Here is a 57671-nt window from a genome sequence, read left to right on the forward strand (position 1 = left end):
ACGGTGTAGGCGCCGACATCGTTGGGGCCGCCCACCACCTGCAGGCGCAGCGAATGCAACAGCGCGTTCCAGTCGGTCAGGCTCATGCCGGTATCGGGCACGACCCGGATGGAGCCCGGCGCGACCGGCGCCGATACCTGGCTCAGCGTGTGATAGGCCGGTGCTTGATCCGCCGCCAGAAACTTCACTCCCAGCGCGCCGAGGGCAATCGCCTGCAACACGACGGCCGCGACCAGGCCACGGGTCAGCCAGCCGCCGTAACGCAGGCGATGAGGGGTCTGCTCGCGTTCGGGTGCATCGATGCGCTCCATCAGGTGCTTCAAGCCGGCATGCGCGTCGAGCTGAAGATCCGTCGGCAGCGATAGCGCGAGCCGCAGGCGACGCTGCTGCTCGAATTCCGCGCGGCACGATGCGCAATGGGCAAGATGCTGCTCCAGCCCTGCGCGTTGTTCCGGCGTGGCGCTTTCTTGCAATACCCAGGGCATCGCCTCCCAGGCGCGGAGACAATCCTGGCCGGTATCCATGGGGTAGGTCATGACACGCTCTCTTTCAAAACTTTGGATTCACCCGCCAACGCGGGAAGCACGTTGCGCAGCTTGACGCGCGCATGAAACAAGCGTGCTTTCACCGTGCCCACCGGGCACTGCATGATGGTGGCGACATCGTCCAGGGAATGGCCGACGCCGTAGACCAGCTCGACCACCACGCGCTGATCCGCCGACAGGCGATCCAGGCCCTTGGCCAACCAGTCGCGCAATTCGCGATCCTCGTCCGGATCCGTCGACGGTATGCGGTCTTCCGGCAGCGCGTCGTCCTCCACCGGTTCGTCGCCATGCAAGCGCAGCGTCTTGAGTCCGCAGCGATAGGCGATACCCATGATCCAGGTCGACACGCGCGAATCACCGCGGAACTCGCCGGCTTTCTGCCAGACAATCCAGAAGCAGTCGTTGACCACTTCTTCGATGACGTCCGTGCGCCGGGTCAGGCGCGACAGAAAACGGCACAGGCGACCGTGATAGCCGTGGTAGAGGGTGGACAGCGCTACGCGGTCGCCCGTCGCCATGCGCCGGAGCAGCATGCGGTCATTGGCGTCGGCGTCGAGAGTCGCTTCGTTCATAGGTCTAAAGGAGTCGCCGGGTAGCGGCGGTTTCCAGGTATGTACCGGATCGGCGGGGAAAGGTTGCCGTTGAATCAGAACGACCAGGAAACCGTGCCGACCCAGGGCTGGGTAACCAGATTACGCCCATATCGGGGTATGACCGGATCGGTGGCGATGCGATCCAGTTCCACCCGCCACGCGCCGTAGCTCCAGAGCAGGCCGGCATGCCCGTAGCCATACACGCCGGCACCCGGTCGGGTGCTGTAAGCGTATGAATCATAGGGCGAAAACAGGCGCTGGGCGACCCCGGCGCCGAGCGACAGGGAGAAATGGCGGACCAGCGGCCAGTGGAAGTCGACATCGGCGGCGCCGCGCGGATCATGGTGGTTGCCATGGGTCAGGGTGAAGGCGGACAGGCCAAACGACAGGATGTCCCTGTATATCCAGCTGACGCCGGTTTCGGTTCGATCGAACAGCCGGGCGCGGGAATCGCCGGGATAGTCGTAGTAGAGCAGGTCGGCCTGCATCTGCCATGCGCTGGACAGCGACCAGTAGTGCGACACCTGGCCCAGCGCTTCGGAAAGATGCCCGGGCGAGCGCACTTCGGTGGCGCCGGACAGGCCCAGCGACCAGCCCGACGCGGACGTCCAGGCTGCCGCCGCCTGCACAATGGGCGTGGCCGGCGTCACCGCCAGCCCGCGATCCACCAGTTGGGAGCTCAATCCCACGGTGCCGCTGATCGAGGACGATTGCGCGTGCAGCGGCGTGGACAGGCACGCCATCACCGCCAGTAACGTACACAACTGACCGATCCGGATCAGCGCAGCACCCCGCTTGCGGAAATCACGCCGAGCACGCCGGGCAAGGCCACGGCGCACAGTGACTTCAGCGCAAAAAGGGCAACGCTCCTTCATGAGGATCTACGCATTCACACGCACGAAAGTTGCCCTGTAACAGGTCTTCCCGGCTTATAGACGATCCGGGAACACAAGGGAATGTCATCCATCGCGCGCAACCATGTCATCAGTGGATCGTGCTCAGATAGGTGATGAGGTCATCGAGCTGCTTGGGATCGTCCAGGCCGTCGTACTTCATCTTGGTGCCGGGGTTGGCCTGCCTGGCCGGCTGCGACAGGTAACTGTGCAGCTTGTCCGCCGTCCACACCCAGTGTGCCTGCAACAATGCATCCGAGTATTTGTAGTTCGGCGCGGTGCCCGCCGCGCGTCCGACGATACCGAACAGGCTGGGGCCTTTCTTGTTGCGTCCCTCCTTCACGCTGTGGCATTCCGAACATTCCGTCTGGAACACATCCGAGCCGGCGCCGGCGTCACCGGCCAGGGCAAAAGGGGACATCAAGGCGCCCCCGAGATAGAGTCCTGCGGCAGCCACGCACGGCAGGAACGATGCCGAAAACAACTTGCTCACTTGCTGACTCCTGTACACGTTTTTCGAAGGTGATGCTTTAGAAGGCGACACTCGCCATGACCAGAAAGGCGTCCAGATCCCGCGCACTGGTCGGCGGGAAACCGGGCGGCGCGCCGAACACGTTCTGGCTGGCGCCGTTGAACTGGCTGAAGCGGAACCAGATGGCCGAAAGCTTCAGGTTGGCAAGGTGCGTAAACGAATCGTCCTTGCCGAACGGCGCCCACGACACGATGAACTGATTGCTGGTGGTATCGGGAATGCCGTACGGCTCATAGCGAACCACGTCGCGCGTTGCCGTGCTTTCCAGGTGCGCAATCGAGACGCTGTAGGTTTGCAGGAAGGTATACGTGAGCGAGAGTGTCCGGTCATGCACCGCGCCCTGGGTGAGCGCCGTGACGCCGGGGATCGGACTGGCCGGCAGGATGCCGTAGTGCCGCAGTTCCAGAATGTTGACGAAACTCGCCTGCACGATGTTTTTTCGATTGCCGATGAACTGGTACGTCAGGTCATAGCCGAGATCGGTCACGTCTTCCGGCGGACCCGTGCGCGGCAGATCGCGCTTGGTGGTCAAGGCAACCACGCCGGCGGAGAAGAACTGCTTCTTCAGATCCTTCATGTACGCAAAGCGGGCATAACCGGTATCGCCGAGCTTGCCCGGATCACCCGATGGCGCGTAACCAAGACGATCCTGCTCGGACACGGGCAGCGAGGTGTACGTACCGATTTCGCCGTACCAGTCGGAGTCGTAAAGACCGTAGACGGTCGCGCCGATCACGCGCTCGGCCAGGGAGTTGGGGCTGGAAGGATTGAGCAGCGAGCCGGTGACATCCGGCGGACCGAGCTGGGTGGAGGCGAACAGATCGCTCACCGGGTCCTGGAAGCCGGGATTGTTGTTGACACTTACGCCGAAGGTGGCTTCCTTCTTGCCGACGTTCACGTCCTTGAGCACGAAGCGCAGGTCGACATCGCTCAAGTGGCTGTTGAACTTGTTGTCGCCACTGTTATCCGTGGCGATCTTGATGTAGCCGCCGATATTGTCCGTCGCGCGTCCGGCGATATAGACGTCCGCTTCGGTGAGCTCGTCGCTGCTCTTGCCCTCGGCAGGGACATTGCGCGCGCCGGTGATCTGCGCGGAGACCGGAATCTTCACGCCGTTACTGTCGGTATCGGTATAGCCGTTGAGCTTGAAGCGCATGCCGTAAGGCGTGAGCGCGGGGCCGTAGGCGCCTGCATGGCAGTCCGCGCAGGCATTGCCGGTCTGCCGCGCGTAGGCGGGAATGGCCTGCGCGCTGGTGCTGGCAATCAGTAGCAACGCGGCGGCCAACCAAAGGTAAACCCTGTGCATCCGGCGCAGCGGGCGTCGGTTCAACATGCGATCTCCTTGTCGTGATTGGGGGCGATAGAACACAAGGCGCGCTCCATCAGCGTCGGCGTTTGGGCAGCATCAGCCGCAGCGTGCCGTCGCGCAGCATGAAGTGGTGCCAGAGCGCGGCGGCGATGTGCAGCACAACCAGGGCCAGTAACAGCCAGGCGGCATCGACATGCAAGGTTTGCAGTTGATCGGCGAGATCTGCGTCGCCGCCGACCAGCATGGGCAGGGTCAGGCCGAAAAAGTGCACCGGTTTATGCTGCGCATTGCTCAATGCCCAGCCGAGCATCGGCAGCGCGAGCATCAATGCGTACAGTGCGATGTGCGTCAGCGCCGCGGCCACGCGAATCGGCCAGGCGTTATGGCTTACCGATGGCAGCTTGCCGAGGCGAAAACGCAGCGCCACGCGCAAGAAGAAAAGAATCAGCACAAACAGGCCGAAGTGACGATGGCCTTCGAGCAGCCACTGGCGCAGCGCGCGGCCATCGACCAGTTCGCGGACCAGGATCAAGGTCGCTGCCATGCACACGCAAAGAACGGTAAGCCAGTGCATCACCACCAGCTTGCGCGGGCGCATTACGGCGGCCGCCTGTGAAGGCTGATACGCGCGACCTGGCTCGATGCCAGCGCCGGCGGTGAATGCCACGTTGTGCCCCTGCTTTGATCCAGCCTTGATGTCCACTGTCATACCCGAGCTGCCTGCGCGTCGCCGTCATTCGGCTGATTCATGCCCACTCATGACCTTCCTCACGCCGTTAGCAGAATGCAGGGCGTTGCGAAGACGGCCTCGTGCGGATGGGTGCCGGTGGGGGCGCGAAAGGTTGCATCGATGCACCGGGCGCTGATGCGCGCGCCGGTGACAGCGCGGCGATCCGGCACAACCTTTCCCCGCTGGTATGGCACCCAGGTACGTGGGTCACCTTCACGCAGACACGACCTGGCCTTGAACATGGAAATCCAACGAATCCAGTTGCAGAAGCATGGCGACGACCGCGGCATGCTCATCGCGTTGGAGCAGGATCGAAACGTGCCGTTTGCCATCCGGCGCGTTTACTACCTGTTCGCGACGAACAACGATGTCCATCGCGGCCAGCACGCACACCGCCGCCTGCATCAGCTGGCGGTGCCGGTGCGTGGTTCGGTCACCATGCTGCTGGACGACGGCAACGGTCCGATGGAAGTGGTGCTCGACGATCCCGCGCAAGGCTTGCTGATCGGCAGCATGGTGTGGCGCGAGCTGTACAACTTCAGCCACGACTGCGTGCTGATGGTGCTGGCCGACCAGCTGTACGACCCCTCCGACTACATCACCGACTACGCGCAATTCCTGCGCGAAGCGAAAGGTTCCCTGCTGCAGGAAGGTTTGGCCGCATGCGCAGGCCGCTAGTCATCATCGGCGCGGGCGAGTTCGCCAGGATCGCCTGCGAATACTTCACGCATGACAGCGACTACGACGTGGTCGCCTTCAGCGTCGAGCGTGAATATCTCACGCACTCCACACTGGCGGATCGTCCGATCGTGGCCTACGAGACCCTGGCGGCGAACTACGCGCCGGCCGATTGCGAGGTGTACGTGGCGATCCCCGCCTCTCAGCTCAACCGCCTGCGCACGCGCTTCTACCGCGATGCCAAAAGCCAAGGCTACCGCTTCGCCACCTACATCAGTTCGCGCGCCTTCGTCTGGCACAACGCCGTGATCGGCGAAAACAGCTTCATCTTCGAAAACAACGTCATCCAGCCGTTCGTCACGATCGGCAACAACTGCGTGCTGTGGAGCGGCAACCATGTCGGGCATCGCACGGTGATGCACGACAACGTGTTCGTCGCCTCGCACGCGGTCATTTCCGGTTATTGCGAGATCGGCGAAGGATGCTTCATCGGCGTCAACGCCACCTTCAACGACCAGGTCAAGGTCGCGCCGGACAATGTGATCGGCGCCGGGGCCCTGGTCACGCGCGATACCGAGCCCGGCCGCATCTATGTGGGCTCGCCCGCGCGTGCGATACCGGACAAGTCCAGCCTAGCCGTGAGGCTTTGAACGCGCATGGGCGCATGGATCAAGAAAGGCCTGGTGTTCGACACCGCGCGCCATAGCGTGGGCGCCTGGATGCGCCATTCGGCGCTCACGCCGACACCCTGGCGCATCAGCGATGAGTTGATTCGCGTGTATGCGGGCTTCCGTGATGCGGATGGGGTCAGCCGCATCGGCTATGTGGACGTCCATGCGGACGATCCGGCGCAAATCGCGCGGGTCGGTGCCGAGCCGGTGCTGGACATCGGCCGGGATGGCTGTTTCGACGACAACGGCATGATCCTCGGCGATATCGTCGATACGCCGGACGGCCTGTACATGTTCTATGTGGGTTTCCAGCGCGTGGCGAAAGCCAAGTTCCTGGCTTTCACCGGCCTGGCGATCTCCCACGACGGCGGGCTGCACTTCAAGCGGGCGCAGGAGACGCCGATCCTGGACCGCGCACCCGGACGCAGCACCATCGGCGCGGTGCATTCGGTGATGTGCGAAAACGGTCGCTGGCGGCTGTGGTACGCGGTGGGCGACGACTGGGAGATCATCGACGGCCGGCCCTTTCCGCGCTACCACATTCGCTATGCGGAGACGGACGATCCGCGCATCCTGCCGCGCGAAGATCATCCATGCCTGCTTCCGCGCGGCAACGAATACCGGATCGGCCGGCCGCGCGTCTATCGGCATGGCGATGGCTATGTCATGTACTTCACGCGTGGCAACGTCACTGGCGAATACTTTCCCGGCGTCGCCTACAGCGCGGATGGCATCCGCTGGGAACGTCGCGACGAGACGCTTGGCGTGAGCTTGTCCCCGCGCGGCTGGGATTCGCGCGTCATCTGCTATCCCGCCCTGATTCGCCATCGCGACAAGCTGCTGATGTTCTACAACGGTAACGACATGGGCGTCGACGGTTTTGGCGTGGCGGAGCGACGTGACGGCGCCACCAACGGGGAACCTGATGTACACCGTTAAGCCCTACGCGCCGGCTGATGCCCAGGCCTGGGACGCGCTGGTCGGGCAGTCCAGGAACGGCAATTTCCTGCATCGCCGCAGCTATATGGATTACCACGCGGATCGCTTCGTCGACCAGTCGCTGCTGATCGAGCGCGACGGCAAGCCGGAGGCGGTCTTTCCCGCCAACCGAAAAGATGGCGTCGTGGTAAGCCACGGCGGCCTGACCTATGCCGGATTGATCACCACGCAGGATGTGCGGGCCGAGGCGACGCTCGCCGTGTTCGAGCAGATCAGCGAGCACTATCGCGCGCAGGGTGTCAGGCGCATCGTCTACAAGGCGATCCCGCATATTTTTCATGCCTATCCTGCCGAAGAAGATCTGTACGCGCTGCATCGCCTTGGCGCGACGCTGACGCGGCGCGATATCTCTTCCGTCGTGCCGTTGCGCGAAGCGTTCCGTTTTGCGGACGGCCGCAAGCGCTCGATCAGCAAGGCGAAAAAGGCCGGTGTGCAAATCCGGACCGGTGTCGATCTGACTGCGTTTCATGCGCTGCTGACCGAGGTGCTGCACAAGCACGAGGTCGTGCCGACCCACAGCCCGCAGGAACTGCGGCTGCTGCAGTCGCGCTTTCCCGACCACATCGTGCTGCACGAGGCGTATGTCGAGGACACCCTGCTCGCCGGCGTGCTCGTCTACGACTTCGGCCGCACCGTGCATACCCAGTACATGGCGGCGTCGGAGCAGGGGCGGGAGCTCAATGCGCTAAGCCTGCTGCTCGGCGAACTGATCGGCCATCGCTACGCCGACCGCATCTATTTCAGTTTCGGCGTATCGACCGAGCAGGAAGGGCGTTATTTGAATGGCGGCCTGATCATGCAGAAGGAGCGCTTCGGCGCGCGCGCCGTGGTGCACGATTTCTACCAGTGGGAGCTGTGATGGACGTGCCGTTCCTCAGCGCGCGGGACATCAACGCGCGCTATGCCGACGAGCTGAAGGCCGCCGCCGCCCGCGTGATCGATTCGGGCTGGTATGTGCTTGGCGAGGAAGTGGCCGCGTTCGAACGCGAGTTCGCCGCCTACTGCGGCGTGCAGCATGCGCTGGGCGTGGGCAATGGGCTGGACGCGCTGGCGCTGATCCTGCGCGGCTACAAGGAGCTTGGCGCACTCAGCGAAGGCGATGAGATCATCGTGCCCGGCAACACCTTCATCGCCAGCTTCCTGGCGATCACCGAAAACCACATGCGGCCGGTGCCGGTGGAGCCGGACGCGGCCAGCTTCAATCTCGATCCGGACCGGGTGGAAGCCGCCATCGGCCCGCGCACGCGCGCGATCATGGTGGTGCATCTGTACGGGCAGCTGGCCAACATGCCGGCGCTGCTGGCGCTGGCGCGTCGATACAAGCTGCTGCTGATCGAGGACGCGGCGCAGGCGCATGGTGCGATCAGCCATGGATGTCGAGCCGGTGCGTTTGGCGATGCGGCGGCTTTCAGCTTTTTTCCCGCCAAGAATCTGGGCGCGCTGGGCGACGGCGGCGCGGTCGTCACCCAGGATGCGCTGCTCGCCCAGCGCGTCGCGGCCTTGCGCAACTACGGCTCCGAGGTGAAATACCGCCACCTGTTCCAGGGCGTCAATTCGCGCCTCGACGAAATGCAGGCGGCGATGCTGCGGGTGAAGTTGAAGTATCTGGACCAGGACATCGCGCGCCGTCGCCATGTTGCGCAACGTTATCGCCAGGGCATCCGGCATCCGCAGATCCGCCTGCCGCAGGTGCGCAGCGAAGAGCAGCATGCCTGGCATCTGTTCGTGGTGCGTTGCGCCCAGCGCGACGCCTTGCAACAGCACCTGCAGCGGCTGGGCATCCAAAGCCAGGTGCATTACCCGATACCACCGCATCGGCAGTCCGCCTATCGGTCCTTGCGCGATGTCCACTTGCCGTTGACCGAGCAATTGCATGACGAAGTGCTGAGCCTGCCGCTGGGTCCGACCTTGCGCGACGACGAAGTGGAGCGGGTCATCGCCGCGTGCCAGGCGTTCGAGTGTCCGCCATGAGTCTGGTGCGCACCGGCTTCTACACCTCCATCGCCACCGCGGCGCGCCTGCTCGCGGGCCTGGTGGTCATCAAGCTCGTGGCGTGGTTCGCGGGGCCGGAAGGCGTCGGCAAGCTCGGCCAGTTCATGAGCCTGATGTCGCTGCTGGCGGTGCTGGCCGGTGGTGGCATCAGCGCCGGTATCGTCAAGTACGTGGCTGAGTATCGCCACGACGCGCAGCGGCTGTCGCGCCTGCTGGCGGCGGCACTCTGGTATGCGCTGTGCGCATCGTGCGTGATGGGTTGCGCGGCCTTGTTGTTCAGCCGCCAGCTCGCGCTGTGGCTGCTGGGCGATTTCCATTACGAAAGCCTGATCCGCATCCTGGCCATCGCGCAGCTCGGCATCGCGCTGGTCAATTACATCCTCGCTGTGATCAACGGTTTCATGGACGTGCGCAGGCTCGCCTTCGTGCAGGTGCTCGGTTCGGTGATCGGCGTGGTGATGGCGGTGGGCCTGTCGCGTTGGCTGCATCTGTACGGGGTACTGCTGGCCCTGGTGCTGGGGCAGGTGCTGACGCTGCTGGTGGGCGTGCCGGCGTGGTGGCGCAGTCCGTATTTCCGCCGCAGCATGCTGCGCATGCACTTCGATCGCGAGATGACCAAGCGGCTGGCGGCGTTTTCGGTGATGACACTCACCTCCGCGCTGTTGCCGCCGCTGATCAACATCGCCGTGCGCAATCACCTCGCGCAGCAGTTCGGCTGGGAGCAGGTTGGTTACTGGCAGGCGGTGAGCAAGGTCTCCGATGCCTACCTGCTGTTCCTCACCACGGCCATCAATATCTATTACCTGCCGAAGCTGGCGTCGACGCACGAACGTGCCTCCCTGGTGTTGGAGCTGCGCAGCGCGTACCGCCATCTGTTACCGCTGGTCATCATGCTGGCGGCCCTGGTCTACGTGATGCGCAACGAGGTGACCCATCTTCTGTTCAGCGCCGACTTCACCGCCGCCAATGTGCTTTACGGTCCGCAGCTGATCGGCGACGTCGTCAAGATCGCCTCGTTCGTGCTGTCGTATCTGATGCTGGCCAAGGCGATGACGCGGCTGTTCGTGATTTCCGAATGCGTGTTCGCGGTCAGCTATCTCGCGCTGGTCTACCTGTTCACCGCCTGGTTTGGACTGGTTGGGGCGATGTACGCCTTCGCGATCAACTATCTGCTCTATCTCGCCTTCAACGTGCTGGTGGCACGCCGTTATCTGGGGGAAGCATGACCGTGGCCGACGCCCTGCCGATGAGAGCGCAGAACCTGCCGCTGGTCTCGGTGCTCATTCCTGCGTTCAACCACGGGCGCTTCGTGCAGCGTTGCCTGGATAGCGTGCTGGAAGATCTGTATCCGGCGAAGGAAATCATCATCATCGATGACGGTTCCACCGATGACACGCACGAACGCATTGTCGAGTGGATCGCCCGCCACGGCGACAAGCTGCGCGTGGAATACGCACGCCACGCCAACAAGGGCATTGCCTCGACCATGAACGAACTGGCCGCGCGCGCCCATGGTGAATTCCTGCGCCTGGGCGCCAGCGATGACTATCTGCTACCGGGCGGGCTGGAGGCCCAGGTTCGCTATTTGCTGATGCATCCGTTCAAGAAGGCCGTGGTGGGTGATTCGATCGTCGTGGACGGTAACGGCCTGATCCTGCATGGCAGCGGCATGCACGACCTGCATGGGGCGAACAAGAAACTCTACCGCTCCGACGAAGGCATCCGCCGCGCCGTCATCAGCCAGTGGGCGATCGGCGGACCGGTCGCGATGGTGCGCAAGAGTGCGCTCGATACGGTGGATCGCTGGACCGAAGGCCTGCGCATCGACGACTGGGATTTCTTCCTGCGCCTGGCGGCCTGCGACGGGCTCGGCTTCATCGATGTCAGCGTGTGCGCGTATCGCCTCCACGACAACAACTTCAGCCGGACAACCCACCGCGACACGCGCGTTATCAATCTGCGCGAGTCGCGGCATGTCGCGATGCGCCGGACGCACCTGTTCGAAGAGCCGTACCGCACGCTGCTCAAGGCGCAGGTCCATGTCATCGGCGCCAAGATCGCCTTCCTGCAGCGGCGGCTGACGCCGCTCGCGTTTCACATCGTGATGTATCTGTTGCTGATCGCCTTTTCCAAGCTGCGGTTTCCGATGCCGCATTCGTTGGTCAAGGAGGCCTGACCCGCATGTTGCGCCTTCCTTCCACCTATCTGGCGCTGCCCATCCTGCTGTCCTGCGGGCTTACCTGTCTTACCTATGACCTGCCCGAAAGCTACCTGGAGGGCGTGCTGCTGCTCGCCGCGAGCGCGGTGGCGATCCTGTTGCTGGATCTGCTGTTCGGCGCACGCTTGCCGCGCTTCGAGCGGTTTCGTGCGCGTGACTACCTCGGTACGCGAGAGTCGTTCGTTGCGCTGGCCTTCGCGTATGCAGTGATGGTGTTCTGCCTGCTCGATCTCGCGCTGTTTCCCATTCCGCTGATCGATAACCCCTCGTCCTACGCCAACATGGAAGGCGGCCACGAACATATCCGGCACATCTCCGACATGTGCTGGGCGCTGGTGCCGATCGGGTTGCTTTGCGCGCGCAGCAAGTGGCTGCGCTACCTGCTCATCGCCGTGGGGCTGGTTTTTCCGGTGCTGGTGATCGATCGCAACCGGATCTTCGCGTCGCTGTTTTCACTCGCGTTGGTGGTGCTGTTCCGCCGCGATGAATCCAGGCCGTTGCCGTGGAAGACGGTTGCCGTTCTGGCCGTGGCGGGCGGCACCGTCTTTTCGGTGCTGGGCATGCTGCGCTCAGGCACGCTGGACACCGTCACCTTGCCTTTCAGCGCGATGTATCGCGCCGCACCGCAGGGCATCAAGTGGCTGCTGCTGTATATCAGCGCGGGCCCGTACAACTTCGGCGCAATGCTGGCCAAGCACTATTCGAACGCCAGTTTCCTGATCAACCAGCTGGTGCCGATGGCGGGCTCCATCGCGACCGCCGGCACCGGCATCCCGCTGGATGCGCCCAACATCAACGTCGGCACCGAGTTCTTCCCCTTCCTCATGGCGCTGGGACCGCTGGGCGCGGTGGCGTCGATCCTCGCCTTGTACGCCATGTTGTGGTGGAGCGTGCGGCGCCTGCATCCACCGGTTTCGCTGTTTGCATGGCTGATCTTTCTGCGCATGTCGTATGTCTGCCTGATGTCGCCGTTCGCGCCACAGGCATTTACCTGGACCAACCTCGGTTTTGTGCTGCTGTGCCTGGTCATGCAGGTACTCGCAGCGTGGTTGCCGGGCCGGGCGGAATCGCCGGTTGCCGCGGCCGCCGCTCGAACGATGTCTCCCCCAACTTTCCAGTGAGTCCAAGACGATGGAACACGATGACGTTTATTTGATCGATATGTGGCGGCTGCTGGTCCGCGAATGGACATGGTTCGTGGCGGTGCTGCTGCTGGTGCTCGCCGCTACCTTCGCCTTTCTGCATGCCGCCAGGCCGCAATGGCAGGCGACGGGCTGGATCCAGATCGGCCAGGTGGACACGGCGCCGACCAACCAGGATCCGAAAGCCGAGCCACTGCAACGCGTGCTTGAACGCTTGCAGCTCGTCGCCTTTCAGGACGACGTGGCCAACAGCCTGGGCTTTTCGCATGACGCTCCCGCCGCCGGGCTCTATCGCAGGAGCCTGAAGGCGGAGCCTTTGCCGTATGCGGGGCCGCTGATCAAGCTGACCTTGCGCGGGTATTCGCAGCGACAGGTCAGCCAGTTCGCCACCGCCACCGTGGCCCAGTTGCAGGCGATCCACCAGCGCATCGAGGCGATACCGCTGGCGCGCGGGCATGCGCGGCTGGATGAGCTGCGCAAGGAGCTGCAAGCCGCCCTGGCCGACCGCGACCGCTTGCAGCAAGCCGTCGCTGGCGGCGGTGGTGCGTCCGGCCCGGTGCTGGCAAGCGCACTGCTGTCCAGCAAGAACCAAGAGATCCACAGCTTGCAGCAGACAGAAAGCGAGCTCGCCGATCGTCTCAGCGCCACCTACACCTATGACACCTCGCTGATGTGGCCGGTGTACGCGCCGGCCAACCCGGTGTTCCCCAATCCCGTGCTGATGTGGGCGGTCGGTCTGGTGTTCGGCCTGTTCCTGGCCACCGTGGCGGCGATTGCGCGCAACGCCTTGCGCCGGGCAACGGCGCGCAAGCGCGCACTCACCAAAGGCATTCAACCAAAAAAGCCGATGGTCGCACTCACTGACTAGAAAACGTAGAGGCCGGCGCGTGTCATCCGGTGCAACGAGGATCGAAGTGAGCAAGGCATACAAGCTTGAAACCGGAAGCAGGTCGATGACGCTGGACGAGACACAACTGCTCGATACGCAACGCGCCTTCGACAGCGTCGCGGCCGACTACGACGGTCCGCGCGGCAACAACGAACTGATCCAGCGCATGCGCGTTACGCTGTGGGATACCGTGCGCGCCGTGGTTCCATCGGGTTCGCGCCTGCTCGACCTCGGTTGCGGCACCGGCATCGATGCGGCCGAGTTCGCGCGGCGCGGTCATCATGTCGTCGCCACCGACTGGTCGCCGCAGATGGTCGAGCGCACCCGCGCCCGCGCCGAGGCAGCGGGACTGACCTCACAGGTGCTGCCGATACATGTCGGTGTCCATCAGCTCGGTCAGCTGCACGACCGCTTCGACGGCATCTATTCGAACTTCGGTCCGCTCAATTGCGCGCCCGACCTGCGTGCCGTCGCCGCCGATTCCGCGCGGCTGTTGCGGCCGGGCGGCATGCTGGTGTTCTCGGTCATCGGGCGCATCTGCCCGTGGGAAGTCGGTTATTACGCGCTGAAGGGCCGCTTCAAGCGCGCGGTCGTGCGTGCCGCGCGCGGCGCAACCGCGGTGGGCATGAATCGCCACACCATCTGGACGTATTACTACTCGCCGCGCGAGTTCTATCGCGCCTTCGCCGATTACTTTTCGCTCGAAAGCTACCGGGCGCTGAGCCTGTTCATGCCGCCGCCCTATCTGGTGGATGTGTATCGGCGTCACCCTGTGGCGTGCGAGCGCCTGGGCCGGCTCGACGATCGCCTCGGCGGGCTGCCGCTGCTGCGCAATATGGGCGATCACTTTCTGATCGTGCTGCGCCGGCGGTGAATCCATGAACGCGCCCGTACGAACCAACGCAAGTCTTTGCCATGCGGCCCTGGTCGGCGTGGAAGGCGTGACGCGCGCGGCGTTGCCGATCCGCGCGGGGCGCATTGGGTCATCCACGGCCGCGTGGGCGTATCAGCTGGATCTGCGCGATCACCTGGTCTTTCCCGGCTTGATCAATGCGCACGATCATCTGCACGTCAATGCCGTGCCCGCGCTGCGTTCGCCGACACCTTTTCCCAATAGCTACGCCTGGATCGCCGCATTCCAGGCGCATTTCCAGGATGCCGCCGTCGCAGCTGCGCTGGCGATACCGAAAGCCCTGCGCCTGCGCCACGGCGCGCTGAAGAACCTGCTTGCCGGCACCACCTGCGTGGCGCATCACGATCCCTGGCATCCGGTGCTCGATGCGCCGGATTTTCCGGTGGCACTGCTGCGCAACTTTGGCTGGAGCTATGCGCTCGGCTGGCCGGGATACGGACCGCCGGTGCAGGAGAGTTTTGCGGCGACACCGGCCGAATGGCCATGGATGATCCATCTGGCCGAAGGCACCGATGCGATCGCCCAGGCAGAGCTGGCGCAGCTGGACATGCTCGGTTGCCTGTCGGCGAACAGCGTGCTGATCCATGGCGTGGGTTTGTCCGAGCCGGACATCGAGCGCGTGATCGCCAGCGGCGCGGCGGTGATCTGGTGTCCCGGCAGCAATCGCGCCTTGCTTGGGCGTTCGCTCGATCCGCGCCGTCTGTGCGCGGCCGGCCGGCTTGCGCTGGCCAGTGATTCGCGGCTTAGTGGTGAGCGCGACCTGCTCGACGAAATGCGCGCCATCGTCGACCGCTGCGACCTCACCGCCGCGCAGTTGTTGGGTCTCGTCACGACGCGGGCAGCGGCCATCCTGCGTCTGCCATCGCGCGGCGCGCTGCTACCCGGTGCGCACGCCGACCTGGTGATCGTGGAAGACCTTGGCGGCGACCCGGTGCGCGGCTTGGTAGGCATCGAACGCAGCCAGATCCGTGCCGTGGTGCGCGACGGCATGCCACAGATCGCCGATCCCGATTTCGCCGAATGGTTCGCAGCGACCGGTGTGGAAGCCGTGCCGGTCAAGCTGGACGGCAAACCGAAACTGCTCGCCCGCCATCTCGCCGAGCCGGCATTGATCGCTCTTGAGCCCGGGCTGGAAAGCGCCGCCGATGGGAAGGTGACGGAGTGCGATGTCGCCATGGAGGCTCGGTACTACTGATGTCGCACACACCCATCCTCACTCCGGCGAAAGCCTATGCCTTGTGGGCGCCGAATTATCCGGCGCGCGCCCACAACCCGGTCATGCAGGCCGAAGAGCGCGCGATGCTCGCGCTGATGCCGGAAGGACTGCACGGCCAAACCGTGCTCGATGCCGGTTGCGGCAGCGGCCGCTACATGCTGCATGCGCTGGATCGCGGCGCGGCGCGCGTGAAGGGCGTGGATCTGTCGCAGGAAATGCTGCAACGCGCCGCCATGGAATTGCACGGGCATCGCGTCGACGCGCAGGTGCGCCTGGTGCAGGGCAGCCTGACCGCATTGCCGACGCCGGATGCCTGGGCCGACCTGACCATTTGCGGCCTGGTGATCGGGCATCTCGATGATCTGCAACAGGCGCTGGCCGAGCTGTGCCGCGTGACGCGTCCGGGCGGCACGGTGCTGTGCAGCGACGTGCATCCGATCGGTTACGCGCTCGGCTGGCTGCGTGATTTCAAATGCGACGGCCAGCGCTACGCCGTACGGCATAAGGCGCATCACTACAGTCATTGGCATGCCGCCTGCGCCAAGGTCGGGCTGGAGATCGAGCACGTGCTCGAGCCCATGCTCGATCCGCAAGACATTCCCGATGACGCCCACTTCGACCGCATGGCGCTGGAAGTCCCGGTGGCGCTGGTGTTCCAGCTGCGGCGAACGCCATGACCTTTCCCGCTTTCGACCGGCACCCATGACGCGCCCGCATACGCTGCTGATCAACCCGACCATCACCTCGCCCTCCAGCGCGCGGTTTCCGTTGTCGCTGCTGCATCTGGCCGCCGCGCTCGACAAGACCGGCAGCAGCGAGATCATCGATGGCAACGTCGATCGCGACTTCATCACTGACAGCTTGCGCGCGCTGCAACAGCGCCGCTTCGATGCGGTGGGCATCAGCGTGATGGGCGGCCCGCAGATGGCGCCGTCGATCGAGCTGTCGAAGGCGGTGCGCGAACACTTTCCCGAGCTGCCGATCGTGTGGGGCGGTTATTTCCCGACGCTCTACACGGATACGGCGCTGGCCGCGCCCTATGTCGATTACGCCATCCGCGGCCAGGGCGAGGAAAGTTTTCCGGAGCTGATGACGGCGCTGAGCAACGGTGCGCACACATCGCTGGCGCGGATCGGCGGTTTGTCACACAAGGTCGATGGCGAGATCGTGCACAACCCGAGCCGGCGTTTCTCGCTCGCCGATCCCAACACCGTGCTGGTGTACGACAAGCTCGGCGATCCGCGCCGCTATCTGGCGCGCACCTTCCTGGGCCGCCGTACCGCCGCGCATCAGGCGTCGGTGGGCTGCCGCTTTCGTTGTACGTTCTGCGGCGTCGCGGCCATGTTCGGCGGCGCGACCGCCGTCCCGGCCACCACGCGCCTGGAGCGCGAACTCACCTATCTCAAATATGAGCTGGGCGCCGATTCGATCCAGTACTTCGACCACAACTTCTTCGACCGCGAAGAAGACATGGTGCCGCTGCTGGAAGTCATGGCGAAACTTGAACTGCCGTGGTGGTGCTACGCGCGCTCGGATGCCTTGCTGAAACTGTCGGAAAGCTCATGGAAGCTGGTGCGCAAGAGTCGCCTGCGCATGGCCTACATCGGCGCGGAATCGCCCAGCGGGCAAATGCTCAAGGAGATCCGCAAGGGCACGCGGCCGGACCAAACCCTGGAAGTGGCCGAACTGTGCCGGCGCAACGGCGTCGTTCCCGAACTGTCTTTCATGGTCGGGCCGCCGGAAAACACCGAGGAAGAAACCGAGCACACCTTCGAATTCATCCGCGAGCTGAAGCGCATCAATCCGCAATCCGAGATCATCGTCTACGTCTACACGCCGTTGCCGGAAAGCAGCCGTCACGAAAAAGATCGTGGCAAGCGGCCTTCCGCGCCCCTGCTCGATGTCAACGGCGAGCCGGTGGTGTTCCCCAGGACACCGGAAGAATGGACCGAGCAACGCTGGGTCGACTACGCCTGCCACGCCGATGCGCCCTGGCTGACCGACAAGATGCGCCGGCGCATCCGCGACTTCGTCACCGTGCTGCGTTGCCGTTATCCCACCGCGCAGGATCTGCGCTCGCCACGCTGGGCCAAGCGTACGCTCAGTGTGGCCGCGTCGTGGCGCTACAGCCATCGCAAATACAACCGGCCATGGGAGCTGGAGCTGGCCAACCGGCTGGTAAAGCTGCGCATGCCACAGGTTTCGGGGCTCTGAGCGGATGACGGCGCTGCATGTTGCGCAGATCAACTTCGTTCCGGCCCCGGAAGGACTTGGCGCAGCCGAGGTGTTCCGGCAATGGCCGTCGCTGGTGGATGTCGCCGAAGCGGTCGCCAGTTCCGGCACGCGGGTGTCGGTGATCCAGGCGACGACACAACCGATTCACGTCGTTCGCGGCGGCATCGGTTACCACTTCAGCGATATTCATGACACGGACACCGTAGCCAGCCGCGGACGGCGCTTTGCCCAGCTGATCGACCAGATCGAGGCGGATGTCCTGCATGTGCACGGCCTGGACTTCGCCGAGGATGCGTTCGCCATCGCGCAATGTCTGCCGCATCTGCCGATCCTGTTCCAGGATCACGCCAACCGCCCGCCGCGCTGGTGGCGGCGGCCGCAGTGGCGGCGCTGGTACAGGGCCGCCGCGGGCGTGGCCTTCACCGCACCGGAACTCGCGCAGCCGTTTACCGCGGCGGGCTTGCTCGATCCGCACGCACAGGTGTTCGCCATTCCCGAATCCAGTTGCCGCTTCACCCGCGGCAGCCGTGCGCGCGCGCGTGCGGAAACCGGCCTGTATGGCGATCCGTGCATCCTGTGGGTGGGCCATTTGAGCGCGGGCAAGGACCCGATGACCGTGCTCGACGGCGTCGCGCAGGCGGCGGCGGTCTTGCCGGGACTGAAACTGTGGTGCGTGTTCGGCGATGCGCCGCTGCTGCCCGCCGTGCAACGACGCATCGATCGCGATCCGCACCTGTCCGGACGGGTGCACTTGCTGGGCAAAGTGGCGCATCAACGGATCGAATGGCTGATGCGTGCGGCGGATCTGTTCGTCTCTGGCAGCCATCGGGAAAGCTGCGGGTATGCGCTGTTGGAGGCGATGGCCTGCGGTGTCACGCCGGTCGTCACGGATATCCCGTCATTCCGCACGCTGACCGGCGACATCGGTCATCTGTGGCCGTGCGGCGACGCCCGACGTCTGGCGCAAGCACTGGTGCATGCAGCAACGAAGCGCCAGTCGCCGGAGCGGGTGCGTGCGCATTTCGACGCCATGCTTTCGTTCGAAGCGGTCGGGCGGCAATGGAGCGACGCATACACGCAACTCCTCAGCAATCATTTTCTCCGTCGTCATTCCCGCGAAAGCGGGAACCCATTTCGCTCTGATGCGAGCGATGAAAATGGGTTGCGGCTTTAAAAATGGGTTCCCGCTTTCGCGGGAATGACGGCCAAACCATCGACATCCGGCGGAGTGAGTTATGAAACTGGCCCTGGTCGTCCCCGGCGGCGTCGATCGCAGCGGCGAATTCCGGGTGATCCCGGCATTCCTCACCCTGATCGAGCGCCTGGCCCGCGTGCATGAAGTGCATGTGTTTGCCCTGCGCCAGGAAGCCGCACCCGGCCGCTGGTCGCTGGCCGGCGCCACCATTCACAACATCGGCGACGGATGGACGCGGCTGCGCGCCACCAAGGCCATCGTCGCCGAACATCAGCAAGCTCCGTTTGATCTCGTGCACGCGATCTTCTCGGGCTCCTGCAGCTTCGTCGCCGTGGCGGCGGCGAAGTGGTTGCGGTTACCGAGCGTGGTGCACATCGCAGGCGGCGAGCTCGTCGCGTTGCACGAGATCCGTTACGGCGGACGGCAGAAGTGGCAAGGGCGCATGCGCGAAGCGCTGGTATTGCGCGCCGCCGATGCGATCACCGCGGCCAGCGCGCCGATCATCGACTCGCTAAGCGCGCTCGGCCTGCAAGCCGAGCGCATCCCGCTCGGCGTCGATCTGCAGCGGTGGCCGCCGATCGCCCCGCGCGGTCGCAGCAGTGTGCAGGCGCGGCTCGTTCATGTCGCCAGCCTCAATCGCGTCAAGGACCAGCCGACCCTGCTGCGCGCGTTGGCCGTCCTGGCGAAAGCCGGCGTGAATTTCCAGCTGGACATCGTCGGCGTGGATACGCTGCAAGGCGAGATCGACCGCCTCGCCGATCAGCTTGGACTGGCGCCGCATATCCGCTTTCTCGACTTCAAGACGCAACGTGAGCTGCGCCCGATCATGGCAGCGGCGGATCTGCTGGTGATGTCGTCGCTGCACGAAGCCGGGCCCCTGGTGCTGCTGGAAGCTGCGGTCGCAGGTGTTCCCACCGTGGGCACGGCGGTAGGACATATCGCCGAGTGGTCACCGCAAGCTGCGCGCGCGGTGCCGGTGGGTGATTGGCAAGCGTTGGCGAGTGCGATCCAGCATGTGCTGGCTGACGACAAACTTCGATTGCAGCTGGCCAGCGAGGCGCAACGCCGCGCCATCGCCGAAGATGCCGATTACACCGCCGGGATGTTCGAGGCGCTCTATCACCAGTTATCGGCGGCGCGTTGCACAAGCGGTCTGCGCGTAGCGCGTTAGATGGCCAGTTTGGTCGATTCCAACGCCGCGCGTACCACGTACAAGGTATCCATGCGCGGCACCGGCCTGGTCAGCCAGGTCAGGATGCGCCGGCCGTGCTTCAAGCTCACCCAGCTTTGTCCTTGCAGCCAGACCTGCGTGCGCATCATGTCGGCCCGTTCCTGGATCGCTTCATGCGTGGGCCGGATGCGGTCGCGGATGCAATGCCCCACTTCGCCGATCGAGCGCGACCACTCGATGCCCGGCAGCGCATGCAGCCACAGTGCGGAGCATGACACCTGCGTCAGCGTCTGCCGGCGGGTGACGGCGCGCAACAGCGGGTTGCAATCACGCTCGACACGCCGGAGTACCGAATGGGGAATCGCCTGCCGGTAGTAACGCGCGACCAGCCGCAACGGCGGTAACGCCCACCAGGGCGATTCGGTAGCGCGTTCATGCCACAGCGCTTCCCAGTCGCTCGCGGTCATGCGCGTTGCCAGCAGGGAGATGTCGTTCAAGTGAATCAGGCGGACACTGTGCCCGCAGATGTTGCCGGCCGCATGCAACAGCAGGTGGCTCATCAGCGCGCCCAGGCACGGGTAGGGATTCAGCCCGGGATGCGGCTTCCTGGGATAGATGCGCTCGGTGATGTCGATGGTGGAGATCGGCAGCCGTTCCTGGATGCGCGTATGCAGTTCGATATTGATCGGCGTATCGCGATGTTCGCCAAGACCGACGAAGGCCTCGCCGTCCGACGGCTTGAAGACTCGGTGCTTCCATTGCGCGTACGACTCCACATAACCGAGCTCTACCAGCAGCGCGGCCGCGCGTTCGGCATCCACATCGCGCACCAGCAGGTCGATATCGGCCATGGGGCGATCGCCGGGCGCATAAAGACCGATCGCGTGCAGGGCGGAACCCTTCAACGGCACCAGCGCCAGGCCGGCCAGACGCGCCTCGGCATCGATGCGCGCCAGCAGCGCGGCGATGCGTTGCTGGCGCTGCTCGACATGCTCGCGTTGCTCGGCCAGAAACGCCTGCCACCCCGGCTTTTGCCAGTAGGAAAGCTGCGCAAGCAGCGGCGAGATGCCATGCGCGACCGCCGCCGCCGACGCCAGCCGCCATTCCAGTTCGCTCCACGCCGGCGTCGGTGTGCCGGGCTGCGCCAGTGCGAGTTCGGCGGCCAGCGCTTCGGTGGTGCGATGCAAGCCGGCTTTAACGGTTTTGAGCGGTGGCAACATGACGTAGCTGTCGGGTCGTGCTGGCTATGGGGGCGGGCGACGATGCCGCGTGTTCGGTGCGATGCTGCTGTTCAAGCGCGAGCAGGGCGTTCCAGCGTGCCTCGAGCTCAGCCAGCGCTTCGTCATAGCGCTCCGGCGGCTCGGTATGTTTCGATTGCTGGAGTGTGATCTGCTGGTGCATCAGGTCGCGCACATGACGATAGAAGTCGGAGTCGTAGGCGCCGCGAAACATCATGGCGAGGTCGTCGCTGTCCTGCCAATGCGTCTTTTCGCCAAGCTGCGCCTTCACCTGTTCGTAGAACTTGGTGCCGGGCAGGGGATAGGACACGCTGACGCCGATGTCGTCCGGTGCCGCGGTGGTGATCAATTCGCGTGTCGCCAACAGGTCGACCAGCTGCTCGCCCAGATAGCCGAGCTGGATGAAAAAGCCGACGCGTATGCCGTGCTGGCCCAGCCGTTCGCGCGCGGTGATCAGTTCGGCGACTTTCGTGCCCTTGGTCATCGCGTCGAGTACGCGCTGGCTGCCGCTCTCCGCGCCGATCCACGCTTCGGCGCATCCGGCCTGCTTCAAGGCGGTGGCCATGCGTTCGCTGATCAGGTCGGCGCGGGTCTGGATGATAAAAGGCACCGAGCCATCGACGGCGCTCAGATGCTCGGCGAATTCCGCCACCCAATCGACATGGAAGCCGAAGATGTCATCGGCCATCCAGATGTGGTCGGGTTTGAACGTGCGCTTCAGATAGGTCATCTCCGCAGCCATGTCCTGCGCGCTGCGTTGCTTGTAGTGGTTGCCCCAGATCGGCTTGGCGCACCAGTTGCAGCGGAACGGACAGCCGCGCGACGCCGCCATGTTGAGGCTGAAGTAGCCGTGATGCGCCAGCCACACCTTGCGATAACGCTCGATGTCGACCAGATCCCACGCCGGATGAATCACCAGGCGCGGATCGGGCGGCTGCACGCCGATGCGCGTTACATGCGTGCGCTCGCTCACCAGGGTGGCGACGCCGGTGAGGCCCGACGTCCAGCTCTCCGCATCGATGCCGGGTTTCTGTTCCAGCCGGTTGATCAGCTCGACCAGCGCCGCGACGCCTTCGCCGATAAGTACCGCATGTGCACCCGCGGCGAGAAACGCATCGGGCTGGTCGGAGGCATCCGAGCCGGCGACAATCACCCGCGCACCGAACGCACGCGCTTCACCGATCATCTGACACGCTGCTTCACGCATGCGGGCGAGGCACATCTTGGTCAGGTAGTTGAAGTTGTCTTCATAGATCACCACCACATCCGGCCGTGCGTGATCGAGCGATGGCGCATAGTCTTCGACACCCTCGGCGAGCATCGCGTCGAACAAGGCGATGTCATGCCCCATCTCCCGCAGCAGCGCAGCAACATGCAAGGTGGCGAGGGGAGGGTATGGCTTGCCGCGCTCCCACTGTTTCCGATCGTATGTGAGGAAGTAGGAGTGGCCTACCTGGATCTTGAGCATGTGCAAGGGGCCTTGAACGTAGCTGCGGGAGAAGCTGCAGCAGCATCGGCGCTGGCGCCGGTGGGTCGGCTCCATCGTTCCGCGCTGTTTGGTGGTGAGTGCCTGCGAGTGGGCGTGCGGTTGCGTGGTGCGGGATGGTCGGCTGCCGCAACCTTCTTCACGCAGACATGCACTCACCGGCACATTGATCTGGATGCATCCCGTGCCGCACTGCGCAGGCCCGGACCCGAATCGGCTGACACCTATGGCCTTGACCTGTAGCTCCCGCATGGGCGACGTCCATGCCGACCCTTTTCGCGAGCAACACCGCCGGCCTTTTTCGGCGCACAAGCAGATTCTCGGCGGCAGCTTTCTGTTCGAGAGCGACAGCGTTGCGCTGCTGCATGTGGTCGACGAGGCGTATGGCGGCCTGCCGGCGCATCATCTGGCGCCATCCGCGCCGCCATTCCGTATTGAGCTGCGTCTGGTCCTGCGCAACGTGGCGAGTACGGGCGAACCGCTGCCGGTGCAGATGCAGTCCAGTGGCGGCATGCTGTGCGGCATCATGGATGCCTGCAACTACACCATCCTGATGCCCGAACAGCACAAGGCGCTGGTGGTGGCATCGGAGGACATGCTACGGCGTCCTTATCATCTGCGTTATGAGTTGATCGAATTCGCGGTCTTCACCCTGGCCTCGCGCGGGTTGGGCCTGGTTCCGCTGCATGGCGCATGCGTGGGGCGCAATGGACGTGGTGTGTTGTTGCTCGGCGCGAGCGGTTCGGGCAAATCGACGCTGGCCCTGCACAGCCTGCTGCACGGGCTGGAATTTCTGGCCGAGGATGCGGTGTTCGTCCAGCCGGAAAGTCTGCTGGCAACCGGTGTGGCCAACTATCTGCATCTGCAAGCCGATGCCTTGCGCTTTGTCGAGGACGAACGCGCGTGGCGGTGGATCAGCCGGTCGCCGGTGATACGCCGCCGTAGCGGTGTGGCGAAATTCGAAGCGGACCTCAGGCAGGGATATGGCCGGCTTGCCGGCACTGCGCTTGCGCTGGCCGGCGCGGTATTCATTTCCAACCAGGCCGCCGATGACGGGCGTGCGTTGTTGCAGCCACTGCCGGAACACGACATCGCCCACCGGCTCGCGGCGGATCAACCGTATGCCGCCGGGCAGCCGGGTTGGTCCCGCTTCGAACAGCAATTGCGGCGCGCGGGTGTGTACCAGCTGCATCGCGGCCGCCATCCACGCGCATCCGTCGATGCGTTGTTGCAACTGCTCGGCGAATAGTCCCATGCGTGCAACCGATATCCGCACACACCGCACTTACCGGCATGGCGGCGTGCCATGCGGAAGGAGAGGAGTTCTGAGTTCAGACCAGGTCTTGGCGGAATCGCGGCCGTCCCGGCCAGGCGGCCGCGAGGACGTGTAGCGATGTCCGGTAACTCCCACACCTCGGACGATTCGCTGCGCGCGTTTGCCGGCACGCTGAAAAGCGTCGGCGTGACCGGCATTGCCGTCTACGTGCTGCTGTCGCTGGGGTCGGCGCTGGTCGGCAGTCTCGCGGCGATCCTGCTGTTGCCGCTGGTGCAACCGGGGCACGCCTTGCCGATCGGCGGCGGCCTGTTCGATGTGCAGGGCGGCACCGATGTGCACGCGCTCGTCTTCGCCGGCGCCACCATCGCCTTCGCCTTGCTGCGCTGGCAGGCCGCGCGGCAAGGTGCGCGTCTTGCCGGCCGCTACGGCATGCATCTGCGGCGCAGCGTGCACGCGCGACTGATCGATGCGCCCTTGTCGTCACTGGCCGACGCCACCTCGGCGGAAATCGCCAACGTGCTCACCTACAACATCGAAATCATCACCCAGGGCTTCAACGCGTTGCTGTTGTTGCTGGTCGCAGGCGTGACCGCCATCGTGAGCGTCGGCCTTGCACTGTGGGTGTCGCCGCCGCTGATGCTGGCGGCGCCAATGCTGGCAGGCTTTGGTTTGATCGCGTCGCGCATCAGCAGCCGCGAGCAGGCGCAGGTGAGCCGGCAATACGTGGCGGATCTGACCCGCCTGTTCTGGCTCAGCGAGGACTTTCCGCGCCGGCTGCGTCACGTGCGCTCGTTCGAGAAGGAACAGGCGGAAAAGGACAGCTACGGCGATATTTCCGAACGCCTCCGCCACGGTTATCAACGGCAGCTGTACCTGATCGCATCCGGGCGGCTGATGCTGGAACTGCTCGGGGCCGTCGGCATTGCTGCCATCTTCATCCTGGCCTATCGCCTGCATGGCGTCGATCAGGCCTCGCTGATCGCCGTCTGCCTGCTGCTTGGTCGCTTGCTGCCGTATCTGGTGTCCACCCGGCAAAGCTTCCAGCAGCTGCGCGCCGCGGTGCCCGCGTTCGAACTGTGGCAGCGCTACATGCATCGGCATCCGTCGCAGTCATCCAATGCTCACTCGCATGAGTTGGTGGCTGATCAAGCGCTGCATATCGAACGCGTACAGCTGCTGCCGCCGCTCGATGCGCTCGACATCGGCGAACTCGTGCTTTGGCCCGGCCAGCTGACCTTGGTGTCGGGTGACTCCGGCATCGGCAAAAGCAGCCTGGTCGATGTGCTGGCCGGCATGGCTGCACCCCGGGAATTTGCCGCGCGCATCGGCGGGCGAGCCATGGATTTCGATGCCTACTGCCAGTTCGTGCGGCGCGGCGCGTACATCAGCCAGAGCGTCCGACCCTGGCAGCGTTCGATCCGCGAATGCCTGCGCTGGGCGGCACCCGATGCTTCCGACGCCGTGCTGCTGAGCGCACTGGAAGATGTGGGACTCGCCAAGCGTTTGGACGCATCGGGTAGAGGTCTCGATTCAGCCCTCGACAACGCATCAAGCAAACTTTCCGGAGGAGAGTTGCAGCGGCTGTTGCTGGCGCAAGTCATCCTGCGGGAGCCACGCCTCGCCTTGTTGGATGAAGCCACCAGCGCGCTCGATGTCGCCTCGGAAATCCGGGTGCTGTCGCAACTCAGGCGCCGGCTGCCACACACCATTCTGATCGTCGTATCGCATCGGCCGGATGTGATCGCGATTGCCGATCAGTGCCTCGTCATCCGACAGGACTGCAACAGGGTCGCGGGCGTCGCCTGATTGATGAATGACGACAGTGTTCGACTGGCCTCTTCGCACACTTGAGCACGTTGTCGGTTGCTCTGGGCCGTAAAGTGCGGCCGGCATTCGGGCGTCGGTCAAACCGTTCGAGCCCGAACCTGAACAAATCGATCTTGCTAATGCAAAATTAAATTGTACTGAAGCCGGTTGGAATGCAGTTTAATTTTGTATGCCGAAGCGAACCCCTCCTACATATCCCGCAGCCCGACGATCCATCAAGGCGCTTGGCGAGCGCCTGCGCATGGCGCGCCTTCGCCGAAAAATGACCCAATCCGTGATGGCCGAACGCGTTGGCGTCAGCGTTCCCACGCTAGCGAAGCTTGAGGGTGGCGATCCCACTATCAGCCTGGCCACCATGATTCGTGTCCTCTCCGTGCTGAACCTGTCGTCCGACCTGGACAGGATTGCGGCTGATGACAAACTTGGGCGCGAGCTCCAAGACGCCGAGCTTTCCCCGCCACGACCGACTAGGCGGCGTGCAGTCACGCATGTTCCGCCGACACGAGGTAAGTCATGAAAGAGCTGAGCGATCTTGCCCGCGTTCGATGATGTGGACCTGACGCCCGGCAGCGCTGTGTGGCCTAACACGACGGATTTTGTCGGGTGTCCCAAAAGCGACTCGACGCAATCGAGCAAGAGGTTCGGAATGCAGTGGCGCAATGGCTTGATAACGCCGGCGCGGCCGGTGCCTGTCGTGGTGAGATTTTGTCTCCTCCTCATAGCAACCAAGACAGGTTCTACCGGCACTCACCACGGATTCCCTGTCGGTGTTTTGCATGTCTGGCGCAACGAGCGGCGAAACCCATACCATGCGCCCCACGCGGTCGCCCATGCGCGTGCGGGACATGATCCTGACGGCCGTGGTGGCGCTGATCGTGCTGACCTTGGGCTTGAAAAAGCCTTCCTACAACTGGGACATGATCGGTTACGTGGCGGTGGCGTTCAGCGCCGAGGGCTATCACGGGGTCGATCTGAACAAGGCCACGTACGACAGCGTGAGAAGCGAGGTCAACGCCAGTACCTTCGATCAATGGGTGCAGGGCGATTATCGGGAAACCGTTTACCGCGACCCATCGTCGCTGGCGCAGCAATTGCCGTTCTATCGCATTCGGGTGCTGTATGTCGGCTTGGTCCGGATGGTTCATGCCATCGGATTCGGTTATCCCAGGTCGACCTATGTCGTGAGCGCTGCGTTTGCGGCGCTTTCGGTTGTATTGCTTGCCTTGGTCGGCCGCGAGATCGGCGCGCCGGTCGCTGCCGTGCCGTTGGTCGTCGCGTTCTCCGGGTTCATTGACGTCGCCGGGCTATCAACACCGGATGCGCTGGCTTGTTTCTGCTGTCTCCTGACGATCCATGCCCTGGTCAGGGAAAGCATGCTGGTGTTCGTCGTCGCTGCCTTGTTGCCATTGGTCAGAACGGATCTCCTGCTGCTCTCGATGCTGGTTTGTGCCCATGCCTTCATCTTCGGCAAAAGAACGTGTGCGCTCGCATCCATGCTGGTCGCCTGCATGCTGTATGGGCTGGTAGTGAGGATAAACGGCGCCTACGGCTGGTTGACCTTGTTCAACACCTCATTGATCCACAAGACGGCGTATCCCGCTGCGCTGGTTCCTTCGCACAGGCTCGGCGATTACCTCAGGCCGTACGTTTCCCTGGCCTATGACTTCACGATGCAGCCGCATTTTGTGATCTTCGCGCTGGCCATCTGGTTTCTGCTGAGGCATGGAACCAGGACACTTTCCTCGGACATGCATCGGCTAAGCGCCGTTTTCGTGGTCCCGATGGCATTCGTCGCACTTCACCTCTTGCTCTTTCCCGCCATCACGTATCGCTTTTTTGTGTTCGCTGCATCAGTCGTCGCCATCGGGCTGATCGGCCAGATGCAGTGGGTGAATCGTTCCCGCCACATTCAAATGCGTTCGGTCGATGCCGACCAGCGCCGTCGCGCGCACAGCTTGCCGCCTTTCCAGCGACGGTAACGAAGCTCGCCGTTTGCATGTCCCATGCGACGACGGGTAAAAGGCGGCGTAGCTTCAATCCGCAGGAATTTTCGGCCGGTGATCCGCCGTTCCCTTAACAATCGCCACGGTTTATTACCGCATCCGTAAGGTCCGCTGTCATCAGTTTGCAGTCTTGGCCGCGTGACACTTCCCGGCCGGGGCCATCTATGGCCGGGCGAAAAGTGTGGTCCAGAACGGGGCTGGGCCATGGCGGGGGATCTATGAAAATCCTGGTGGTGGAAGACGACCACGAGACGGCGAGCTATCTGAAAGCCAATCTTTCAGGTGCCGAGCATGACGTGGAATGGGCATCCGATGGATCGACCGGCTGGCGCATGGCAAGCAACGGGGATTACGACTTGCTCGTCGTGGATCGCATGTTGCCGCACACGGATGGCATTTCGCTTATTCGGAACCTGCGGGCGGAAGGCAAGAAGATGCCGGTGCTGATGCTCTCGGCCCTCAGCGAAGCGGATTACCGCGTGGAAGGCCTGGATGCCGGTGCCGACGATTATCTGGGCAAGCCGTTCGCGCTGAATGAACTCAAGGCGCGCGTGGGCGCGCTTGCGCGCCGGCCGCCATTGGCCGAAGCGCGTACCCGCTTGAGCGTCGCTGACCTGCACATGGACCTGATCAGCCGCGAAGTCACCCGTGGCAAGCAGGTCATCGAACTGCAACCGCGCGAATTTCGCCTGCTCGAATATCTGATGATGCAAGCCGGCAAGGTGGTGACGCGCTCCATGCTGCTGGAACACGTCTGGGAATTTCACTTCGATCCGCAGACCAGCATCGTCGAGACGCATATCAGCCGTCTGCGCGGAAAGATCGATCGCGGCTACGAACTGCCTCTGCTGCATACCATTCGCGGAACGGGATATTGCCTGCGTGCACCCGGCTAACTTTTTACGCACCGCGGCATTTCGTGTGGCGGCGCTGCAGGCGCTGGCCTTTGCCGTGGTGGTGGCGGCACTCTTCAGTCTGGTCTGGCAGGAGATCCATGCCTACGTCGCCGACCAGCTGCGCACAGCGGTGGAGGTGGAGACGGCCAGCCTGCGTGAAGCGGCACGGGATGGCATGCTGGAGCCGCAAATCCGCCAACGCATTGCCGTGCTTCGCGCGGGGCCGGACTACTACCTGCTATCCGATGCGCAAGGAAACCGCGTGGTAGGCAATCTGATCTTCAAGCCGCAAGTGCCCGGATGGCAACGTGTGCCGATACATGGTGCACATGGTCGGCACAAGGGACATGCGCATCAGGTTGATCTTTACGTCACGCCGCTCAGCGACGGCCGGTGGTTGACGGTGGGGCGTGACAACCGCGATATCGGTGAGCTCGACGAAGACTTCACGCGCTACTTCTTCCTGAGCGTGGGCGTGGCCATGTTGTTCGCACTGCTCTCGGGCGGGGTGGCGGGCCACTTTTTCATGAGGAACGTGGATCGCATCACCGCGCGTGCCGAACGCATCGTGACCGGTGAAGAACATGGGCCACTGCGGCTGGACCGGGGTGGCGTCGAATTCGTGCGGCTGGCCGGCCGGCTGGATCGCATCCTCGAGCGTGTGCATACGCTGATGGAAAACATGCGGCAGGTCTCCAGTGACATCGCACATGATCTGCGAACGCCGCTGACCCGATTAAGACAACGACTCGAATCCGCCTCTGCGCCCGGCAACGACGTTGAATTCCAGCGCATCTCGATCGAGCGATCTATTGCAGACGTGGACGATGTGCTGGCCACCTTCAGCGCCCTGTTGCGGATATCGCGGATCCACGCGCGTGAACGGCAGGCGGGATTCGCGCCGCTCGATCTTTCCGAACTGTTCGCTTCGATGGCCGAAGTCTACGGCCCCGTTGCCGAAGATAGCGGACACGTGGTCACCGCTCACGTGGAATCGGGCCTGGGCTTCAATGGCGACCGCGCGCTTCTGACCCAGATGCTGTCCAATCTGATCGAAAACGCCATCCATCACACTCCGGCCGGTACGCACATCAACCTGTCACTCAATGCGCAAGCGGAGGGTGTCGTCGGATGCATTGAAGACTCTGGACCGGGCATTCCGGCTGAAGAACACAAGCGCGTCTTCCAACGCTTTGTACGCCTGGACAGCAGCCGCACCACGCCCGGTAGCGGCCTGGGCCTGTCCCTGGTCGCTGCCATCGCCGAGTTGCACCGTATCCCGGTGACACTGAGTAATCGTCAGCCCGGCCTTGCCGTCATGTTGCGTTTCGCCTGAGCGGCGGCGTCATGGGCTGGGTCAGCACGAAGCTTACCGATCCGTATGGCGGCTGCATTCTGACTGTCATGGCACATGCCTAGTTTTCCTCGAACACGGACGGGCGTTCAGCGCGCCGCGCCACTGCATAACTTCACTTGATTCGAGGGATCCGGAAATGTCACTGGCAAGAGCCTGCAGGTTGGGATTGGGTTTGGTGGTGCTCTCCATGCCATTGTTCGCGGTGGCCGCCGACCCGGTGACGCTGACCGGACACGTTGAAGTCGCTACCGGGCATCAGCCGATCGCCGGCGCCCGCATCGAAATTCGCGAAACAAAAACCGTCACCATGACGGATAAAAGCGGCAACTACACCTTGCCGAACGTTGCACCGGGCGTCTACACCGTCGTCCTGACCGTAAAAGGCCAGCGGCCGATGCAACGCAAGGTGATTGTCGATGCCAATACGCCGGCGGTCGAAAATTTCGCGCTGGGCGTCGATGCGAAGTCGCTCGATCAGGTGAACGTCACGGCATCGATCACCGACGATGCGCAAGCCCGCGCCGTGCAGCAGCAAGCACCGAATATGATCTTCGTGCAGCCGGCGGCTGCCATCGAGCGCCTGCCCGACGTCAATGCGGGCGAGGCTGTGCGTCGTCTGCCTGGCATCTCGCTGGAGACCGACACCGGCGAAGGGCGATTCGTCAACATCCGCGGCCTGGACGCTGACCTCAACAGCACCACGTTCGATGGCGTGCGCCTGATGCCGAGCAACGTTTCCACCCCGACCGGTGGTGGCCGTGCGGTCGCCTTCGATTCGATACCGGCGGGTCTGGTGGGGTCGCTGACGGTGACCAACACCAACCTTCCCGAGCAGGACGCCGAGGCCTTGGGCGGCACCATCGAGATCACCTCCAAGCAGATGCCGAAGGATCGCGATCAATTCCTCGATCTGCAGCTCGGCACGGGCTTTGAAAACCTGCGCGACACGCCGGTCAAGGACTATGAAATGACCGGCGGCTTCCGCTTTGGTCCCAGCGCCAACTACAAGCCCTTCAGCTTTATCGGAACGGTGGAGTACTACCAGGACCGCCGCGGCATCGATGACCTGGAAGAAAGCTACGTCGATCAGCAAGGCCAGGGCATTCCCGACAAGGCCCTGGCCGACCTCAATCAGCGCTACTACAACTACCAGCGCACCCGTCACGGCTACGGCTTCGAGCTGGATTTCCAGCCGGACAACAACAACAAATGGTATGCGCGTTACTACGATGCCGGCTACACCGAATCGAAGAACGTGCAAAAGCTCTATCTGGAGTTTGCCGGCCAGCCGGTGGTCAACCCCAGCAATCCGAATGGATTCATTGACGACGCGACCTATCAAAAGGCGTCGACGCTTGAGAAGGAAATGATCGACTCGCGCGTGGCGGCCGTGGGCGGCCAAAACAACTTCGAAAGCTGGAAAACCGATTATCACCTCGCACTGTCGATCGGCTCCTACAACAAGCCCTTCGATTACGGCTCGACCTTTCAGAACAACACGCCCAATCCGAACAATCCGGATGGCTCGGGCCAGGCCATCGTGGCGTACGACAACATCAGCAACCCCAACTACCCGACCTACTCGATCGTGCAGGGTTCGAATCCGGCCAGCCCGGCGGGTTACGCGCTGACGGATTTCAGCAACGGCACGGAGCACGACCATGACATGGAGTACAGCGCAGTCGACAACGTCACCATTCCGACCAGCTTGTTTACGCAAAACGATGATGAGTACGTGAAGTTCGGCTTTAGCGCCCGCATGCGCGTGCGCAACAACAGCCAGATGAATTACGACTACAACCCGCCAGCGATTCCGCTGTCGCAGGTCAGCACCGGTCAGCCGATTACCTATTACGACGGCGCTTACAACAACGGTTACAACATCAACACGCAGTCCCTGGTCAATCTGTTCAATAGCAATCCGGCACTGTTCCCGGAAAATGTCGCGAGCGACTATCTTGCCGACCTGCAAGCCTACGGCCACGACAGCGAGGACATCTACGCAGGCTACTTCGAATATGCCTTCCAGCCGATCGATAAGCTGAGCCTGTTGGGCGGCACGCGTTACGAACAGACCGACGCGCAGTACGAAGGCCTCAACATCATCACCAGCAACGGCAACCTCGTCAGGTTCTCGCCCAACATCATCAATCGGAATTACGGAAACTTCTTCCCGACCTTGCAGGCGCGTTATGAAATCGATCCGGATTTCCTGCTGCGCGCGGTCTACTCCAAGACCATCGCGCGTCCCGGCTTCCAGCAGGTGACGCCATCCACGCAGATCGACGACGTGAACGACACCGTCACCCAGGGCAATCCGGCACTCAAGCCCACCTATAGCGACAACTTCGATCTGTCGCTGGAGTATTACCTGCCGGAAGGCGGCCTGGCTTACGCGGGACTGTTCGACAAGCAACTGACCAACTACATCGTGCAGACTGGCAACATCGAGACGCTCACCAATCCGACCGGCGCCCTGGACGTATTCGCGCCGGGCACGCAGGTCACGTTCAGTGGCTTTGAAAACATCCAGTCATCGTTCGCGCGCGGCATCCAGCTGGTGTACGTCGATCGCTTCCGCTGGCTGCCCGGCTTGCTCAGCGGTTTGGGTGTCAACACCAATTACACCTACGTCGATTCGCGCATCCTGATCCATCCCGGCGTCTATTCGCTGCTTCCCTCGACGTCGCGTGACACCGCCAACCTCACGCTCACCTACGACTACATGGGCCTGCGCCTGGACCTGGGCGCCTACTACGAAAGCAAGAACCTCTTCACGGTCGGCGGGCCGCTGTACACGAATGCCGACGGTACGCCGTCCAGCATTTACGCCGACCAGTGGTCCTCCGGGCGCACGTCCCTGGACTTCGGTTCGAGCTACACGATCAATGACACGATGTCGGTGTACTTCGCAGTGAAGAACCTGACCAACACCAAGCTGCGATTCACCGAAACGGCAAGCTTCGATCGGCCGATCCAGCGTGAGTTCTACGATCAGACCTTTACCGCCGGCATCCGCCTGCATTTCTGATCCACGCGTTGCATCAAAACGCCTGGCCAATGACGCGTCCCACGTGCCGCGATCCGGCCAGGGCGCTCTGGGCAAGCGCACTTCTGCCATGACGAAAAATAATCGAAAAGGACGACGCATCATGAAGCGATTTCTCATCACCGCCATCGCCCTGGCTGCCACGACGGCCTGCCTGGCCACGGCATCATCGGCGAACTACACCCTTCTGGAGCGCCACGTACTCGGCGGTGCGGGCAAGTGGGATTACCTGACGCTGGACAGCGCCGCACAGCGCCTTTACATCGCGCGCGGTGATCGCGTGATGGTGATGGATACGCAGAGCGGCAAACTCGTCGGCGAAGTGCCGGGCGCAAACGGCGCGCATCGCGTGGTCATCCTGCCGGATCAGCACCAGGGCTTTGTCACCAATGGCCATGCCAACAGCGTGACGCCGTTCGATCTGGCGACCCTGAAACCGTTCCCGGCCATCGCCATCAGCGGCAAGGATCCGGATGCCATGCTTTTCGATCTGGCGACTGCAAAGCTGTGGACCTTCAACGGCCACAGCAACAGCGCGAGCGTGATCGACCCGGTTTCCAGGAAGGAAACCGGCTCTGTTGCCTTGCCCGGGAAACCCGAATTTGCGGTGACGGACGATCGCGGTCACCTCTACGTGAATCTGGAAGATATGGCGCAGATCGCCGAAATCGACGCCAAGGAAGGCAAGTTGCTCGCAACCTGGTCGCTGGCACCCTGCGAAGGCCCGACCGGCCTGGCCATCGATGTGGCGCACCAGCGGCTTTTCTCGGTGTGCGCCAATCAGAAAATGGTGGTGCTGGACGCCACCAATGGTCATCAGGTTTCGGTGCAAACCATCGGTAGCGATCCGGATGCGGCCGGTTACGACGCCGGCACCGCCACGGTTTTCAGTTCCAACGCCGATGGCACCCTGACCATCATCCACCAGGCCGACGCCGATCACTACTCGGTCGTCGCCAATCTTGCGACGGCCACGAATGCGCGAACCCTGGCGGTGGATACCCGCTCGCACCGTGTCTATCTGGCCGCACCCGATGTCACCGCGGGTGCCAAGGCATCGCAGGGAACGTTTGGCGTGCTCGTGGTGGGTGCGCGCTGACGCGCATGACTGGGGGAGATCGATACCTATGAAGATATGTCGACACTGGGGCGCGCGTTCGCTCTACATCATGTTGATCGCGGCGATGGGGATATTTGGCAACGCTGCCACGGCAACGCCCTCGTCGGATGGCGATCTTCAATTGGTGATCGTGCTGAGTCGTCATGGCGTGCGATCTCCCACTGCCAAGCCCGGCGCACTGGATGTCTACGCATCCCGGCCGTGGCCAAGCTGGCCGGTGGCGCCGGGTTATCTCACGCCGCACGGCAAGCAGCTGATGGCGATGATGGGCAGCTGGTACCGCGCCTACTACGCCGATGCCGGGCTGTTGCCGGCGAAGGGCTGCCTGGATCAGGCATCGGTGTATATCACCGCCGACGATGAAGAACGCACGCTGGAATCGGCCCGCGGCCTGCTGGATGGCTTCGATGCGCATTGTTCGCTGGATGTTCACACGTCGCCGAAGCGCGGACCAGACGCGCTTTTCTCGCATGATTTTTCAAATGCGAGTGATGCTGATCGAAGCCTGGCTGCCGCTGCCGTGCTTGGCCGTCTCGGCGATGATCCCGCCCGTCTTGCTGCAGTCCATGCAAGCTTGCTGGCTGACATGCAGGCTGTCCTGCTCGGGTGCACCCCGGGCGGCTGCACGGCGGCGCAGACGGCGGGCAAGAAAGTTCTAATGGATCAGGACTCCTCCGTCACGTCGGCGAGCGGCGATGGCTTGATCGCCATCAAATCACCGATGCATAACGCCTCGACCTTTGCGGAAAATTTCTTTCTCGAATACGCCGAAGGCATGCCCATGTCGGACGTGGCCTGGGGTCGCATCACCGCCGTCAAGCTGGGGCAACTGCTTGCGCTGCACTCAAGCTACAGCGATATAAGCCTGCGCACTCCCGTGCTGGCCAAGGCCTACGCGGGAACCCTGGCGTCGCGCATTGCGGCGACGCTGCAACAACGTGCCGCATCAAAGCCGGTAACGGGAGCCATCGGACAACCGGGGACGAAGTTCATTTTCCTGGTCGGCCACGATACGAATATCGAAACATTGGGCGGCCTGCTCGACCTGCACTGGATGCTGTCGGAACAACCCGTCGATCCTACCTTTACCGGCGGCGCACTGGTGTTCGAGCTGCGCCGCATCGCCAAGACGGGCCAATACGTTGTGCGCGCGTACTACGTCAGTCAGAGCCTTGAACAGATGCGGCACAGCATGCCGCTGGATCTGCAACATTCGCCGGAGCAGGCGCCGATCTTTATTCCCGGCTGCAGTCAATCGACGCCGGGATACGACTGCCCGCTTGAGCGCTTCAGCCAGCTGATTGAACACGTCACATCGAGGTGATACGTCTTTAATGAGCAAGGCTGCGCTCAAGCGGTGTCGCCATGGAAGCGGCTACTCAAGAACAGTTCGCCGGTGTTTCGCCATAGCCGGCCACCGATTCCGGCTGCCTGGCACGTAGTTCAAGCAGCCCGAGCAGAATCGCGTCGCGCTCTGCCTCCAGCTCCTCGATGCTGCGTGATCCGACTTCCGCGCGAACGCTGTCGATCAGCTTCTTTTGCACCTCCGTCGTGAGCTCCGGGTTGCCCAGAACCTTCCACCACGCCGTCATCGGACCGGTGAATTGCTGGAAGAAGTGCTCGATGCCGCCCGCGCCACCGGCGAGGTGGTTGAGCATCATGTTGCCCATGATGCCCCAGCGCAGACCCGGGCCCCAGCACAGGGCGGTGTCGACGTCGGCAGCGCTCACCACGCCTTCGGCGACGAGGTGATACACCTCGCGGCCGATGGCTGCCTGCAGACGGTTGGCGACATGCCCAGGCACTTCCTTGTTGAGGCGGATGGTCTTCTTGCCGATCGATGTATAGAAAGCCTCGGCGCGCTGGACCGTCTCTCCCGAGGTCTGCGCCCCGCCGACGATCTCGACCAGCGGAACCAGGTGCGGCGGATTGAAGGGATGCGCGATCACGCAACGCTCCGGATGCGACGCGGCGCCCACCTGGATCTCGCTCATGGTCAAACCCGACGAGCTCGACGCAATGATCACCTCGGGCGGCAGGATTTCATCGAGCTGCGCATACAGCTTGCGCTTGAAGTCGATCCGCTCGGGCCCGTTTTCCTGCACCAGGTCAACGCCAACCAGTGCTTGCTCAAGCTCGCGGGTGAACGTCAGGTTCGACAGCGACGCGCCGGGCGACAGACCCAATCGCTGCAATGCGGGCCAGGCATTTGCCACAAACGCCCTCAGCGAGGCTTCCGCGTTCGGCGCGATGTCGGTGGCGACCACCTGCAGTCCTTTGGCCAGGAACAGCGCGGTCCAGCTCGCGCCGATCACGCCGGTGCCGATGACGGCAACGCGGCGAATGCGCTTGGTCGCGTTCATGCCTTTACCTCCACCTTGGCCGGCCGCAACTGCAGGCCTTCGCGATGCTGCGGACCGGTCGGACCGTAGTCGAGTTCGGCGCCCAGGTTGCTGCTGCGCAGGATCGGTGCGGGCGCATCACAGGAATCCATGATCGATTCGATGAAGATCAGCGTATCGTTCGGTGCGCTAAGCGCGTTTTGCAGATCCTCGCCGGTGCGGACCAGGAACGAGCGCGCCGTGGTGTCGGGACGCAGCACTTTCGGCAGCGCGGCATACGACCAGTTGGCGACGTCGTTGTAGGGTTCGGTCTTGCCGATGTAACCGCGCTCGATGGTGTAGCCGCCGTTGTTGATCAGCGAGATCACCGGCTTGTGGTCGTGGCGCAGAATGGTCGACAGCTCCTGTGCGGTAACCTGGAACGAGCCGTCGCCGATCAACAGCAAATGGCGACGATCCGGTGCCGCGGTGAGCGCACCGAGCAGGGCGCCGACCGAATAGCCGATCGATCCCCAGTTGATCGAGCCGATAAAGGTGCAGCCCGGAGGCAGCTTCAGGCCAAGCAGAGAGAACGAGGTGCCATTGTCGACATACAGCACATCACCGGGACGCAGATAGTCCTGGATGGCCTGCCAGTAAGTCGCCTGGGTCAGCTTGGCCGAACCATCGGCGGGTGTGCCCATCATGGCCGCTGCGGCAGCCGGACGTGGCGCAAGTTTGGTGGCCTGCGGGACGGCGTCGATGACACCGCGCAGCACTTCCTTCAGCGTCACCGCCTGATAGTTGTCCTCGCCGACGTCGATCGAGTGTCCGCGCGCATGGATCGTGTTCGCCGGCAGCACGGCGGTGAAATCACCGGTGGTCACTTCGATCGGACGGTAGCCGATGGCAAGCAGGCTATCGCTGTTCTCAATCGTCTCGCGCACGCCCGGCTCGCTGGCCTTGCCGCCGTAGATGCCGACGTACTGCGCGAACGACTCGTTGATCACACCCTTCGCTGCGTTGACCACCGCCATCGGGGCCTGCATCTTCTCGGCCAGTTCCATCAGCATCGGTGCGACGCCGAACCGGTCGGCATCGGCATCCACCAGGATCGCCGGCGACTTCGCGGCGGTCAGCCGCTGCGTGATCGCAGCGATGCACGAACCCAGCCGCTCCGGATCGCTCGGTACATCGGCGAGCACGAGCGGCGCGGTGGGCACCTCGATCTCCAGAAACGCAATGTCGGACGGAAATTCCATGTACACCGGCAGCTTGTCGCGCCAGGCGGTGAGGATCAGGCGGTCGATCTCGGTGGCCGCGTTGCGCGGGGTGATGCGGGCTTGCGCTGCCGTCACATGCGAGTAGGCATCCATGAAATGATCAAAATTGCCGTCGGCCATGGTGTGGTGCATGCCCAGGCCGCGTTCGACCGAGCGGAGCGGGATCGAGCCGCTGATGCAGATCACCGGAACGTGCTCGGCATACGAGCCGCCGATGCCGTTGATCGCGCTCAGTGCGCCCACGCCATTGGTGACCATCAACGCGCCCAGGCCGTTCAGGCGGGCATAGCCGTCCGCCGCGTAGGAAGCCGTCAGCTCGCCGGTGGTGCCGACCCATTCGAGCGTGCCGGTGTCGGAGAGCTGCTGCAGCACAGTGAGGTTGTAGTCGCCGGGAACGCCGAACAGATGGCGAATGCCGGCCTCTTCAAGACGGCGGAGAAGGAAGTCGCCGATCTTCATGCGCTGGGTGGCGCCGACGGTGTTTTGCTTGCTGGTCATGGAAGACTCCTGATCTGGGGGAAGGAAGAACACGGCGCAAAATTAGGCCGCGAGCCCCGGGGAATCCATTGCACCAAGGTATTGGCGATACCTTGGTATTAGTGACCAGCTGGCGTTATCGCTTCGTAATCCAGGGCGATGCAACCCCAGGATTCCCTCGCGCTTTTGCTCGACGACTCCGACGAAATTCAGGAGCCATCCAAGTCACGCGCGACTTTTCAAACCGCCTCACCGTCGTCCCGGCGAAGGCCGGGACCTAGTGACTTGGATGTAGCAAAGACGCTAGGTGATTCGCTTTGCTCACCCCTTCGGGACCGTCCTTCGGACGTTCTCCGCGCTACGCACTCCGTCCGGCCTTCGCCGGGACGACGGGCGAAAACGCGGGAAACTTCGGGATTTCGCCTTGTCCAGCATGTGCCGTGGTGCAGCATGCGTAACCAACACCAACGTACAATGGTGCCCGGCCCACAGGCGGCGCATCCTCTGCGTCATGAAGCGCCGTCCAGGAAATGCCGCCATGGGAATCGAGCTCGATCGTACCGTCGATGCGCTCCCGGTCCTGATGTGGACCGCGTGTCCCGATGGCCGCCCCAAATCGTTCGATCAATGCTGGCGCGACTATGCCGGGCTTTCCGCCGAGCAAACCTCGGGTGATGGCTGGCTGCAGGTCGTGCACCCGGATGACCGCGCCGCGCTGCTCGCCGCCTGGCAAGGCGGTCTGGACTCAGGCAAGGCCGCTGAAGCCCAGGCGCGGATGTGGCGCAAGGACGGTGTGTACCGCTGGTTCCTGCTGCGGGCCAACCCGGTGCGCGACGCGGCCGGCAAGATCCTGGAGTGGCACATCCTCGGTACGGATATCGAAGAGCGTAAGCGCGGCCAGGCGGCGGAACGCGTGCACGAACAGTCGTTCCGGCTGATGATCGACAACCTCCCGGCCATCATGGTGCTGTTCAAACCCAACGGCGAGGTCCTGCACGCCAACCGCCAGGCGCTCGAATATGCCGGTGCAAGCCTGGCGGAGGCCGCCGAGTGGACGAGCCGCATCCATCCCGACGACCGGCAGGCGACGCTCGCCGACTTCCAGGCCACCTTGGCCGGCGGCGAACCCTACGAGGGCGACTGGCGTCATCGTCGCGCAGACGGTGTTTACCGTTGGTTCCACGCGCGCGGCGCCCCGCTGCGCGATGAAGAGGGCCGCATCGTACTTTGGTATTTCCATTGCACCGATATCGATGAGCGCAAGCGCGCCAAGGCCTTGCTGGCGGGTGAAAATCGCCTGCTGGAAATGGTCGCGCGGGCCGCACCGCTGCACGCTGTGCTCGATGCCTTGTGCCAACTGAGCGAGGAGATCGACAACGGCTGTCACAGCGGCATCCTGTTGATCGACCCGCTCAGGAAGATCTTTCAGCGCGGCGGTACGTCCAGTCGCACATCGGCCTATATCGACGCCATGCATGGTGCGCCCGTCAATACGCAGACCGCGCCCAGCGCGGTGGCGGCATTCTCCGGAGCGCCGCTCATCATCGAAGACGTGGCGGCCGATTCGCGCTGGTCTCAGCACTTTCGCGACATGAGCCTGGCGCAAGGACTGCGTGCATGCTGGTTGATGCCGATCCACTCCCGCAACCGCGAAGCCCTTGGTGTACTGGCTGTCTATCGGACCGAGCCGGGCACGCCGACGGCTTTCCAGCGCGATCTGATCGGTCAGCTCTCGCACATCGCCAGCATCGCGATCGAGCGCGCGCAAAGTGACATGGCAGTCAGGCGCAGCATGGAAGGCTTGCGCGCGATCGTCGAGACAACGCCCGAATGCGTAACCCTGGTCGCCGGCGACGGCACCTTGCTGCAAGTCAATTCGGCCGGCGCCTCCATCGCGGGCGTGCCGTCGGTGGACGTGCTGATCGGCAAATGCTTCTTCGATTTCGTCGTGCCCGAACATCGGCAGCGCTATATCGACTTCCACCAAAGGGTGTGTGCCGGCGAAAAGCGGACCCTGGAATTCGACATCATCACCGCGCACGGCGAGCGCCGGCATATGGAAAGCTATTCCGCGCCCATGGAAAGCATGGACGGGATCACCGCGCAGCTCGGCGTGACGCGCGACATCACCGCGCGCAGGCTGGCCGAAGAAGAACTGCGGCGGCGCGAGGCGCTGATGGCGAAGTCGCAACAGCTCAGCTCGAGCGGCAGCTTCTCCTGGCGGCCGCAAAGCAAGGAGATGTTGTGGTCGGCGCAAACCTACCGCATCTTCGGCGTCGAGCCGGGTACGCCAGTCACGCAGGAAGTGGTCGCTGCACGCTACCACCCCGGCGATGCACATGTACTGCAGGACTTGCTGGAGCGCGCGCAGCTCGGCCTGGACCTGGAGTACGACCATCGCCTGCTCATGCCGGACGGCTCGGTCAAATATCTGTCCGTGCAGGCGCACTCCACGCGCGATGCGCTGGGCCGCCTGGAGTACATCGGCGCGGTGCGCGATGTCACCGAACATCACCGCTCCGAAGAAACGCTCAGTCAGCTGCGGACCGAGCTGGCGCACGTCACGCGGGTCCACAGCCTGGGCGCCTTGACCGCCTCCATCGCGCACGAGATCAACCAGCCGCTGGCCGGCATCATGACCAACGCCAGCACCGGTGTCCGGATGCTCGGCGCGGAGCCGCCCAATGTGGAAGGCGCGTTGCAGACCTTGCAGCGCACTCTGCGTGACGGCCGCCGCGCTTCCGAGGTGGTGACGCGCCTGCGTGCGCTGTTCAGTAAAAAGGAGGTGCGCAACGAACCGGTGGACCTCAACGAAGCCACCTGGGAAGTGGTCGACCTGCTGCGCAGTGCGATGCGCCGCAAACGCATCGTGCTGCAGCAGGAGCGGGCCGAAGATCTGCCGCCGGTCAATGGCGACAAGGTCCAGCTGCAGCAGGTGGTGCTCAACCTGTTGACCAATGCCATCGACGCCATGAATGACGTGGAGGGCCGTCCGCGCCAGCTGCTGGTCAAGACCGCGCGCGAAGCCGGGGATGCCGGCGACAGCGTACGGGTTGCCGTCACCGATACCGGATCGGGCTTCGATCCACAGCAGGCGACCAAATTATTTGAAGCGTTTTTCACCACCAAGAGAGAAGGTATGGGCATCGGCCTGTCTGTAAGTCGCTCCATCATCGAAAGCCATGGCGGCCGCATGTGGGCCACCGCGAATGACGGTCCTGGCGCCACGTTTTCGTTTTCCATTCCCTGCCGCGCGAGCGGTACGGCGGCAAGCACCGGAGAACCCCGATGACCGCGCGCTCGCTGATTGCCGTGGTCGACGACGACGAGTCGGTGCGCGAATCACTGCCCGATCTGCTGCATGAGCTCGGCTTCTCGGCCCGAACGTTTGCATCCGCAGAAGAGTTCCTGAGTTCGGGTGCTGTGGAACAGGTGCACTGCCTGATCCTCGATATCGCCATGCCGGGCATGACGGGGCCGGAGCTGCAGCAGGAACTGCTGCAACGTAAGCAGGCGCCGCCGATCGTGTTCATCACGGGACATGCCGACCCGGCCGTCCTGCCACGCCTGATCGAGCAGGGGGCCGTCGACTGCCTGCTCAAGCCGTTCAGCGACACCGCGCTGCTGGGGGCGCTGGAGGCTGCGCTGCGCCTTGATTGAGGTAATCTCGTCACCAGCGCGAACGGGAGTGGCCCATGACGCCAGCACGCGGAGCCGGATCGCAAACCGGAGCAACCCCGGAACATGCCATGCCGATGGTCTTCGTCGTCGATGACGACATCTCGGTGCGCGAATCGCTGGAAGCGATGATCGGTTTTGCCGGGTTCGCGGTCGAAACCTTTGCTTCTGCGCACGAATTCCTGGCGCGCCCGCCGGTGGACACACCGAACTGCCTGGTGCTGGACGTCGGTCTGCCCGATATCAGCGGGCTCGATCTGCAAGGCCTGGTCGCCGGTGAACGCCGGGACATGCCGATCATCTTCATCACCGGCCATGGCGACATCCCGATGTCGGTGCGCGCAATGAAGGCCGGCGCCGTCGAGTTTCTGACCAAGCCCTTCGATGATGAAGTGCTGCTGGAGGCGATCCGCCACGCCATCGAGCGCAGCCGCGCGACGCTGTCCGAAGGGAGCGAACTGCGCGCCATCCAGACGCGCTATGCCTCGCTCAGCCAACGCGAGCGTGAAGTGATGGCGCTGGTGGTGTCCGGCCTGCTCAACAAGCAGGTGGGTGGCGAGCTGGGCATCAGCGAGATCACGGTCAAGGCGCATCGCGGCCAGGTGATGCGCAAGATGGGCGTCCGCTCGCTGGCCGAGCTGGTGACCATCGCCGCGCGGCTGGGTATCGGTTCCTGAGCAGGAACGAGCTCGCGTCCGCGCAAAAACCTCAATCTTAAGTGGCCGTCATTCCCGCGAAAGCGGAAGCGCTCTACAACAGCGAAGCTGGTCAACCCATTTTGCTCTTGGCCTTCACGCAAGATGGATCCCCGCTTTCGCGGGAATGACGGTCCGGAAAATGTGGGAATGCCTCAGATCCCACCAATACCAAGGTATCGCCGATACCTTCGTGCAATAGAGCACCACGGCGCCGGCGCCTATCGTTGCTCGCATGAGCCACTTACTCTCCCCACGCCGAAGCGCATGCTTCAACAAGCTCACGTTCGCCACCGGCAACGTCGCAGCCATCTTCCTCGCGCTTTACATCGCGTTTGCGCGCAACCTGGAGCGGCCCTATTGGGCCATGTTCTCCGTCTTCATCGTCGCCAAGCCACTCGCCGGCGCGGTTCGATCCAAGGCGGTGTTCCGCCTGGTCGGCACGCTGGTGGGCGCGAGCGTGGCGGTGTTCCTGGTCCCGCCGCTGGTCCAGTCACCTGAATTGCTGTGTGCCGCGATGGCGGTGTGGGTAGGCCTTTGCGTATGCGTGGCGGTGCTGGATCGAACCCCGCGCAACTACGTACCGACGTTGGCGGGATACACCGTCGCGATCATTGCCTTTTCGGTGGTCTACAACCCGGTCACGGTGTTCGACACCGCCGTGTCGCGTGTGGAGGAAATCTCGCTAGGCATCGTATGCGCCGCGCTGATCCATTCGCTGTTCTTTCCGCGCAATACCGCCGATGAGCTCAACGATCGGCTGGACACGGCGATCACCGCGATCACCGCCTGGATTGACGCTGCCATCCGTGAACCGAACAAGGCGGATAACGCCGCGGCCGCGCAGCGTTTGACGCAGCTCATGACCAACCTCCACACCGCCTATACGTACATTCCCTACGAAACATCGAATGTGCGTCGCTCAACCCAGCTGGTTCGCACCTTGCAGAATCGCCTGGCGCTGCTGCTGCCGTTGTTCTCGAACGTGCAGGCGGGACTGGCCGAACTCACCGCCGCGGATGGCATCAACGCATCCGTGCAAGCGCACATGGAGCGCGCTGCGGACATCGCCCGCAGGATGGGCGCGGCGCGTTCTGCGGCGGATCTGCCGGGACCGATCGCCACGAGCCAGCTTGCGTTCGCCGGCGCGGGGTGGGCAGGTCAGGTCGAACAAGCCACCCTCGTCAACCTGGTTGAGCTGTTGAACGCACTGCGCGATTGCCGGCTTCTGGCTTATGCCATCAACGGCAAGCGCATCAGCTTCGATGCGCAACTGGAACGTGACATCAAAGCGTCCGCAGGGCATCCCTTCCACGTTGATCGCGGACTTGCCCTCCAGTCCGGCCTTGCCGTGGCGGCTGCGATCCTCATCGCTTGCGCCGTCTGGATCGGTGCAGCCTGGCCGGAAGGTGGCGTGGCGGTGCAGTTTGCGGCCATTGGATGTTCGTTGTTCGCCTCGATGGATAACCCGGCCAAACTGATTCGTTCGGCGATCTTCGGCATCGTCGTCGCCTTGCCCATCGGCGCGGTGTTCGAGTTTGCCGTGCTGCCCCGCATCGATGGGTTTGTCAGCCTGGCGCTGGTACTCGCACCCATGCTCCTGCTGTTTAGCTACATGCAGACCATTCCCAAGCTCGAAGGCGCTGCGCTGGTCCTGGCCATCACTTTCTCCGGATCGCTGGCGCTGCAGCAGTCTTACACCTCCGACTTTGCCAGTTTCTTGAACGTCAACTCGGCGGAGATCGCCGGGCTGTTGATGGCGGTCGTGGTGAACGTGGTCTTCAGAACCATCGATCCGATCCGGCACGCGCTGCGGATCTCGCGCAAAGGATGGAAGGAAGTCGGCGCGCTGGCCCGGCGCCGTCAGCTACCGGACCTGCGCACCTGGACCATGCAGATGTTCGATCGCCATGGAATGGTTACCGCGCGTGTGTCGACCCATCAGGCTGTGGATCGCCGCGTGTCGGCCAGCATGGACGGACTGAAGGATCTGCGGGTAGGCCTCGACGTTGCCGCGTTGATCACGCTGAGCAACACGTCCGACGAAAGCGAGCGCCGCGCGCTGAACAACGTGCTGGACGCGGTAGCGGACGTGTATGACGCGAAAGCCGCCGGTGCCAGCTCGGATCACCACGAAAAACTCGTGACATCCATCGACGATGGATTGGCCCAGCTTTCGTCCCGCGCGACGGATAACAGCGCGCTCAAGGGTATTACCGCATTGGTCGGACTCAGGCTCGATCTGGGTTCGGAAGTCGAATTACATCCTGCCGGAGCATTAATCGTATGAAAGGTGAAATCAATATCGGAGGCGTCTTCCTCCCATGCCTGCTGATGATCGCAGTCGGCGCATTCATCGTCACGGCCATCCTCAAGAAGGTGCTGCGCCGGGTGGAGTTCTACCGCTTCGTATGGCACTCGGGTTTGTTTGATGTTGCCTTGTACGCACTGGCGATGTGGAGCGTCGCGATCATCACCTCGTCCATCACACCTTAAGAGAGGCCATTCTTTATGTTTGCGATCATGAAAAAAATAGGTGCGGTGGCGGTGACCATCGTGACGGTGGCGGCCGCTGCCATGGCCGGCCGCTGGTTGTGGATTCACTACAACGTCGAACCGTGGACCCGTGACGGCCGCGTGCGTGCCGATGTGGTGCTGGTCAGCTCCGATGTGGATGGCCTGGTGACCCATCTTATGGTGAAAGACGGTCAGGTTGTTCACGTCGGCGATGTGCTGTTTGTCATCGATCGGCCACGCTATGAGCTGGCGCTGGACCAGGCGAAAGCAGAAGTCGCCCTGGTGCAGGCCAATCTCGGCCAGGCCGAACGTGATGCCCGCCGCGATGAATCCCTGGGCACGCTGGTGACGGTCGAACAAACCGAACAGGATCGGTCCAAGGCCGATCAGTTGCGGGCACAGCTCAATGCGGCGAAGTCGCAGCGCGATCTTGCCGAGTTGAATCTGCAACGGACCACCGTCAAGGCCACCGTCAACGGCGTTGTCACCAACCTGGAGCTGCAAGAAGGCGACTACGCCAGCGTCGGCCATCAGGCGATGGCCTTGCTCAATACCGACTCGATCTACGTCGACGGTTATTTCGAAGAAACCAAGCTTCCCGCGATTCAGGTGGGCGATCGCGCGACCGTGCATCTGATGGGCGTGAAAAAGAACTTCACCGGACGCGTGGAAGACATCGACGCGGGTATCGCCGATCGCGAACGCGACAGCAGTCCCAACTCGCTCGCCAACGTCAATCCGACTTTCAGCTGGGTTCGGCTCGCGCAGCGCATTCCGGTGCGCATCAAGCTCGACCCCGCACCCGAAGGCATCCGACTGATTTCCGGCCGCACGGCGACGGTTTCCATCGATGTCCCACAAAGCCGCCGTCAGGAAGGAGCCATCTAATGAACAAGATCAATGTCTTCCGCCGACTCATCGGTCCCATGCTCATGACGGCCGCCTTGACCGCCTGCACCGTCGGGCCGGATTACAAAGTGCCGTCATCGGCAGCGTTCAATACCCCTGCCGCCCAAGGCAGCTTCGTATCGGGCAACAACGCCGCGTTGTCCTCGGACCAGTTGCCGTCCCAGTGGTGGCACATGTACGACGACCCCAAGCTTGATGCGTACATTGCCCAGGCACTCAAGGCGAATACCGACCTGCGCGTGGCCCAGGCCAACCTGGAACGCAGCTATGCCGAGCTCAAAAGCGTGCGTACGGAGAAGCAACCGAGCGTGTCGTTCAATGGGCAGCTGGAATACACGCAGGAGTCGGGCGAACAATACCTGCAACCCGTGCGGCCGCCGGTCGCGACCGACTATCAGGCCGGCCTTACCGTTGGTTACGATCTCGATCTGTTCGGTGGCATTCGTCGCGGCATCGAAGCGTCCACCGCCGACAGCCAGGCCGTGCTTGCAGCGCGCGATCTGGTCAGGGTCAATGTCGTGGCGGAAACCACGCGCGCCTATGTCGACGCTTGCGGTTACGGGCTGGAACTGCAGGCCGCGAAAAATACGCTGGCCTTGCAGCAGCAAAGCCTGGCGCTGACGAGCCAGCTGATGCAGGGCGGCCGCGCCATGGATGTCGATGTAACCCGCTCGCGCCAGCTGGTGGATCAAACCCGGGAAAGCGTTCCGGCACTGCAAGCTGCGCAGCGCAATGCCTTGTATCGGCTGGCCACCCTGATGGGCAAGCCGCCCGCGGACTATGCGGCGGATCTTGAGCAGTGCACCGCACCGCCGCGACTGACCAGGCCGTTGCCCATCGGTGACGGCACCGCGATGCTCAAGCGCCGCCCCGACATCCGCGAGGCCGAGCGTCAGCTGGCGGCCGCCACCGCCAACATCGGTGTCGCCACTGCCGCGCTGTATCCGGACGTCGCCATCGGCGCTTCAGCCGGCTCTGCCGGCTCGGCAGCGGATGGCTTCAGCGCGCCCACCAATTTCTGGGGTCTCGGTCTGGTCGTCAATTGGCAGATCAATCGCAATGCCGCCCGCGCCAGGATCGGCGCAGCGCAGGCGACCGCCAAGGGCGCGTTGGCCAATTTCGATGGCGTAGTGCTGGGCGCGTTGCAGGACACCGAATCATCCTTGAACGTGTACACGCATGATCTGCAGCGCGAAGCGAGTGCCCAGGCATCACGCGACGATGCAGCGCAAGCAGAGCAGGAAACCGAGCGTCTGTTTGCCGGTGGGCGGGCGACATCGCTGGAACTGGTGGATGCGCAACGCACCTTGGCGTCAGCCGAGCTTTCCCTGGCACAAGTGAAGGTGGCGATCTCGGATGATCAGACCAATGTGTTTCTCGCGCTAGGCGGCGGTTGGGAGAACCGGTGATTGACTGTCGAGAGCGGCAACGGCGTTACGCGTACAGCAAGTGTCATCAAAATCCTACATGACACCTGCAACCGCACTCGATAAAGTGGTCGGGTCATCAACGCAGTTCGCGGAACAGCCAACGCCGATGACCCAGGCAGCAATGCTTGGAGAGACGCGGATCGTGGGAGTTAGCACCTCCCACGACCCGCTAAATCACAAACAACTGACAAGAGAGTTGCTCATGATCTCCCAACATCATACGGCACTGCCGTGCCCCCGGATTGCAACGATCCAACCCCGGCACCCACCTTGAACCTCGACAGCACGCTCCCACCGCGGAGTTTGGGTCGGGAAATGCGGCAAATCCCCACATCCAGGCAGGCTGACATTGCGCTAGCCGTGTCGGTAGTGGACAACGTCTTCACATCCCATCGCACTGGCAACCGCAACGGCCTGCGCGCCGCCCCTCACTTCCTGCATCACCGCGTCGACACGCACACCCCAGCGTAGGGTGGATTAGCGTGTACGTATGAGGGCGGCCATGCTGGCGCGCTGAGGTAGGACAGTGCGCCATTTCCGGCACGTTGGCAGGAAACAACGTGCCGTTTTTTTCGCAACAACAAACCGCTACGCACGCGATGCGAAGACGCGTAGGTTGGGTTAGCTCCGCGTAACCCAACGGAACTCCATCGAAGCGACAACCATCGTTGGGTTACGCTGCGCTAACCCAACCTACGATGCTGTTGGTAGAAGGCAGCCGGCCGCACACGGCCTTTACCTCCCATCACACCGGCGAACGCAACGGCCTGCGTGCCGCCATTCACTTCCTGCATCACCACGTCGACACGCACACCCCAGCGTAGGGTGGATTCGCGTGTACGTATGAGGGCAGCCATGCTGGCTCGCTGAGGGAAGGACAGTGCGCCATTTCCGGCACGTTGGCGGGAAACAACGTGCCGTTTTTTCGCAACAACAAACCGCTACGCACGCGGTGCGAAGACGCGTAGGTTGGGTTAGCTCCGCGTAACCCAACGGAACTCCATCGAAGCGACAACCATCGTTGGGTTACGCGGAGCTTACCCAACCTACGATGCTGTTGGTGGAAGGCAGCCGGCCGCACACGGCCTTTACCTCCCATCACACCGGCGAACGCAACGGCCTGCGCGCCGCCCCTCACTTCCTGCATCACCACGTCGACACGCACACCCCAACGTAGGTGATTCACGTATACGTATGAGGGCGGCCATGTAGGCGCGCTGAGGCAGGGCAGTGCGTCATTTCCGGCACTTTGCGTGACAACAAGGTGTCGCTTTCTTGGTGGTGAGATAAGGCGCGCCGTCAGCAAGTCTCAAGAGGCAAAGTGCGCTGCGTGAAGATTGGGTTGGCGCAACGTTATCTACACATCGATCTTGATAAGTTGGTACGCATTGCCTGCGCTGTGCGGGAAATGAACATTCCCATCAAACAATAATGAAACACTTACGCTGTATAACAACCGAGGCCATAAGTCGCTTCGTGTTGTGCAAGATGAATGAAGCATTTCGTCATGCTGACGGCATCACCCAATCACCATCCGATGGGTTTGATCCGGTGATTCGGCGATCCTTCAATAGGGTCGCGCTATGTCGCGAACTAACTTGCCTTAGCCGGCAAGGGGCCGAAAAATGGGCGTTGTAGAGCAGATTAATCGATGCATCGATGCAGGGAGCTATGCGGAAGCGTTTCGCCTTGCTTCGGTGGCCATGGCTGAGTCCGGCGGTGATCCGCGAATCATGGAGTCCATGCTCCATCTCACTGCAAATCTCAGGTCCATCTGCATGTATATGGCCTGCAAGAGGATGGATGGCGGGGCCAAGTACCTCGCCCTGGAGGCTCTGCTGCGCGAAGCGAGCGCTGTAACTGGCCAAGATATGTATGGTCGAATAGTCCGGGAGCGACAGGGCGCTGCGCAGAAGACGGCGTTTCTAGAAAAGTCCGCTTCCGATCTGAAGTAAGCATCCGTCGGCGCGTGGATATTTGGTGAATCGTTGCTCCATGACGGTGGCGTGGCAGTCATTGATTGAACCACGCCATTGCTTTTCCGTATCTGCGTGGTGATTTGTGAAGGCTGCGCGAAAAAAATGCTTAGGGTAAGTTTCCAATTTGGAAAAGTACGCTGCCCTCTTTTGCTCAGCGAAAGCCTCTGACTCTGTCACGTGGGATTGCCGTCGAGAAAGACATAGAGCGCAGCGATCTTCCCATCGCGAACGATGATCACATCCAGGCCCGTGTAGTCAGGTGATTCACCGCGCGGACCAGAACCCCACGTCAACCGACCGGCATTGTGAAGTACCTGCGGTTTGCCGTGCGGCGTGTATACGAAGTGCGGGTGCGTGGCGCGCAGGTTGCCGGCAAATTTATCGAGCGCATCGTGTCCGACGAATGCGCCGGGTGGCGTGTAAACCACGCAATCTTCGGTGTAGAGCTCCTTGATGGCCGCGCGGCGACGCGTTGCATCACCCTCGCCGAACACCTCTTGCAGATTGCGATGCAGCAGTTCATCGATACGATGATTCATGACACTTCTCCTTGGGGTGCAATGCCCTGAAGGCATCGGCCTGTCGCGGCCGGAGCGGCCATCGCCGCTCCGGCCGACAGCTCAGGAGCGGTAGCCATCGATGCTTACGCGGCCACCGCCGAACGCGATCACGTGCAGCAGGCCACCCGCTATCGCGATGTTCTTGAAGAAGTGGATGAACTGGTTCTGGTCGGCGAAGTGGTTGTGGAAGAACGCGGCGGTTGCCAGCGTAAACAGGAACATCACACCAGCGACGGTCCGGGTGCGGTAACCGAACAGCAGCGTGATGCCGCCGACGATCTCGGTAAATGCGGCGAGGCCGTACGCGATCGATGGCAGCGGCAATCCGACCGACTGGATGTAGGCAATCGTCATCGCCGGTGCGGCGAGCTTGGAAAGCCCGGCAAGGAGGAAGAGGGTGCTGATCAGCACGCGGCCCGCGGCGGGGACGATCGTGGTGAGCGCATCGGGAAGGGTCGAGGGAACGACCGCGGTTTCTGCATAGGTCTGGGTGTTCATGGGAATGTCCTCGGTAGTTGATGTCTGGGTTGTGTTGCTGCCACGGGACAAATCTAAGGCCGCGTGCTAGTTTTCGAAATAGCAATGATTGAAAACCACCGTTGCAGGATTGATATGTCCAAGCTGCCGGATTTCGAAGGGCTCGCGATGTTCGGGAAGGTCGCGGAAGAGGGTTCGTTCGCTGGGGCCGCCGCCGCGATGGGGGTCTCGGTCGCGACGGTTTCCCGGGCGGTGACCCGTCTTGAAGAACGCCTGGGCGGTCGCTTGTTCAACCGCACCTCCCGACGGCTCGCGCTCACCGACTACGGTCGCTCACTCGCCGAGCGCGCAGCGAAAATCTATGCCGATGCCGAGGAAGCCGAGGATGTCGCACGCGAGACTTCAAGCAGGCCGCGCGGACTGGTGAAGCTTGCAGCGTCGATCTCCTTCGGCACGCGCTGGGTCGCGCCGCTATTGCCCGAATTCTTTCGCACCTATCCAGACATTTCCGTCGACCTTCATCTCGCGGACGCGCAAGTGGATCTGATTGGCGAAGGCTTCGACGCGGCGCTGCGCATCGCCATCATGGAAGATTCGTCACTCGTCGCCCGCCTCATCGCACCCGTGCGCCGCTTTGTGGTGGCATCACCGGCGTATCTGTCGCGCCATGGCCGGCCCCAGCACCCGCGCGATCTTGCTGCGCATCAGTGTCTGACCTACGTCAACAAGAACAAGCGGGATGTCTGGCGCTTCACGCACAAAAATGGTGAGGAGTGCACGGTCACCCCGAGCGGAGCGTTGCGCGCAAGCAGCGTGGAGGGATTGCTGCCTACGGTCCTTGCCGGACTCGCCATCACCGAGCTTCCCGAATTTGTCGCGACGCAGTACTTCCGCGACAAACAGCTCGAGCCCGTCCTGACCGATTGGCACCTGCCCGAAGGCGGCCTGCATTTCGTAACGCCCACCACGCGTGCACGGCCGGCGAAGGTGAGTGCGTTGGCGGATTTCTTTATCTCAAGGCTCGCTACGGCGGAGTGGAGAGCGGAGACGGTGGTGGATGTGAAGAAACCTGGGCGCAGCAAACGGTGAGCTTGGAGAAAAGGTCAGAGTCTGAGGCACTCGGAGCTTTTGCAGTTCAAACGAATGGGCATGAATTGCAGAAAAAGATCAATCTCTCGCCGCCGTCATTCCCGCGAAAGCGGGAATCCATGTTGCCCTTGCTCTTAAAGCAACCTGGATTCCCGCTTTCGCGGGAATGACGGCGCAGGGAATGCGGGAATGACGGTGCAGGGGAGTGCGGGAACGACGGCAAGGGAGTATGGGGATGACTGCTCCGAAAATGTGAGGAGCGGTGAAGCCGCCGACACCCAGCCACGCGCCTTCAAGAATCTACACCACGAAGTCAATAAACACCCACACCTTCGCGATGCGATGCAGCCGGGAAGGATAGGTGGCGTAAAGCGGAAAACGGTACGCGCCCATCCGGTCATCCCGGGAAGAGCTCGACCGGGTCAGGCGCTGAAGGGGTCAAGGACCGATCCGGCATGGCACCTCGGAGCTTCCAGGAAGCAGCGCCGTGGCTGGCCCATCAAGCCACGGCGCCAGGTGCGCTCTACTGCGGTTACGCTATGGGTCCGGATATTTGAGATTTCACAAAGGCCTCAGTCAATTGGGCTTACCGTCCCTAGTTGCGTCGCAGGCTGCATGTTCAGGATCGCTTGATGACAACGCCGCCATCGCCACCGTTGAATTCACCACAGCAAGGCTCGCCCGATGGAATGGAAGAGCTGCGGTCGGAGATGAACGGCCAGGAAGTCAATGCCCACTCCCCGCTTATCGTCGGCATAGGCGCGTCCGCCGGCGGCCTGGAGGCATTTCGCACCTTCTTTTCCCACATGCCGGCGAGTGACGATTTCGCCTTCGTTCTCATCCAGCACCTGGCGCCTGAGCATGTCAGCGCACTGGCGGACATCGTCAGTCGCAGCACTTCGATGGAGGTGGTGGAAGCTGTCGACGGCCAGCGTGTTTTGGCCAGGCACGTCTATGTGATCCCACCCGACGCGACATTGACCATCGCCGAGGGCGAGTTACAGGTAAGTACGCCAGCGCCTCCGCGGCCGCAGCGCTGGCCCATCAATACCTTCTTTACGTCCCTTGCCGAGGACCAGGGTGACTCGGCGGTGTGCATCGTATTGTCGGGAGCCGGGACCGACGGTGCCCGCGGGTTGCGCGCGGTCAAGGAGCACGGCGGGTTAACGTTGGCCCAGGCGGGCTTTGATCATGCGGCGATGAGCGGCATGCCGGCGAATGCCGCTTCGACCGGGCTGGTGGACGTGGTGCTCTCGGTGGAGGACATGCCCGCTCGACTGCTGGCTTATCGCAAGCAACTGGATGTGACGCGTAAGCAGCAAGACGGGGTTGGCCTTGGGCAGGATATGGGCGACCAGCTCCAGGCGGTGCTGCGATTGCTGCATGCGGAGGTCGGCCACGACTTTGGCCAGTACAAGCGCAGCACGCTCATGCGGCGCATCCAGCGTCGAATGCTGGTATGTCAGACCGAGACGGTAGTCGATTATCTTGCCCGCCTGCGACAGGATCGGCAGGAGCACCAGCACCTTTTTCGGGAAATGCTCATTGGGGTCACCGAGTTTTTCCGTAATCCGTCGACCTTTGACGTGCTGACGGAGAAAGCTATTGCAGCGATGTTGGCCGGCAAGGGCGCGAACGACACCATACGCGTATGGGTTCCCGGTTGCGCTACCGGTGAGGAGGCTTACTCGATCGCGATGCTGTTGCGCGAGGCCATCGGGCCGCATGGCGGACCCAAAGTACAGATTTTCGCGACCGACATCGACGACCGAAGTATCGAAGCAGCGCGTTCGGGGCGCTACCGCGCACCGCTTCAAGGTGTGTCTCCTGAGCGTCAGCAGCGCTGGTTTACCAGGGATGGCGCCGACTTCTGCGTGATCAGGCCCGTGCGTGAGATGTGCATTTTCTCGGTGCACAGCATCATCAAGGATCCACCTTTTTCGCGCCTCGACCTGGTGTCATGTCGAAATTTGCTCATTTATCTCAATGCAGATCTTCAAAGTCGCCTTTTTCATACGTTTCACTATGCACTGAGGCCGGGGGCATTTCTTCTGCTCGGGCCATCCGAAAGCCTCGCGCGAAGTTCAGGGCTGTTCACCGTGGTGGACAAAAAGCACCGCCTCTATGCACGCCGACAAACGAACCTCGCCGATCGAGGAATCTCCTTTCCCATACCAGGGCCTGCCACCGCCCACGCCGCACCGCTATCCATGGCGCACAGAGGCGGCGCCGACGAACGCATCGATCGGGGTGCACGCCGTCTGATGGAAAAATATTCGCCCGCGTATCTCGTGATCAATGCGAATGGGGATATCGAGCGCTTTTCTGGAGATACCGGACGCTACCTTTCACCCAACCCCGGGTCAGCTAGCCTCAACGTGTTCAACCTGCTCAACCAAAGGCTGCGTGAACCTGCGCGCGTCTTGATACGTCAGGCGTTTGACGCCGCCAAGGCAGTGGTTCAAGAAGGCCTCAGCGTGGACATCCACGGTCGGCCTCAGATGCTCCGATTGATCGCGGAGCCGCTTATGAACAGCGATGGGAAGGCTCAATGGTGCGTGCTCGCCTTTGATGAGGCATGGGGCTCGCATTCGACGGTCCATGCGCAGTCAGCCCTGGAGTCGGCGCGGTCGGACGGTGAGTCGCCGAGCAGGCTTGAGCAAGAGGTGGATTTGCTCCGCAGCGAACTGCGCACGACGGTCGAATTGCATCAATCCGTCGTCGAAGAATTGCAGTCGACGAACGAAGAATACCAATCGGTCAATGAGGAATTGCAATCGACCAATGAGGAACTGGAGACCTCCAAGGAGGAGATGCAATCGATCAACGAAGAATTGCATATCGTCAATGCCGAGGCGCAAAGCAAGAATGAAGCACTGACGCGTCTTAACAGCGACCTTCGCAACCTGATGGAAAGCACCCAGATCGCGACCCTGTTTCTGGACCGCGAGATGCGGATTGGCAGCTACACGCCGGCCATGACCGAGCTGTTCCATTTGCGCGAAAGCGATGTAGGCAGACCAATTACCGAGATTTCGGCACGTGTCAACTATCCCGAGTTGAGAAAAGATGTCGCACAGGTGATCCGGCATTTGGGCGTGGTGGAACGAATGCTCTATGGCCAGGACGACGAGCGCACTTATTTGTTGCGTGTGCGTCCGTACAGAACGCTCGATGACGTTATCGATGGTACCGTCTTGACCTTTGTCGACGTGACCGAGAGCCTGCGCCACGAACTCGAACGTGGACAGCTAGCTGCCATCATCGACTCGTCCCGGGATGCGGTCATCGGCTATACGCTGGAAGACATCATCAGTAGCTGGAACAAAAGTGCCGAGCGGACATTTGGCTATTCGGCCCAACAGGCCATCGGCCAGCCGTTATCCATGCTGTTGCCTGCCGACGCGACGAACGAAGCAAAGGCCATCTTTGAGTCCCGGGATCCCGGTGCACGCCCTGACAAATTTGAGGCCACCTGGCGGACCCAAGGTGGACAAACCATTCCCGTCTCTGTTGCAAATTCTCCGGTCCGTAATTCTGTCGGAAGCGTGATTGCCGGTTCACTGATTGCTCGGGATATTAGTGAGCGCAGGGATGCCGAAAGGCACGCCCGCATGATGCTCGGTGAACTCAACCATCGGGTCAAAAACACGCTGGCCAGTGTCCAGGCCATTGCGCTGCAGACGCTGACGTCGTCGCCAAGCCTGGAGGAATTTAAAGCCAACTTTCTCGCGCGCCTGAAGGCGCTCTCTCAGACGCATAATTTGCTGGCCAAGGAGGCGTGGGACGGGGTGCGCCTGGCGACGCTGGTGCGTGGGGAACTGGCGCCCTATCAAGACGAACAGCGTACCTCTCGCGTACGTCTTCATGGCGAGGACCTGAAACTGTCGCCGAGGATTGCGCTCGCTTTAAGCATGGCGCTCCACGAATTGACCACCAATGCCATGAAATACGGCGCGCTGTCGGATACTCAAGGCACGGTCGACATCAGTTGGGAGGTTCATTTGGTCGATCAACGCTCCTGGCTCCATTTCTCCTGGCTGGAGAGCGGTGGGCCTGAAGTGGTTACGCCAACGACGCATGGCTTTGGTACGCGCCTCATTACCGGAGGCCTGGCCTATGAGCTGGACGGTGAAGCGACATTGGAGTTCTTGCCGACGGGCGTCCGGTGCACGATTACTATCCCGTTGAGCGAATTGGACCCCGACACATGAATTCGCGGACGGAACCACCATGCATTCTTGTCGCCGAGGACGAGATGCTGGTCGCGATGTTGTTGAAAGACACGCTGGAAGACGCGGGTTGTCGTGCCGTGATGGCTGCGCGTCTGGCGAAGGGGCTTGAGATAGCCACTTTCCAAACGATTGACGCGGCGATACTCGACATTAATCTGGCCGGCCAACCCAGCTTTCCATTGGCGGACGTCTTGCAAGAGCGAGGCGTGCCTTTTGTGTTTGCCTCCGGCTATGGCGAGAGTGGGGTGCCGGATGCCTATCGTCATGTTCCCGTCTTGCAAAAGCCCTATGACATGGCGGAAATCCAAGCCTTCATCACTACGTTGCTCAAAGAAAATTGATAGCAGAGCACGGCAAAAAGAGCCAAGAGGTATCCCCATGTTTTCCACGCCGTCATTCCGCTTTCCCGGGAATGACGGCGTGGAACCGTGGAAATGACGGCTCGGAGGACGCCGTCTGGCACTTGCATTCCTTCGGACTTGTCCGCTACTTAACCATGCTTTTGCGGGAGTTTTTGCCATGCTGTTCGCCGTAACCCTCGCCATGCTGCTCGCCGGCCAGTCCGTCACCCCGGTGACGCCGGACATGATCCAGCAAGGCAGCGACATACCCAAGGCATGGAACCCGCCCAAAGACCAATGGAACTACATCCGTCGCGAAGTGATGATTCCGATGCGCGATGGCGTGAAGCTGCACACCGTCATCGTGATCCCGAAGGGCGCGAAGAATCTTCCCATGCTGTTCGAGCGCGGGCCGTACGACGCCACGTTCGACGTCAAGCCCAGCGTGCCTATCCTGCGCGACGCCGTGTGGAGCGCGCTGCGCGAATGGGTCGACGACGGTTACATCTTTGTCTCGCAGGATGTTCGCGGCAAGTACGCCTCGCAAGGCGACTATGTGATGACGCGCCCACCGCGCGGCCCGCTCAATCCCAGCAATACCGATGACACCACGGATGCCTACGACACCATCGCCTGGCTGGCGAAGAACGTGCCCGAATCCAACGGCAAGGTGGGCATGATCGGATCGTCTTACGACGGCTGGACAGTAGCGATGGCCTTGCTCGGCCCGAACCCCGCGCTGAAAGTCGCGGCGCCGGAAAGCCCCATGGTCGATGGCTGGCGCGGCGACGACTGGTTCCACAATGGCGCGTTCCGCCAGGGCAATCTCGATTACTTCACCGAGCAAAGTACCGTGGCCGGCGCTGCCAATCCGGTACCGCGCCTGGGCTACGACGACTACCAGACCTACCTGGATGGCGGTGCTGCCGGCGTCTACGCCAACGCGCACGGCTTCCAGCAATTGCCATTCTGGAACCGTCTCTCGGCGCACCCCGCCTATGACGCGTTCTGGCAATTGCAGGCCATCGATAAACTGGAGGTAGCCCATCCGTCGCATGTGCCGACCATGTGGCTGCAAGGTCTATGGGATCAGGAAGACATCTACGGCGCCGTGCATACCTTCGAAGCGCTGGACAAGGCGGGCGACAAAGACAACAACCATCTGGTGATGGGGCCGTGGTACCACAGCCAGATCAACCGCGAGGGGCGATCACTGGGTCCGCTGCTATGGCCCGGAGACACCACCGCTGACTTCCGCAAGAACGTGCTGATTCCGTTCTTCGACCAATACCTGAAGGATGAAAAACCCGCGCATCCGCTCCCGCGCGTGATGGTCTACAACCCGGCGGAAAAACACTGGGAATCCTTCTCTGACTGGCCGGCCGTGCGACAACTCACGCCGCTGTATCTGGCGGCGGATCATCAACTGAGTTTCGCTCAACCGGCAGCCGGCGAAGACAGCTATGTTTCCGATCCCGCCAAGCCGATACCGTTTGTGCCGCAACCG

Annotated in this window: 48 protein-coding genes and 1 pseudogene (2 of these 49 running past the window's edge); 36 read left to right on the plus strand and 13 right to left on the minus strand. The window is 62.6% G+C overall.

All coding sequences use genetic code 11. From position 1 onward, the window contains the following. The 6 genes from ISP19_RS06320 to ISP19_RS06345 form a co-directional block, all read right to left on the minus strand. On the minus strand, positions 1-536 hold the 5' portion of the coding sequence (locus tag ISP19_RS06320) for an anti-sigma factor family protein (RefSeq protein WP_204680512.1). Its footprint begins 100 nt before the window's first position; only the first 536 of its 636 coding nucleotides appear in the window; it begins with the start codon at positions 534-536; its stop codon lies beyond the left edge, outside the window. Next, a complete protein-coding gene (locus tag ISP19_RS06325) occupies positions 533-1117 on the minus strand; it encodes a sigma-70 family RNA polymerase sigma factor (RefSeq protein ID WP_204680513.1) in 585 nt (194 codons plus the stop codon). Before ISP19_RS06325 ends, ISP19_RS06320 begins: the two co-directional genes overlap by 4 nt. Before the next feature lie 74 nt (positions 1118-1191). Next, positions 1192-2013 (minus strand): TorF family putative porin, encoded by an 822-nt coding sequence (locus tag ISP19_RS06330; RefSeq protein ID WP_239556578.1) that lies wholly within the window; start codon positions 2011-2013, stop codon positions 1192-1194. A gap of 109 nt (positions 2014-2122) precedes the next feature. Beyond that, on the minus strand, positions 2123-2452 hold the full coding sequence (locus tag ISP19_RS06335; protein WP_204680571.1) for a c-type cytochrome: 330 nt from the start codon (positions 2450-2452) through the stop codon (positions 2123-2125). A 109-nt stretch (positions 2453-2561) separates the two neighbouring features. Continuing rightward, a complete protein-coding gene (locus tag ISP19_RS06340) occupies positions 2562-3896 on the minus strand; it encodes a cytochrome C (RefSeq protein ID WP_239556580.1) in 1335 nt (444 codons plus the stop codon). A gap of 49 nt (positions 3897-3945) precedes the next feature. Further along, entirely contained in the window at positions 3946-4470 is a 525-nt protein-coding gene (locus ISP19_RS06345; protein WP_239556599.1) for a cytochrome b, read from the minus strand. Between the two features lie 372 nt (positions 4471-4842). On the opposite strand from ISP19_RS06345, the gene ISP19_RS06350 reads away from it, so the two are divergent. The 15 genes and pseudogenes from ISP19_RS06350 (at position 4843) to ISP19_RS06420 (ending at position 19921) form a co-directional block, all read left to right on the plus strand. Beyond that, positions 4843-5280 (plus strand): sugar 3,4-ketoisomerase, encoded by a 438-nt coding sequence (locus tag ISP19_RS06350; protein ID WP_204680515.1) that lies wholly within the window; start codon positions 4843-4845, stop codon positions 5278-5280. After that, on the plus strand, positions 5265-5930 hold the full coding sequence (locus ISP19_RS06355; RefSeq protein ID WP_204680516.1) for an acetyltransferase: 666 nt from the start codon (positions 5265-5267) through the stop codon (positions 5928-5930). The genes ISP19_RS06350 and ISP19_RS06355 overlap by 16 nt, the downstream gene beginning before the upstream one ends. A gap of 6 nt (positions 5931-5936) precedes the next feature. Beyond that, on the plus strand, positions 5937-6890 hold the full coding sequence (locus ISP19_RS06360; protein ID WP_204680517.1) for a glycoside hydrolase family protein: 954 nt from the start codon (positions 5937-5939) through the stop codon (positions 6888-6890). Next, positions 6877-7809 carry a GNAT family N-acetyltransferase gene (locus tag ISP19_RS06365; protein WP_204680518.1) on the plus strand — a complete coding sequence of 311 codons (933 nt, stop codon included), beginning with the start codon at positions 6877-6879 and terminating at the stop codon, positions 7807-7809. Before ISP19_RS06360 ends, ISP19_RS06365 begins: the two co-directional genes overlap by 14 nt. After that, positions 7809-8921 (plus strand): DegT/DnrJ/EryC1/StrS family aminotransferase, encoded by a 1113-nt coding sequence (locus ISP19_RS06370; protein WP_204680519.1) that lies wholly within the window; start codon positions 7809-7811, stop codon positions 8919-8921. Before ISP19_RS06365 ends, ISP19_RS06370 begins: the two co-directional genes overlap by 1 nt. Continuing rightward, a complete protein-coding gene (locus ISP19_RS06375) occupies positions 8918-10168 on the plus strand; it encodes an O-antigen translocase (protein WP_204680520.1) in 1251 nt (416 codons plus the stop codon). The genes ISP19_RS06370 and ISP19_RS06375 overlap by 4 nt, the downstream gene beginning before the upstream one ends. Beyond that, the gene (locus ISP19_RS06380) at positions 10165-11118 is read left to right on the plus strand and encodes a glycosyltransferase (RefSeq protein ID WP_239556582.1); all 954 of its coding nucleotides are present in this window, start codon (positions 10165-10167) and stop codon (positions 11116-11118) included. The genes ISP19_RS06375 and ISP19_RS06380 overlap by 4 nt, the downstream gene beginning before the upstream one ends. Beyond that, positions 11115-12281, plus strand: a complete 1167-nt coding sequence (locus ISP19_RS06385) for an oligosaccharide repeat unit polymerase (protein WP_204680574.1) — start codon at positions 11115-11117, stop codon at positions 12279-12281. Before ISP19_RS06380 ends, ISP19_RS06385 begins: the two co-directional genes overlap by 4 nt. Before the next feature lie 10 nt (positions 12282-12291). Further along, entirely contained in the window at positions 12292-13170 is an 879-nt protein-coding gene (locus tag ISP19_RS06390) for a Wzz/FepE/Etk N-terminal domain-containing protein (RefSeq protein WP_204680521.1), read from the plus strand. Between the two features lie 85 nt (positions 13171-13255). Next, positions 13256-14065: a class I SAM-dependent methyltransferase gene (locus tag ISP19_RS06395; RefSeq protein WP_204680575.1), complete on the plus strand. Its 810-nt coding sequence runs from the start codon at positions 13256-13258 to the stop codon at positions 14063-14065. A 4-nt stretch (positions 14066-14069) separates the two neighbouring features. Next, on the plus strand, positions 14070-15299 hold the full coding sequence (locus ISP19_RS06400) for an amidohydrolase family protein (protein WP_204680522.1): 1230 nt from the start codon (positions 14070-14072) through the stop codon (positions 15297-15299). Further along, positions 15299-15997: a class I SAM-dependent methyltransferase gene (locus tag ISP19_RS06405; RefSeq protein WP_204680523.1), complete on the plus strand. Its 699-nt coding sequence runs from the start codon at positions 15299-15301 to the stop codon at positions 15995-15997. Before ISP19_RS06400 ends, ISP19_RS06405 begins: the two co-directional genes overlap by 1 nt. 25 nt (positions 15998-16022) lie before the next feature. Next, positions 16023-17534 carry a B12-binding domain-containing radical SAM protein gene (locus ISP19_RS06410; RefSeq protein ID WP_204680524.1) on the plus strand — a complete coding sequence of 504 codons (1512 nt, stop codon included), beginning with the start codon at positions 16023-16025 and terminating at the stop codon, positions 17532-17534. A gap of 4 nt (positions 17535-17538) precedes the next feature. After that, positions 17539-18639 (plus strand): annotated as a pseudogene (locus ISP19_RS06415) (glycosyltransferase family 4 protein); the annotation flags it as partial. A gap of 151 nt (positions 18640-18790) precedes the next feature. Further along, the gene (locus ISP19_RS06420; protein WP_204680526.1) at positions 18791-19921 is read left to right on the plus strand and encodes a glycosyltransferase family 4 protein; all 1131 of its coding nucleotides are present in this window, start codon (positions 18791-18793) and stop codon (positions 19919-19921) included. Here ISP19_RS06420 and ISP19_RS06425 read toward each other — a convergent pair. Both ISP19_RS06425 and ISP19_RS06430 read right to left on the minus strand, forming a co-directional pair. Next, positions 19918-21141: a nucleotidyltransferase family protein gene (locus ISP19_RS06425; RefSeq protein ID WP_204680527.1), complete on the minus strand. Its 1224-nt coding sequence runs from the start codon at positions 21139-21141 to the stop codon at positions 19918-19920. The genes ISP19_RS06420 and ISP19_RS06425 overlap by 4 nt on opposite strands. Next, a complete protein-coding gene (locus ISP19_RS06430) occupies positions 21116-22627 on the minus strand; it encodes a B12-binding domain-containing radical SAM protein (protein WP_204680576.1) in 1512 nt (503 codons plus the stop codon). Before ISP19_RS06430 ends, ISP19_RS06425 begins: the two co-directional genes overlap by 26 nt. A 268-nt stretch (positions 22628-22895) precedes the next feature. Between ISP19_RS06430 and ISP19_RS06435 the strand changes: the two genes are divergently transcribed. The 9 genes from ISP19_RS06435 (at position 22896) to ISP19_RS06475 (ending at position 35497) form a co-directional block, all read left to right on the plus strand. Then, the gene (locus ISP19_RS06435; RefSeq protein WP_239556584.1) at positions 22896-23894 is read left to right on the plus strand and encodes a phosphoenolpyruvate carboxykinase (ATP); all 999 of its coding nucleotides are present in this window, start codon (positions 22896-22898) and stop codon (positions 23892-23894) included. Between the two features lie 144 nt (positions 23895-24038). Then, positions 24039-25727 (plus strand): ATP-binding cassette domain-containing protein, encoded by a 1689-nt coding sequence (locus ISP19_RS06440; RefSeq protein ID WP_204680529.1) that lies wholly within the window; start codon positions 24039-24041, stop codon positions 25725-25727. A gap of 190 nt (positions 25728-25917) precedes the next feature. Further along, positions 25918-26265 carry a helix-turn-helix domain-containing protein gene (locus tag ISP19_RS06445; RefSeq protein ID WP_204680530.1) on the plus strand — a complete coding sequence of 116 codons (348 nt, stop codon included), beginning with the start codon at positions 25918-25920 and terminating at the stop codon, positions 26263-26265. Between the two features lie 259 nt (positions 26266-26524). After that, on the plus strand, positions 26525-27727 hold the full coding sequence (locus ISP19_RS06450; RefSeq protein ID WP_204680531.1) for a hypothetical protein: 1203 nt from the start codon (positions 26525-26527) through the stop codon (positions 27725-27727). Between the two features lie 242 nt (positions 27728-27969). Beyond that, a complete protein-coding gene (locus tag ISP19_RS06455; RefSeq protein ID WP_204680532.1) occupies positions 27970-28647 on the plus strand; it encodes a response regulator transcription factor in 678 nt (225 codons plus the stop codon). Continuing rightward, on the plus strand, positions 28634-29983 hold the full coding sequence (locus ISP19_RS21480) for a sensor histidine kinase (protein WP_204680533.1): 1350 nt from the start codon (positions 28634-28636) through the stop codon (positions 29981-29983). Before ISP19_RS06455 ends, ISP19_RS21480 begins: the two co-directional genes overlap by 14 nt. 208 nt (positions 29984-30191) lie before the next feature. Beyond that, the gene (locus ISP19_RS06465; RefSeq protein WP_204680534.1) at positions 30192-33035 is read left to right on the plus strand and encodes a TonB-dependent receptor; all 2844 of its coding nucleotides are present in this window, start codon (positions 30192-30194) and stop codon (positions 33033-33035) included. A 121-nt stretch (positions 33036-33156) separates the two neighbouring features. Beyond that, the gene (locus ISP19_RS06470; protein ID WP_204680535.1) at positions 33157-34152 is read left to right on the plus strand and encodes a YncE family protein; all 996 of its coding nucleotides are present in this window, start codon (positions 33157-33159) and stop codon (positions 34150-34152) included. A gap of 28 nt (positions 34153-34180) precedes the next feature. Then, positions 34181-35497: a histidine-type phosphatase gene (locus ISP19_RS06475; protein WP_204680536.1), complete on the plus strand. Its 1317-nt coding sequence runs from the start codon at positions 34181-34183 to the stop codon at positions 35495-35497. Positions 35498-35552: 55 nt separating this feature from the next. On the opposite strand, the gene ISP19_RS06480 is transcribed toward ISP19_RS06475, so the two are convergent. Together ISP19_RS06480 and ISP19_RS06485 are read right to left on the minus strand one after the other, a co-directional pair. Further along, positions 35553-36536, minus strand: coding sequence for a 3-hydroxyacyl-CoA dehydrogenase NAD-binding domain-containing protein (locus ISP19_RS06480; RefSeq protein WP_204680537.1), 984 nt, complete (start codon positions 36534-36536; stop codon positions 35553-35555). After that, on the minus strand, positions 36533-38275 hold the full coding sequence (locus ISP19_RS06485; protein ID WP_204680538.1) for an alpha-keto acid decarboxylase family protein: 1743 nt from the start codon (positions 38273-38275) through the stop codon (positions 36533-36535). Before ISP19_RS06485 ends, ISP19_RS06480 begins: the two co-directional genes overlap by 4 nt. A 517-nt stretch (positions 38276-38792) precedes the next feature. Between ISP19_RS06485 and ISP19_RS06490 the strand changes: the two genes are divergently transcribed. The 7 genes from ISP19_RS06490 (at position 38793) to ISP19_RS06520 (ending at position 47462) form a co-directional block, all read left to right on the plus strand. Then, entirely contained in the window at positions 38793-41546 is a 2754-nt protein-coding gene (locus ISP19_RS06490) for a PAS domain S-box protein (protein ID WP_204680539.1), read from the plus strand. Further along, positions 41543-41914 carry a response regulator transcription factor gene (locus ISP19_RS06495; RefSeq protein WP_204680540.1) on the plus strand — a complete coding sequence of 124 codons (372 nt, stop codon included), beginning with the start codon at positions 41543-41545 and terminating at the stop codon, positions 41912-41914. Before ISP19_RS06490 ends, ISP19_RS06495 begins: the two co-directional genes overlap by 4 nt. A 35-nt stretch (positions 41915-41949) precedes the next feature. Beyond that, positions 41950-42609 (plus strand): response regulator transcription factor, encoded by a 660-nt coding sequence (locus ISP19_RS06500; RefSeq protein WP_204680541.1) that lies wholly within the window; start codon positions 41950-41952, stop codon positions 42607-42609. A gap of 253 nt (positions 42610-42862) precedes the next feature. Continuing rightward, positions 42863-44917 (plus strand): FUSC family protein, encoded by a 2055-nt coding sequence (locus ISP19_RS06505; protein WP_204680542.1) that lies wholly within the window; start codon positions 42863-42865, stop codon positions 44915-44917. Further along, positions 44914-45123, plus strand: coding sequence for a DUF1656 domain-containing protein (locus tag ISP19_RS06510; RefSeq protein WP_204680543.1), 210 nt, complete (start codon positions 44914-44916; stop codon positions 45121-45123). Before ISP19_RS06505 ends, ISP19_RS06510 begins: the two co-directional genes overlap by 4 nt. 27 nt (positions 45124-45150) lie before the next feature. Continuing rightward, positions 45151-46032 carry an efflux RND transporter periplasmic adaptor subunit gene (locus tag ISP19_RS06515; RefSeq protein WP_204680544.1) on the plus strand — a complete coding sequence of 294 codons (882 nt, stop codon included), beginning with the start codon at positions 45151-45153 and terminating at the stop codon, positions 46030-46032. Further along, the gene (locus tag ISP19_RS06520) at positions 46032-47462 is read left to right on the plus strand and encodes an efflux transporter outer membrane subunit (protein WP_204680545.1); all 1431 of its coding nucleotides are present in this window, start codon (positions 46032-46034) and stop codon (positions 47460-47462) included. Before ISP19_RS06515 ends, ISP19_RS06520 begins: the two co-directional genes overlap by 1 nt. Positions 47463-48166: 704 nt before the next feature. Here ISP19_RS06520 and ISP19_RS06525 read toward each other — a convergent pair. Further along, a complete protein-coding gene (locus tag ISP19_RS06525) occupies positions 48167-48340 on the minus strand; it encodes a hypothetical protein (RefSeq protein WP_204680546.1) in 174 nt (57 codons plus the stop codon). A gap of 768 nt (positions 48341-49108) precedes the next feature. On the opposite strand from ISP19_RS06525, the gene ISP19_RS06530 reads away from it, so the two are divergent. Continuing rightward, a complete protein-coding gene (locus tag ISP19_RS06530; protein ID WP_204680547.1) occupies positions 49109-49438 on the plus strand; it encodes a hypothetical protein in 330 nt (109 codons plus the stop codon). Positions 49439-49635: 197 nt separating this feature from the next. Here ISP19_RS06530 and ISP19_RS06535 read toward each other — a convergent pair whose 3' ends face one another. Further along, a complete protein-coding gene (locus tag ISP19_RS06535; protein ID WP_204680548.1) occupies positions 49636-50001 on the minus strand; it encodes a nuclear transport factor 2 family protein in 366 nt (121 codons plus the stop codon). Between the two features lie 81 nt (positions 50002-50082). Then, entirely contained in the window at positions 50083-50520 is a 438-nt protein-coding gene (locus ISP19_RS06540; protein WP_204680549.1) for a DoxX family protein, read from the minus strand. Between the two features lie 114 nt (positions 50521-50634). On the opposite strand from ISP19_RS06540, the gene ISP19_RS06545 reads away from it, so the two are divergent. From ISP19_RS06545 to ISP19_RS06560, 4 genes are all read left to right on the plus strand, one after another. Continuing rightward, complete coding sequence (locus tag ISP19_RS06545; protein WP_204680550.1) at positions 50635-51588, plus strand: LysR family transcriptional regulator; 954 nt, start codon at positions 50635-50637, stop codon at positions 51586-51588. A gap of 632 nt (positions 51589-52220) precedes the next feature. Further along, a complete protein-coding gene (locus ISP19_RS06550; protein ID WP_204680551.1) occupies positions 52221-55802 on the plus strand; it encodes a chemotaxis protein CheB in 3582 nt (1193 codons plus the stop codon). Further along, a complete protein-coding gene (locus ISP19_RS06555; protein WP_275577108.1) occupies positions 55799-56164 on the plus strand; it encodes a response regulator in 366 nt (121 codons plus the stop codon). The genes ISP19_RS06550 and ISP19_RS06555 overlap by 4 nt, the downstream gene beginning before the upstream one ends. A gap of 178 nt (positions 56165-56342) precedes the next feature. Further along, positions 56343-57671, plus strand: the 5' portion of a protein-coding gene (locus tag ISP19_RS06560) for a CocE/NonD family hydrolase (protein WP_204680553.1). Its footprint extends 555 nt past the window's final position; 1329 of the gene's 1884 nt are visible here — the first part of the coding sequence; its start codon is at positions 56343-56345; its stop codon lies off the right edge, out of view.

Origin of the sequence: Dyella flava, assembly GCF_016904955.1 — a bacterium.
GTDB classification, from domain to species: Bacteria; Pseudomonadota; Gammaproteobacteria; order Xanthomonadales; family Rhodanobacteraceae; genus Dyella_B; species Dyella_B flava.

What these genes read in the sequence shown, in the direction of transcription:
- ISP19_RS06475 (WP_204680536.1), top strand. Translation starts at nt 34,181, where the DNA reads ATGAAGATATGTCGACACTGGGGCGCGCGTTCGCTCTACATCATGTTG.
- ISP19_RS06435 (WP_239556584.1), top strand. Translation starts at nt 22,896, where the DNA reads ATGGGCGACGTCCATGCCGACCCTTTTCGCGAGCAACACCGCCGGCCT.
- ISP19_RS06430 (WP_204680576.1), bottom strand. Translation starts at nt 22,627, where the DNA reads ATGCTCAAGATCCAGGTAGGCCACTCCTACTTCCTCACATACGATCGG.
- ISP19_RS06450 (WP_204680531.1), top strand. Translation starts at nt 26,525, where the DNA reads ATGTCTGGCGCAACGAGCGGCGAAACCCATACCATGCGCCCCACGCGG.
- ISP19_RS06500 (WP_204680541.1), top strand. Translation starts at nt 41,950, where the DNA reads ATGACGCCAGCACGCGGAGCCGGATCGCAAACCGGAGCAACCCCGGAA.
- ISP19_RS06360 (WP_204680517.1), top strand. Translation starts at nt 5,937, where the DNA reads ATGGGCGCATGGATCAAGAAAGGCCTGGTGTTCGACACCGCGCGCCAT.
- ISP19_RS06550 (WP_204680551.1), top strand. Translation starts at nt 52,221, where the DNA reads ATGACAACGCCGCCATCGCCACCGTTGAATTCACCACAGCAAGGCTCG.
- ISP19_RS06495 (WP_204680540.1), top strand. Translation starts at nt 41,543, where the DNA reads ATGACCGCGCGCTCGCTGATTGCCGTGGTCGACGACGACGAGTCGGTG.
- ISP19_RS06440 (WP_204680529.1), top strand. Translation starts at nt 24,039, where the DNA reads ATGTCCGGTAACTCCCACACCTCGGACGATTCGCTGCGCGCGTTTGCC.
- ISP19_RS06465 (WP_204680534.1), top strand. Translation starts at nt 30,192, where the DNA reads ATGCCATTGTTCGCGGTGGCCGCCGACCCGGTGACGCTGACCGGACAC.
- ISP19_RS06425 (WP_204680527.1), bottom strand. Translation starts at nt 21,141, where the DNA reads ATGTTGCCACCGCTCAAAACCGTTAAAGCCGGCTTGCATCGCACCACC.
- ISP19_RS06410 (WP_204680524.1), top strand. Translation starts at nt 16,023, where the DNA reads ATGACGCGCCCGCATACGCTGCTGATCAACCCGACCATCACCTCGCCC.
- ISP19_RS06325 (WP_204680513.1), bottom strand. Translation starts at nt 1,117, where the DNA reads ATGAACGAAGCGACTCTCGACGCCGACGCCAATGACCGCATGCTGCTC.
- ISP19_RS06480 (WP_204680537.1), bottom strand. Translation starts at nt 36,536, where the DNA reads ATGAACGCGACCAAGCGCATTCGCCGCGTTGCCGTCATCGGCACCGGC.
- ISP19_RS06375 (WP_204680520.1), top strand. Translation starts at nt 8,918, where the DNA reads ATGAGTCTGGTGCGCACCGGCTTCTACACCTCCATCGCCACCGCGGCG.
- ISP19_RS06340 (WP_239556580.1), bottom strand. Translation starts at nt 3,896, where the DNA reads ATGTTGAACCGACGCCCGCTGCGCCGGATGCACAGGGTTTACCTTTGG.
- ISP19_RS06365 (WP_204680518.1), top strand. Translation starts at nt 6,877, where the DNA reads ATGTACACCGTTAAGCCCTACGCGCCGGCTGATGCCCAGGCCTGGGAC.
- ISP19_RS06335 (WP_204680571.1), bottom strand. Translation starts at nt 2,452, where the DNA reads ATGTCCCCTTTTGCCCTGGCCGGTGACGCCGGCGCCGGCTCGGATGTG.
- ISP19_RS06485 (WP_204680538.1), bottom strand. Translation starts at nt 38,275, where the DNA reads ATGACCAGCAAGCAAAACACCGTCGGCGCCACCCAGCGCATGAAGATC.
- ISP19_RS06525 (WP_204680546.1), bottom strand. Translation starts at nt 48,340, where the DNA reads ATGGCTGCCCTCATACGTACACGCGAATCCACCCTACGCTGGGGTGTG.
- ISP19_RS06355 (WP_204680516.1), top strand. Translation starts at nt 5,265, where the DNA reads ATGCGCAGGCCGCTAGTCATCATCGGCGCGGGCGAGTTCGCCAGGATC.
- ISP19_RS06520 (WP_204680545.1), top strand. Translation starts at nt 46,032, where the DNA reads ATGAACAAGATCAATGTCTTCCGCCGACTCATCGGTCCCATGCTCATG.
- ISP19_RS06545 (WP_204680550.1), top strand. Translation starts at nt 50,635, where the DNA reads ATGTCCAAGCTGCCGGATTTCGAAGGGCTCGCGATGTTCGGGAAGGTC.
- ISP19_RS06370 (WP_204680519.1), top strand. Translation starts at nt 7,809, where the DNA reads ATGGACGTGCCGTTCCTCAGCGCGCGGGACATCAACGCGCGCTATGCC.
- ISP19_RS06380 (WP_239556582.1), top strand. Translation starts at nt 10,165, where the DNA reads ATGACCGTGGCCGACGCCCTGCCGATGAGAGCGCAGAACCTGCCGCTG.
- ISP19_RS06330 (WP_239556578.1), bottom strand. Translation starts at nt 2,013, where the DNA reads ATGAAGGAGCGTTGCCCTTTTTGCGCTGAAGTCACTGTGCGCCGTGGC.
- ISP19_RS06470 (WP_204680535.1), top strand. Translation starts at nt 33,157, where the DNA reads ATGAAGCGATTTCTCATCACCGCCATCGCCCTGGCTGCCACGACGGCC.
- ISP19_RS06530 (WP_204680547.1), top strand. Translation starts at nt 49,109, where the DNA reads ATGGGCGTTGTAGAGCAGATTAATCGATGCATCGATGCAGGGAGCTAT.
- ISP19_RS06555 (WP_275577108.1), top strand. Translation starts at nt 55,799, where the DNA reads ATGAATTCGCGGACGGAACCACCATGCATTCTTGTCGCCGAGGACGAG.
- ISP19_RS06395 (WP_204680575.1), top strand. Translation starts at nt 13,256, where the DNA reads ATGACGCTGGACGAGACACAACTGCTCGATACGCAACGCGCCTTCGAC.
- ISP19_RS06390 (WP_204680521.1), top strand. Translation starts at nt 12,292, where the DNA reads ATGGAACACGATGACGTTTATTTGATCGATATGTGGCGGCTGCTGGTC.
- ISP19_RS06490 (WP_204680539.1), top strand. Translation starts at nt 38,793, where the DNA reads ATGGGAATCGAGCTCGATCGTACCGTCGATGCGCTCCCGGTCCTGATG.
- ISP19_RS06505 (WP_204680542.1), top strand. Translation starts at nt 42,863, where the DNA reads ATGAGCCACTTACTCTCCCCACGCCGAAGCGCATGCTTCAACAAGCTC.
- ISP19_RS06445 (WP_204680530.1), top strand. Translation starts at nt 25,918, where the DNA reads ATGCCGAAGCGAACCCCTCCTACATATCCCGCAGCCCGACGATCCATC.
- ISP19_RS06455 (WP_204680532.1), top strand. Translation starts at nt 27,970, where the DNA reads ATGAAAATCCTGGTGGTGGAAGACGACCACGAGACGGCGAGCTATCTG.
- ISP19_RS06345 (WP_239556599.1), bottom strand. Translation starts at nt 4,470, where the DNA reads ATGCGCCCGCGCAAGCTGGTGGTGATGCACTGGCTTACCGTTCTTTGC.
- ISP19_RS06540 (WP_204680549.1), bottom strand. Translation starts at nt 50,520, where the DNA reads ATGAACACCCAGACCTATGCAGAAACCGCGGTCGTTCCCTCGACCCTT.
- ISP19_RS06420 (WP_204680526.1), top strand. Translation starts at nt 18,791, where the DNA reads ATGAAACTGGCCCTGGTCGTCCCCGGCGGCGTCGATCGCAGCGGCGAA.
- ISP19_RS06350 (WP_204680515.1), top strand. Translation starts at nt 4,843, where the DNA reads ATGGAAATCCAACGAATCCAGTTGCAGAAGCATGGCGACGACCGCGGC.
- ISP19_RS06510 (WP_204680543.1), top strand. Translation starts at nt 44,914, where the DNA reads ATGAAAGGTGAAATCAATATCGGAGGCGTCTTCCTCCCATGCCTGCTG.
- ISP19_RS06400 (WP_204680522.1), top strand. Translation starts at nt 14,070, where the DNA reads ATGAACGCGCCCGTACGAACCAACGCAAGTCTTTGCCATGCGGCCCTG.
- ISP19_RS06535 (WP_204680548.1), bottom strand. Translation starts at nt 50,001, where the DNA reads ATGAATCATCGTATCGATGAACTGCTGCATCGCAATCTGCAAGAGGTG.
- ISP19_RS06515 (WP_204680544.1), top strand. Translation starts at nt 45,151, where the DNA reads ATGAAAAAAATAGGTGCGGTGGCGGTGACCATCGTGACGGTGGCGGCC.
- ISP19_RS06405 (WP_204680523.1), top strand. Translation starts at nt 15,299, where the DNA reads ATGTCGCACACACCCATCCTCACTCCGGCGAAAGCCTATGCCTTGTGG.